This window comes from Janthinobacterium sp. P210006, assembly GCF_036231885.1.
Classification (GTDB): Bacteria; Pseudomonadota; Gammaproteobacteria; order Burkholderiales; family Burkholderiaceae_D; genus Janthinobacterium; species Janthinobacterium violaceinigrum.
Genome location: NZ_JAZARD010000006.1, coordinates 223,738 through 272,806 on the forward strand (window position 1 = coordinate 223,738; position 49,069 = coordinate 272,806).

The following is a 49,069-nucleotide window of genomic DNA, read 5'->3' on the forward strand; positions in this document are numbered from 1 at the left end:
AGGCGTCGCCCGAGAAAATCAATGCGCTGGCCGGCCTGCTGGAAATGAACGTCAACGAATTGCGCAAGAAGCTCGATTCGGACCGCAGCTTCGTTTACCTGAAACGCCAGGTCGAGATGGACGTGGCCGACAAGATCTCCAAGCTGGGCATCGACGGAATTGACGAACGCAAGGAATACAAGCGCTTTTATCCACAGGGCGAAGTGATGACCCACGTGGTGGGCTTTACCAACGTGGAAGACGTGGGCCAGGAAAGCATGGAGCTGGCGCAGCAGAAAACCCTCGTCGGCACCACCGGCAGCCGCCGCGTGATCAAGGACCGCCTGGGCCACATCGTCGAAGACATCGGTTTCATCCACGAACCGCACGACGGCAAGGACCTGACCCTGTCGGTCGACAGCAAGATCCAGTACATCGCCTTCACGCAGCTGAAGGAAGCGGTGGAAAAGTTCAATGCGAAGGCCGGCGGCGCCGTGGTGCTCGACGTGCACACGGGCGAAGTGCTGGCCCTGGCCAATTACCCCAGCTACGACCCGAATGACCGCCGCAAGCTCACGGGCCAGCAGCTGCGCAACCGCGTCATGACCGACACGTTCGAGCCGGGTTCGACCCTGAAGCCGATCACGGTGTCGCTGGCGCTCGACACGGGCCGGGTCAAGCCGGGTACCCTGATCGACACGGGGCCGGGCCGCTACACCATCGCCGACCGCACGATTACCGACACCAAGCCGCACGGCGTGATCAATGTCTCCGAAATCATCGAGATGTCGTCGAACATCGGCACCTCGAAGATCGCGCTGGGCATGCCGTCGCAGGAAATGTGGGAAATGTTTACCAAGGTGGGCTTCGGCCAGCAGCCGAAATGGGGCTTCCCCGGCGCCGTGGCAGGCCGCGTGCGTCCGTATAAATCGTGGCGCCCGGTGGAGCAGGCGACCATGAGCTACGGTAACGGCATTTCCGTGTCGCTGATCCAGCTGGCGCGCTCCTACATGATGTTCGCGCGCGATGGCGACACGATTCCCCTGTCGTTCCAGAAGGTCAATGAACTGCCCGTGGGCCAGCAGGTGATCAAGCCGAAGACGGCCGCCGAAATGCGCGCCATGCTGGAACTGGTGGTCTCCGGCGCGCACGGCTCGGCCAAGCGCGCGCAGGTCGCCGGCTACCGCGTGGGCGGCAAGACGGGTACCGCGTATAAAGTGGAAAACGGCCGCTATGCGATGCCGCGCAAATATATCGGCTCGTTCGTGGGCATGGTGCCGATGTCGGCGCCGCGCTTCATCATTGCCGTGATGATCGATGAACCGACCGGCCCTGCCCACTATGGCGGCCAGGTTGCCGCTCCCGCTTTCGCGGCGATTGCGACCAACGCGCTGCGCGCGATGAACGTACCGCCCGATTCCTCCGTTACCGAAATCGTGGTCCCGGCCAATGCCGGTCCGGAGGCCATGTGAAGTCACTCATGACCATACAAGACATCAGTTTGTGGATCAAAGCGGCTGCCCCGTCCGGGCAGCTGACGTCCGACTCGCGCCGCGTGCAGCGCGGCGACGTGTTTTTCGCCTATGCGGACGCCACCCATTTCATCGACGCCGCCATCGAGCAGGGCGCCGCCGCCATCGTGCATGACGCCGTGGAATGGAACGCCGCATGGAATGTGCCGCATCTGCTGGTCGGCGACCTGAAACGCCTGGCTGGCCCCGTGGCGCATGCTGTTTACGACATGCCCGACAGCGCCATGTTCAGCGCCGGCGTCACGGGCACGAACGGCAAGACCTCGTGCGCGCTGTGGCTGGCGCAAGCCCTGGCGCGCCTGGGCGAAACGTCGTCCGTCATCGGCACCCTGGGCGTGGGCCTGTGCAAGCCGCGCGGCGCCATCGAATTCGACGTGACCGGCTACACCACGCCCGATGCGGTGCTGCTGGCGCGCAAGCTGGCCGCCATGCGCGATGCCGGCGCCAAGGCCGTTGCCATCGAAGTGTCGTCGATCGGCCTGGACCAGGAACGCGCGGCCGGCATGCATTTCGATGTCGCCATGTTTACCAATCTGACGCGCGACCACCTCGACTACCATGGCGACATGGCAGCCTACGAGGCAGCCAAAGTCAAACTGTTCGACTGGCCCGGCCTGAAAACGGCCGTCATCAACCTGGACGACCCCATGGGCTTGCGCCTGGTCCGCCATGTGGACGGCAAGCTGGCAGGCGAGTATCCGGTCATCGGCTACACCCTGCAGGATGCGGCGGCCTTGCCCGATTTGCCGGGCGTGCTGATGCTGCGCGCCAGCCAGTTCCGCAGCCGCAATGCCGGCACCGACTTCCACCTGGAATGCGCGCTGGGCGTGGCGCTGATCAAGACGCAGCTGGTGGGCCATTTCAATATCAGCAATGCGCTGGCCGTGCTGGGCGCCTTGCTGGCGCACGGCACCGGCCTGCGCGCCGCCATCGACGGCATCGAATCCTTGCAGCCGGCCCCGGGCCGCATGCAGCAGGTGGGCGGTCAGGAAGCGCCGATGGTCGTCATCGACTATGCGCACACGCCGGACGCCCTGGAAAAAACCCTGTCCGCCTTGCGCCAGGTGGCGCAGGAACGGGGCGGCCAGCTGTGGTGCGTGTTTGGCTGCGGCGGCGACCGCGATCCGGGCAAGCGTCCGCAGATGGGCGCCATCGCGCAGTTGGCCGATCACGTGCTGGTCACCAGCGACAATCCGCGCAGCGAAGATCCGCACGCCATCATCGCGCAGATCGTCGCCGGCATGCGTGCCGATGGCCCGCAGCCGCAGGCCATCGAAGACCGTGCCGCCGCGATCCTGTCGGCTATCAAGCACGCCGCCAAGCCGGACGTGATCCTGTTGGCGGGCAAGGGCCATGAGCCGTACCAGGAAATCAAGGGCAAGAAACTGCCGTTCTCCGATGCCGACCATGCGCAGCTGGCCTTGTCCGCGCGCCTGACGATGATGAGGACGAACTGATGGCACAGCTCATTGACCACCGCATTGGCCACCTCATGCATGCGACCCTGGCCGAACTGATGCCTGCCTTGCCTGGCGCGCAGCTGGCGGGTGACGCTGCCCGCGTGTTCGCCGGCGTGTCCACCGACAGCCGCAGCGCGCCGGCCGGCTCGCTGTTCGTGGCCCTGCGCGGCGAGAGTTTCGACGCCCACGATTTTCTGGAGCAGGTGGCCGCCAGCGGCGTCGCCGCCGTGGTGGTCGAACGCCTGCCCGAAGGCTGGGACAGCAGCACGGTGCCCGCCATCGTGGTCGCCGATACCCTGGCGGCGCTGGGCCGCATCGCCAACCACTGGCGCCGCCGTTTCAGCCTGCCCGTCATCGGCGTCACCGGCAGCAATGGCAAGACCACCGTCAAGGAAATGATTTCGTCGATCCTGGCGGCGGCCTTTGGCGAAGAGGCGCGCCTGGCCACGCGCGGCAACCTGAATAATGAAATCGGCGTGCCATTGACCCTGTTCCGCCTGAGCGGACAGCACAAGGCGGCCGTCATCGAGATGGGCATGAACCATCCGGGCGAGATCGCCCGCCTGGCGGCGATTGCCGCGCCGACCCTGGCGATGGTCAACAATGCGCAGCGCGAGCACCAGGAATTCATGCACACGGTGGAAGCGGTGGCGCGCGAGAATGGCGCCGCGCTGGAGGCCCTGGCCGAAGACGGCATCGCCGTCTTCCCGCACGGCGATGAATTCACGGCGCTGTGGCGCGAACTGGCCGGCGCACGCACCGTCATCACGTTCGGCCTGTCGAAAGACGCCGACGTCAGCTGCACGCACCGCGCCGCCGAGGATTTTGGCAGCGACATGTTCGTCAGCGTGCGCGCGCCCGATGGCAGCTTGCGCCAGTTCTTCGTCGGCCTGCAGGCGGCCGGCGACCATAATGTGCGCAATGCGCTGGCGGCGGCGGCATGCGCCGTTGGCGCCGGCATCGCCATCGAACATATCAAGCAGGGGCTGGAGGCGTTCGCCCCCGTGAGCGGCCGCCTGCAGAAAAAACGTGCCGCCAACGGCGCCACCATCATCGACGACACCTACAATGCCAATCCGGATTCGGCGCGCGCGGCCATCGATGTGCTGGCGCAGGCCGCGGCACCGCGGATCCTGGTGCTGGGCGAGATGGGCGAAGTCGGTACGCAGGGACAGCAGTTCCACGAAGAGATCGGCGCCTACGCCGCCGCCAAAGGCATCGAACACGTGCTGGCGACGGGCGGCCTGGCGCGCCATCTGGTGAATGCGGCGCAGGCAGCCGCCAGCCAGGAATCAGGCACGGTCGTGGAGTATTTCGAACAGTTCGACGGTTTGCTGGCGGCGCTCGATGCGCATTTATCCGGCCGTTCGGATGCAACAGTATTAATCAAGGGCTCCCGCTTCATGAAAATGGAACGGGCCGTGCAGCATTTGATTGGTTCAAACAACAATAACAAGGAAGCTCACTAATCATGCTGCTCTGGCTCGCTCATTATTTCCAGGACGACATTGGCCCATTGCGGGTCTTTAACTTCATCACTTTCCGCGCCGTGTTCGCCACGTTGACGGCGATCCTGATCGGCCTGTGCGCCGGTCCCGCCGTGATCCGCATGCTCACGCGCATGAAGGTCGGCCAGGCCGTGCGCACGGACGGCCCGCAGACGCATCTGAAAAAACACGGCACGCCCACCATGGGCGGCGTGCTGATCCTCATCGCCATCGGCATTTCCACCCTGCTGTGGGCCGACCTGTCGAACCGCTTCATCTGGCCCGTGCTGATCGTCACCCTGGGCTTTGGCGCCGTCGGCTGGGCCGACGACTACCGCAAGGTGGTGCACCAGGACCCGGAAGGCATGCGCTCGCGCGAAAAATACTTCTGGCAGTCGCTGATCGGCATCGTTGCCGCCTTCTACCTGGCGTTTTCCGTCTCCGTGTCGGAACCGGACGCGGGCCACGTGTGGAACCTGATCTACGCCTGGGTGCAGTCCGGCTTTGCCATGGACCTGCCGCCGAAGGCCGACCTGATCGTCCCGTTCTTCAAGACCATCAGCTATCCGTTAGGCGTGTGGGGCTTCATCGCGCTGACCTACTGCGTCATCGTCGGCACCAGCAACGCCGTCAACTTCACGGACGGCCTCGATGGCCTGGCCATCATGCCGACCGTGATGGTGGGCACGGCCCTGGGCCTGTTCGCCTACCTGACGGGCAATGCCACGTATGCGCGCTACCTGTTCATCCCGCACATTCCGGGCGCCGGCGAACTGGTGATCTTCTGCGGCGCGCTGGCCGGTTCCGGCCTGGCCTTCCTCTGGTATAACACGCACCCTGCCAAGGTCTTCATGGGCGACGTGGGCGCACTGGCGCTGGGCGGCGCACTGGGCACCATCGCCGTCATCGTGCGCCAGGAAATCGTCCTGTTCATCATGGGCGGCATCTTCGTCGTCGAAACGCTGTCCGTGATCATCCAGGTCGTCTGGTTCAAATACACCAAGAAACGCTATGGCGCGGGCCGCCGCGTCTTCCTGATGGCGCCACTGCACCACCATTTCGAACAAAAAGGCTGGAAAGAGACGCAGGTTGTCGTGCGTTTCTGGATCATCACCATGATGCTGGTGCTGCTCGGCCTGACCACCTTGAAGCTGCGATGATGATGTACGACGCTAAAACCGCACTGGTACTGGGCCTCGGGGAGTCGGGCCTGGCCATGGCCCTGTGGCTGGCGCGCTGCGGCGCCTCCGTGCGCGTTGCCGATACGCGCGAGGCGCCCGAGCGCCTGGCCGCGCTGCAGGCCGCCGTGCCGCAAGCGCAATTCATCGCCGGCGCCTTCACGGCCGAACTGCTCGACGGCGTCGATTTCGTCGCCGTCAGCCCCGGCCTGGCGCCTGGCCGCGAACTGGCGCACATTGCGCCGGCCGCGCAGGAAAAGAATATCCCCGTGTGGGGCGAGATCGAACTGTTCGCGCAGGCGCTGGCGTTCCTCAAGACGGAACGCGGCTATGCGCCGAAAGTCATCGCCATCACGGGCACCAACGGCAAGACGACCGTCACCAGCCTGGTCGGCCTGCTGTGCGAACGCGCCGGCCTGGTCACGCGCGTGGCCGGCAATATCAGCCCTGCCGCGCTGGACGTGCTGCGCGAAGTGCTCGATGCGGAGCCGGTTCCTGCCCCGGCACCGGCGCCGGCTGCCGCGGAAGACGGCGGCGAAGCGGCGGAACCCGCCGAAGCCGTGGCCAGCAGCCTGCCGCAGGCGTGGATACTGGAACTGTCCAGCTTTCAGCTGCACACGACGTTCAGCCTGCAGGCCGATGCGGCCACGGTGCTGAACCTGTCGCAGGACCACCTGGACTGGCATGGCGACATGGCCGCCTACGCCGCCGACAAGGCGCGCATCTTCGGCGCCGAGACCGTGCGCATATTGAACCGCGACGATGCCTTGGTCATGCACATGGCCGATCCGCTGGCGGAAACCATCACCTTCGGCACGGGCGAACCGGCGGAAGCCGACAGCTTTGGCCTGGTCAACGAGCGCGGCATCTTCTGGCTGGCGCAGGCCGTGCCCAGCGAAGAAGTGATCGAGAAGAAGCGCAAGAAGAACGATCCCGCGCCGGAACCGGTGCCGACGATGGCAAAGAAACTGATGCCGGCCGACGCGCTGAAGATCCGCGGCCAGCACAATGCCGCGAATGCGCTGGCCGCGCTGGCCCTGTGCCGCGCCATCGGCCTGCCGTTCGCGCCGCTGCTGCACGGCTTGCGCGAATACCAGGGCGAGCCGCACCGCGTGGAACTGATCACGGCCGTCAATGACGTCGAATACTACGACGACAGCAAGGGCACGAATGTGGGCGCCACGGTGGCGGCCCTGTTCGGCCTGGGCAAGGCGTTTGGCGGCGCGGAGCAGCGCCTGGTGCTGATCGCCGGCGGCGACGGCAAGGGGCAGGATTTCTCGCCGCTGGCCGAACCCGTGTCGCGCTACGTGCGCGCCGTGGTGCTGATCGGCCGCGATGCGCCGGCGCTGCGCGCGGCCCTGGAGCCGGCTGGCGTGGACCTCATCGACTGCGCCACCTTGCCGGAAGCGGTCAAGCGCGCCAGCAGCCTGGCGCTGGCCGGCGATGCCGTACTGCTGTCGCCTGCGTGCGCCAGCCTGGACATGTTCAAGAACTATGCGCACCGCGCGCAGGTGTTTGTCGACGCCGTGCGCGACATCGCTCTGGAAAACGGACAGGATATCTGATGGCCTTCCAGCTGCCCTTCAGCTTTGGTTCCGGCTCGACTGCCAAGCCGCTGGATAGCCGCGCGCGGCAATCGAAGATGATGGACTACGACAAGCCGCTGGTGTGGGTCGTCCTGCTGCTGATGTTGCTGGGCATGGTGATGGTGTATTCGGCGTCGATTTCGCTGTCCGATGCGCGCAAGTTTGCCGCCTACACGAACAACTATTTCGTCGTGCGCCAGGCGCTGTTCATCGGCGTGTCGATCGTCGTCGCCGCCATGGTATTCCGCATCCGCATCGCCACCTGGCAAAAGATCGCGCCGTGGCTGTTCATCGGCACCCTGGTGCTGCTGGTGATGGTCCTGATCCCGGGCCTGGGCGTGTCGGTCAACGGCGGGCGCCGCTGGCTGAACTTGCCGGGCCTGCGTCCGCAGCCGTCCGAGCTGATGAAGGTGGTGATGGTGCTGTACGCGGCCGACTACACGGTGCGCAAGCAGGAATACATGCACAAGCTGACCAAGGGCTTCATGCCGATGGCGCTGGCCGTCAGCTTCGTCGGCCTGCTGCTGCTGATGGAGCCCGACCTGGGCGCTTTCGGCGTGATCGTCTGCATCGCCATGGGCATCCTGTTCCTGGGCGGCGTCAACGCCATCTGGTTCGGCGGCATCGGTGCCATGCTGACGGCGATCTTCGTCACCATCATCGCCTTGTCGAAATTCCGCCGCGAGCGGTTTTTTGCGTATCTCGACCCGTGGCAGGAAGACAATGCGCTGAACAAGGCCTACCAGCTGACGCACTCGCTGATCGCCTTCGGACGGGGCGAACTGTTTGGCGTGGGACTGGGCGGCAGCGTGGAAAAGCTGCACTACCTGCCCGAAGCGCATACGGACTTCCTGCTGGCCGTGATCGGCGAGGAACTGGGCCTGGTGGGCGTGCTGATCGTGATCGGCATGTTTTACTGGATTATCAAGCGCGCGTTCGACATCGGCCGCCAGGCGATCGCCATCGACCAGACCTTTGCCGGCCTGACGGCGAAAGGCATCGCCATCTGGATCGGCGTGCAGACCTTCATCAACATGGGCGTGAACCTGGGCCTGCTGCCGACCAAGGGGCTGACCTTGCCCTTGATGAGCTATGGCGGCACGGGCGTATTGATTAACTGTATCGGCCTGGCGATCCTGCTGCGCATCGATTACGAAAACCGGATCCTGATGCGGGGAGGCCGGCTATGAACAACGTGACGAACTTGAAAACGACGAAAAGACTGATGATCATGGCGGCCGGCACCGGCGGCCATATCTTCCCGGGCCTGGCGATTGCGCAGACCATGCGCGCGCGCGGCTGGGAAGTGAGCTGGCTGGGCACGACCCACGGCATGGAGCAGGACCTGGTGCCGAAAAGCGGCATTCCCATGGATGCCATCGCGTTCTCGGGCATGCGCGGCAAGGGCCTGGCGCACACGGTCAAGGGCGGCTTCAAGATGCTGGCCAGCTTCTTTGCCATCCGCCGTTTCATCGCCAGCCGCAAGCCGGACGTGGTGATGGGCATGGGCGGCTACGTCACCGTGCCGGGCGGCCTGATGGCGCGCCTGAAGGGCGTGCCGCTGGTGCTGGTCAATGCCGACGCGGCGCTGCTGTTGTCGAACAAGACGCTGGTGCCGCTGGCGCAGCAAGTATGCTTCGGCTTTCCCGCCGATTTCGGCAGCGCGGCCGGCAAGGCCGTCGTCACGGGCAATCCCGTGCGCGCGGAAATCCTCGCCATGGCGCCGCCGGCCGCGCGTTTCGCGGGCCGCAGCGGCCCGCTGCGCATCCTGGTGGTGGGTGGCAGCCTGGGCGCGAAAGCGCTGAACGACAGCCTGCCTGCCGCGCTGGCCCTGATGCCCGAGGGCGAACGTCCGCTGGTGACGCACCAGTCGGGCAAGAAGAATATCGACGCCCTGCATGCCGCGTATGCGCAGGCGGGCGTGCAGGCCAATGTGGTCGACTTCATCGACGACATGGCCAGGGCGTATACCGAGGCCGACCTGGTGATCTGCCGCGCTGGCGCCATCACCCTGTCGGAATTGACAGCGGCCGGTGTGGCCAGCGTGCTCGTGCCGCTGGTGGCGTCGACCACCAGCCACCAGCGCGACAACGCGCAATGGATGGCAAAACAAGGTGCGGCGATTCATTTGCCGCAGACGGAAATGAGTGCGGCGTCGCTGAGCGCGCTGCTGGCGTCGCTGAGCCGCGACACATGCCAGCAGATGGCGCAAGCGGCACTGGGAGCAGGTAAGCGCGACGCCAATGAGGCGATCGCACACGTATTGGAAAAACTGGCATGAGGTTAGCTCTGTGAAGCATAAAGTAAACAATATCCACTTTGTCGGCATTGGCGGCAGCGGCATGAGCGGCATCGCCGAAGTGCTGGTCAACCTGGGCTACAAGGTGTCGGGCTCCGACCTGGGCAGCAATGCGGCGACGCAGCGCCTGGCGAGCCTGGGCGCGACCGTCATGCTCGGTCACGCGGCAGAAAATATCGGCGACGCCGATGCGGTGGTGACGTCGGGCGCCGTCCCGCAGGACAATCCGGAAGTGGCCGCTGCCCGTGCGCGCAAGATTCCGCTGGTGCCACGCGCCGTGATGCTCGGTGAATTGATGCGCTTGAAACGCGGTATCGCGATCGCGGGCACGCATGGCAAGACGACGACGACCAGCCTGGTCGCTTCCGTGCTGGCGCAGGGCGGCCTCGATCCCACTTTCGTCATCGGCGGCCGCCTGACCAGCGCCGGCGCGAACGCCAAGCTGGGTTCGGGCGACTACCTGGTGGCTGAAGCCGATGAGTCGGACGCCTCGTTCCTGAACCTGACGCCGATGATCGAAGTGATCACGAACATCGACGCCGATCACATGGACACCTACGAGCACGATTTCGAAAAGCTCAAGCAGGCTTTCGTGCAGTTCACGCACCGCCTGCCGTTCTATGGCCGCGCCATGCTGTGCATCGACGATCCGCACGTGCGCGCCATCATCCCTGCCGTCACCAAGCCCGTCACCACCTACGGTTTCGCGGAAGACGCGCAAGTGCGCGCCGTCAACGCGCGCGCCGTGGGCCTGGAAATGCATTTCACCGTGCTGCAGGAAGGCTATCCTGACCTGGACGTGGTGCTGAACCAGCCTGGCATGCACAATGTGCAGAATGCCTGCTCGGCGATTGCCATCGCGCGTGAAATCGGCATCGCCGACAGCGCCACGCAGCAGGGCCTGGCCGAGTTCTCCGGCGTGGGCCGGCGCTTTACGCGCTACGGCGAGGTGGCGCTGCCGAACGGCGGCACCTTTGCGCTGGTCGACGACTTCGGCCACCATCCGGTGGAAACGGAAGTGACGCTGGCCGCCGCGCGCGCCGCCTATCCTGGCCGCCGCCTGGTGCTGGCGTTCCAGCCGCACCGCTACAGCCGCACGCGCGACCTGTTCGAAGATTTCGTCAAGGTGCTGGGCGCGCCCGACGTGCTGTTGCTGTCCGAAGTGTATGCGGCGGGCGAAGCGCCTATCGTCGCCGCCGACGGCCGCGCACTGGCGCATGCGCTGCGCGCGCGCGGCAAGATCGAACCGATTTTCGTCGAGTCCATGACGGACATGGCCGACACCATCATGAGCGTGGCGCGCGACGGAGACGTCGTGCTGACCATGGGAGCCGGCTCGATCAGCGGCATCCCGAATCAACTGACAACGTATCAACCTCACACTGTAAAGGCCTGACGTGAACCAAGCTTCAGCTATCGACGTTAAACAATTGGGCAAGGTCGGCGTCCTGTTCGGCGGCCGCTCGGCCGAGCGCGAAGTGTCGCTGATGTCCGGCGCCGGCGTGCTGGCCGCATTGAAAAGCCATGGCGTGGATGCGCATGGCTTCGATACGGGCGAACGCAGCCTGGCCGAACTGGCTGCCGAGAAATTTGACCGCGTCTTCATCGCGCTGCACGGCCGCTTCGGCGAAGACGGCAGCCTGCAGGGCGCGCTGGAGCAGCTGGGCATCCCGTACACGGGCAGCGGCGTGATGGCCTGCTCGGTGGGCATGGACAAGGTCTACACCAAGATGATCTGGCTGATGCACCAGCTGCCGACGCCCAAGTACGCGGTGCTGGACGACAGCTCCGACCTGGCCAAGGTCGCCGCGGAACTGGGCTTGCCGCTGATCGTCAAGCCGCCGCATGAAGGCTCGAGCATCGGCATCACGACGGTCAATGAAGCGTCGGCCTTCCAGGCTGCGTACGACATCGCCGCCGGCCTCGATGATTCGGTGCTGGCCGAGGAATTCATCAAGGGCCGCGAATTCACCGTCGCGATCCTGGGCAAGGGCGCCACGGCGCGCGCGCTGCCGCCGATCGAAATCGTCGCGCCGCAAGGCAATTACGATTACCAGAACAAGTACTTCACGGACGACACGCAGTATTTCTGCCCGCCGCAGCTCGATGGCGCGATCATCGCGGAGATGGAACGCATCGCCCTTGCTGCCTACCGCGCCCTGGGCTGCGAAGGCTGGGGACGGGTCGACGTGCTGATGCGCGCGGCCGACAGCAAGCTGTTTTTGCTGGAGGTGAATACCTCGCCCGGCATGACGGGCCATTCGCTCGTGCCGATGGCGGCGCGCGCGGAAGGCACCAGCTATGAAGACCTGTGCCTGGAAATCGTCGCCGGTGCAAGCTTGAAAATGCACAAGGGAAAACGCTGATATGTGGCATGACGCTAAAAGCCTCAATACGACTGCCAACGGCTTGCTGGCCGCGGTTCTGGTCGTGTGCGTGGCCGCCGGCGTCTGGTGGGTGTCGCAGCGTCCCATGTTCGACCTGCGCACGATCAAGGTGGAAAGCGCAGACGACAAGGGCCTGCGCCACGTGAATTACCTGACCCTGCGCAGCGGCACCCTGGGCCGCATCAAGGGCAATTTCTTCACGACCAATCTGGAAAGCGTGCGCGGCGTGTTCGAGTCCGTGCCCTGGGTGCGCCGCGCCAGCGTGCGGCGCGAGTGGCCGAACCAGTTGATCGTGGCGCTGGAAGAACACGAGGCGCTGGGCACGTGGGGCGAGGATGGACGCCTGCTGTCGGTCAAGGGCGATGTGTTCACTGCGAATGTGGCCGAAGCCGAGGATGACCATGAATTGCCCGCCTTCGCTGGCCCCGACGGCAGCGAGAAGGAAGTACTGGCCACGTATGTGCAGCTGGAAAAGTGGTTCGCGCCCCTGAAAATGGTGCCCGAATCGCTGTCGCTGTCGAGCCGCTATGCGTGGACCGTGAAACTGAACAACGGCATGAGCGTGGCGCTGGGACGCGAGCAGAATCATACGACCCTGAAGGCGCGGGTCGACCGGCTGGTGGGTATTTATCCGCAACTGGCGAGCCGGCTGGAGAATATCGACACGATCGATATGCGCTACCAGAATGGCCTGGCGCTCAGCTCCGCAGGCCTGGTGATACCGGCCGAAGGCAAGGATGGACGGCCAGCGGCAGCGATCAGGAAGAAAAATGGCAGTCCGATTAAAAAACCGACTTAACTTAATACTCAATTTAACAATAGCCCAAAAAACTAGGCGACAGAAATGACAAAAGACGCGAAAAACCTGATCGTCGGCCTCGACATCGGCACCTCGAAAGTGGTGGCGGTGGTAGCCGAAGTGATGTCCGACGGGCGCCACGAAGTGATCGGGCTGGGCCAGCACGAATCGAAGGGCCTGAAAAAAGGCGTGGTGGTCAATATCGAGGCCACGGTGGAGTCCATCCAGCGCGCGCTGGAAGAGGCCGAGCTGATGGCCGACTGCAAGATCCGCAATGTCTACGCGGGCATTGCGGGCAGCCATATCCGCAGCTTCAATTCCAGCGGCATGGTGGCCATCAAGGACAAGGAAGTGACGGCGACCGACGTGGCGCGCGTCATCGAGACGGCAAAAGCGGTTAACATTCCGACCGATCAGCAATTGCTGCACACGGTGCCGCAGGAGTTCATCGTCGACAGCCAGGAAGACGTGCGCGAGCCGATCGGCATGAGCGGCATCCGCCTGGAGGTAAAGGTGCATATCGTCACCGGCGCCGTGTCGGCAGTGCAGAACATCGTCAAGTGCGTGCGCCGCTGCGGCCTGGAAGTGTCGGACCTGATCCTGCAGCCGATGGCGTCCGCCGATGCGGTGCTCACGCCCGATGAAAAGGAACTGGGCGTGGTGCTGATCGACATCGGCGGCGGCACGACCGATGTGGCGGTATTCTCCGATGGCGCGATCCGCCATACGGCAGTCATTCCCATCGCCGGCGACCAGATCACCAACGACATCGCCATGGCCTTGCGTACCCCGACCGCGGAAGCGGAAGAAATCAAGATCCGCTATGGCGTGGCCAAGCAGGTCCTGGCCGATCCCGGCGAATCGCTGGAAGTGCCGGGCCTGGGCGACCGCGGCCCGCGCAACCTGTCGCGCCAGGCGCTGGCGGCAGTGATCGAGCCGCGCGTCGAGGAGCTGTTCGCCATGGTGCACCAGGTGGTGCGCGAATCCGGTTACGAAGGCGTGCTGTCGTCGGGCATCGTGCTCACGGGCGGCACTTCCATCATGCCCGGCATGGTGGAAATGGCGGAAGACATTTTCCTGAAACCGGCGCGCCTGGGCACGCCCGAGTATCGGGGCCAGCTGGCCGACGTGGTGCGCAGTCCGCGCTATGCCACGGTATTGGGCCTGCTGCTGGAAGCGAAGAAGCAATACCTGCGCGGCCACATCGTGACGCGTCAGGACGGCTCGGTGAAGGCAGTCTGGCAGCGCATGAAGGAATGGTTTTTAGGGAATTTTTAAGGGCCTGATTTACGCCCGGCAGTACAGGTTTTTTGGCAGCATCGCAGGTACACACACATAACTTTATTTTATATTTAACCGCAGTTTTCAATCTCCAGTTCTCCTACCAATATGAGGCCTGGCGCTTGGAAACCGCATCTGATAGGAGCACATCATGGAGTTCGATATGGTCGATAACACAGCTTTAGGTACCGTCATCAAGGTCGTCGGCGTCGGCGGTGCGGGTGGCAATGCAGTCCAACACATGATCAACAAAGGCATGTCGGGTGTGGAGTTCATTGCCGCCAACACCGACGCACAAGCCCTGTCGACATCGAAGGCCCATAACATCATCCAGATCGGCGATACGGGTCTGGGCGCCGGCATGAAGCCTGCCGTCGGCCGCCAGCTGGCCGAAGAATCGCGCACGCGCATCGCCGATTCGCTGCGCGGCGCGCACATGGTCTTCATCGCTGCCGGCATGGGCGGCGGCACGGGTACGGGCGCCGCTCCTATCGTGGCCGAAGTGGCCAAGGAACTGGGCGCGCTGACGGTGGCCGTGGTTTCCAAGCCATTCTCGTACGAAGGCCAGAAGTGCATGGACATCGCCGACGAAGGCCTGGAGCAGCTGTCCCTGCACGTCGATTCGCTGATCATCATCCTCAATGAAAAATTGGAAGAGATCTACGAAGACGAAAGCATGCTGGAATGGATGCAGCATGCCGATGATGTGCTCAACAACGCGGTGGCCGGCATTGCCGAGATCATCAACGTGCCTGGCCATATCAACGTCGACTTCAACGACGTGAAAACCATCATGGGCGAGCAGGGCAAGGCCATGATGGGCACGGCGACGGCGTCCGGCGTCGACCGCGCGCGCATCGCGGCCGAACAGGCTGTCGCTTCGCCGCTGCTCGATGGCATCGACCTGTCCGGCGCGCGCGGCGTGCTGGTCAACGTCACGGCCAGCCGCGGCCTGAAAGGCAAGGAGATCAAGGAAGTCATGGCTGCCGTGCGCGCATTTGCCGCACCGGACGCGTCGATCGCGCAAGGCATCGCCTACGACGACGCCATGGGCGACGATATCCGCGTCACCGTGGTGGCCACGGGCCTGGGCCGTGCGAAGAAAAACATCCAGCTGGTCCCGCAGCAAGTGCTGCGCACCGGTACGCACAACAGCCCGCTGACCCCATCGGCAGCGATGGGCGGCGCGCAGGCGGCGACGACCACCGTGGGCGTGGCCACGCCGGCCGCCGGTTTCGACGGCATGAAGGCGCCGGCGGTATGGCGCCGCGAGTCGGCATCGGAGCAGGTGCGCGCGATGGAGAAGAATGGCATGGAGACGTATGACATTCCAGCCTTCCTGCGTAAGCAAGCCGACTAATCACAGTGAAAAAAGCCCATGGCGGCGTTGCATAGCCTTGCCGTACAGTCGTACTGTCTTCGGCCATGCGCCTTGCCCTGAGCATTTTTCATGTGATTAGGTTTCTGGAGGTGATCTGATGTCAGCAACAATGACGGCGGCCTGAGGGCCGCCGTTTTTTTATCCATTTTCTTGATGTCGGCCTTTGCCTTTCCGGCCATTTTCTGCACAAATGCGGCAAGTCAGGCATACTATCGCGCAGTGTCGGCATCATGCCGGCAGAACCAGATCACGGGCGCTGTCCGCTCCATGCGGCGGGCAGCGTCTTCAACCGACAGTACACAAGGAGTCAACATGACCATCAAGATCGGCGACACCCTGCCAGAAGGCACCCTGGCTGAATTCATCGAAAGCGAAACCGAAGGCTGCGCACTGGGCCCGAACACGTTCAACGTGCAAGACCTGGTCAAGGGCAAGAAGATCGCCATCTTCGGCCTGCCAGGCGCCTACACCCCGACCTGCTCCGCACAGCATGTGCCAGGCTACGTCAAGCACGCTGCCGACCTGAAAGCTGCTGGCGTCGATGAAATCTGGTGCATCTCCGTCAACGACGCGTTCGTGATGGGCGCCTGGGGCCGCGATCAGAAAGCCACCGGCGTGGTGCGCATGATGGCTGACGGCAACGCCGCCTACAGCAAGGCCCTGGGCCTGGACGCCGACTTCAGCAAGTTCGGCATGGGCACGCGCTCGCAGCGCTACTCGATGCTGGTCGACAATGGCGTCGTGACGCAATTGAACATCGAGCAGGGCGGCAAGTTTGAAGTGTCGAAGGCGGAAACGCTGCTGGGCCAGTTGGCTTGATGGTCGGGGTCAGCCCCTTAGGTCTGACCCCAGCAATGGATGTAGGGTTAATGCCCAGCTAAAGCTTGCTACCAACCCAAATCAAAATCTGGGGTCGGACCCAAAGGGTCCGACCCCATTTTTATTGCACCTGCGGTTTTGTCGCCTCGAACATGGCCGCGTCGATGCTGAACGAGTAATCGTCCTGCAGCGCGAAATAGCGCCGGGCTTCGTCGGGCGCGCCGTCGAACAGGTTGCGGATGGCCGCCACCCGTTCGTCCGGGGTGCGCATGCGCGCCACCCATTCGTCGAATTGCATGGGCAGCTTCCACACGCTGCGCAAGCTGTGCGTAAAGCCCGCGTTGTCGAACTTGGCGCCCCATTCGCACGTGCGGTAGTCGCGCACGTGGGATGCGTCGCGCAGCATTTCTACCGCCTGCAAGGTGCTGTCGTACAGGGCCGTTTTCGGCGCCACGATGTCGACCACCAGCAGGGTGCCGTTCGGACGCAGCACGCGCCAGGCCTCTGCCAGCGCGGCCGCCACGTCGTTCCAGTGGTGCGCGGAAAAGCGCGTGACGACCATGTCGAAGCTGGCGTCGGCAAACGGCAGGCGGGCCACGTTGCCCTGCTGCGTGCTGATGTTGTGCAAGCCCCGCTGCGCCCTGGCGTGGTCCACCACGTCGAGCATCGGCTGGGCCAGGTCGTAGGCGACGACGGAGCGCGCCACGGGGGCCACGGCAAAGCTGGCGTGGCCGGCGCCGCAGCCCAGGTCCAGTACCGCCGGCTTGCCATGGCGGCGCGCGCATTCCTGCATCAGCACCAGGTCGACGCCCTGCGCGTGGACCGCGCTGCTCAGGTAGGCATTGGCCGTCTTGCCAAACTGTTCGGTGACAACATCGTGCTGCTGCATGGTTTTCTCCTGTGGATGGGTGAGTTCCTGCAGAATAAGGATAAAATTATCCTGTAACAAGACCATAACTTATACTGGTATATCTACTACCATGCATCCCCGTCATGTCGAGCAAACTCGCCGAATTCATCCGCGCCCGGCGCGAAGCTGTCACTCCCGCCATGGCCGGCCTGCCCGGCGGCGGGCGCCGGCGCACGCCCGGTTTGCGGCGCGAAGAGCTGGCACAACTGTGCGATGTCAGCCCCACCTGGCTGACGTGGCTGGAGCAGGGGCGGCCCGTGTCCGCATCGGCCAAGATGCTGGCGCGCCTGGCCCAGGTGCTGCAGCTGAGCGCGGCCGAGCGCGCCTATCTGTTCGAAGTGGCCGACAAGCATGACCCCAGCCATGGCACGGGCGAGGGCGGGGGACCTGCAGCGGCCGAACTGGCCGCCATCGTCGCCGCCATCGACGCGCCCGCGTATATCCTGGACCGCGCATGGAATGCGGTGGCGTGGAATGGCGCCGCCGCCGCCCTGTTCGCGGGCTGGCTGCATGCGGAAGCGGCCGCGCCGAACCAGCTGCGCTTCATGTTCCTGGAACCGGGCGCGCGCGAACTGGTCGTCGGCTGGCCCGAGCGGGCGCAGCGGCTGGTGGCGGAGTTCCGCGCCGATATCGGGCGCCACGCGGACCAGATGCCGCTGGCCGGCCTGATCGCGGAGCTGGCCGGGGCCAGCGCGCCATTTCGTCTATGGTGGGATGCGCAGCAGGTGCAGGGCCGCGACGGGGGCTTGCGCCGTTTCCAGCATCCGCAGCAAGGCTTGCTGGCGTTCAACCAGGTAACCCTGCACCTGGCGCGCCAGCACGACTTGAAACTGGTGATGCTGCTGCCCGTATAGTTGCCCCTTTGAAAATGTAAAACGGCGGCGCTTGCTATAATCGGGCTGACCGCCTGGCCCTGTCTTTCCCGGCCATGCTGTCCTGGCTCCGGCCGTCGCCATGATGACGGTCCCGCTCTTTTGCCAGGAGTCTGTCCTGATACCCCGCAATCCCAACCTGCGCAGCATCTATGTGATGCTGGTCGCGGTCGCCATGTTTTCCCTGATGGACACGGCCATGAAGCTGCTGTCCGCCCATTATCCCGCCATGCAGGTGACGGCCTTGCGCGCCTTGTCGTCGTTGCCGCTGGTGTGCCTGTACCTGCTGTACCGGGGCGCCTTCAAGAACGTGATGCGGGTGCGCTGGCCGCTGCACCTGCTGCGCGGCGCGCTGGGCGTGATGATGATCACCCTGTTCGCCTATGGCTTGAAGCGCATGTCGCTGGCCGAGGCGTATTCGCTGTTTTTCGTCGCCCCCTTGCTGATCACGGTCCTGTCGGTGTTTATCCTGAAGGAACGCGTCGACGTGGCGCGCTGGTGCGCCATTGCCGTGGGTCTCCTGGGCGTGCTGGTGGCGCTGCGTCCCGACGGTTCGGGATTCTTTTCGCTGGCCGGGCTGGCCGTGCTGGGTTCGGCCGCCTGCTACGCCATTTCCGCCGTCACGGGCCGCATCCTCAGTCGCACGGACGCCAGCGAAAGCATGGTCTTCTGGCTGATGGTGATGATGGCCATCGGCGGCGTGGCCCTGTCGGCGCACGAATGGGTGAGCATCCGCCGCGAAGACTGGTGGCTGCTGGCGGGCCTGTCCGTCAGCGGCTTCCTGGGGCAATTGGCCATCACGGAGGCGTTTCGCCATGGCAAGGCGTCCAGCGTGGCGCCGTTCGAATACTCTGCGCTGGCCTGGGGCATGGCCCTGGACTGGCTGCTGTGGCGCGCCTTGCCCGACCACTACACCCTGATCGGCGCGGCCATCATCATCGGCAGCGGCATTTACCTGGTGCGCCGCGAAGCCGTGCATGCGGAAAGCGAACATCCCTGACGGCCCATTGTGGTTTTTATGGCGTGGACCATGCCGCGTCGCAACGAAAATCGCGCAACTGGATATAATCGACAGATGTTAAAACAACGCACTATCAAACAACTGGTCCGCACCATCGGTGTCGGTTTGCACTCTGGCACCAAGGTGGAGCTGACCTTGCGTCCTGCCGCGATCGACACGGGCATCGTGTTTCGCCGCATCGACCTCGACCCCATTGTCGAGTTTCCCGCCAGCGCCATGGCCGTGGGCGATACGCGCATGGCTTCCGTGCTGATCAAGGACGGCGCCCGCGTCTCCACGGTGGAACACCTGATGTCGGCGGCAGCCGGCCTGGGCGTGGACAATATGTACATCGACGTGAATGCGGAAGAAATTCCCATCATGGACGGGTCCGCCTCGTCCTTCGTCTACCTGCTGCAGCAGGCGGGAGTGGAAGAGCAGGAAGCGCCGAAGAAGTTCATCAAGGTCATCAAGCCCGTGGAAGTGCGTCACGGCAAGGGCGACGCGGAGAAATGGGCGCGCCTGTCGCCGTACGACGGTTTCAAGCTCGACTTCTTCATCGAATTCAATCATCCGGCCGTCGATGGCACGATGCAGCGCGCCTCCGTCGACTTCGGCGACGTGTCGTATGTGCACGACGTGGCGCGCGCGCGCACGTTCGGCTTCATGCAGGACGTGGAAAGCTTGCGCGGCATGGGCCTGGCGCGTGGCGGTTCGCTGGAAAACGCCATCGTCATGGACGAGTACCGCATCCTCAACGCGGACGGCTTGCGCTATGAAGACGAGTTCGTTCGCCACAAGATCCTCGATGCCATCGGCGACCTGTATCTGGTGGGCCACCCCTTGCTCGCGTATTACACGGCGCACAAGTCGGGCCATGCGCTGAACAACCAGCTGCTGCTGGCGCTGCTGGAGCAGCCGGATGCGTATGAAATCGTCTCGTTTGCCACCAACGAGGCGGCGCCGCAGTCCTACCTGCGGCAGATGGAACGCGAGTGGTCGCTGACCTGATCTGAGCGACACCTCATTAAACCTACGGCGCGTCGGTATAGGCGGCCTGCGATGCTCACCGGCTCGGCGCCCCCGTACTTCGTACGGTTGCGCTTCTTAGTCACCTCTTCCTTCCGCTCGCTACGGTTTTCTGAGGTGTCAACATGTCGTCGGACAGTCTTAATCTTTTGGTTCGCGGTGGTGGCGCACTAAACTGCGCAGCGCCGCGATCAACTGCTCGTTCTGCTTCGATGGGGGCAGGGCCGTGCTCAGCTCTTCCAGGGCCGTCATGGCTTTTTCCGGCAAGACCAGCGCCCGCGTATGCACGATGGGCGCGATGCTCTTGATCACTTGCACTTTCAGCTTGATGCCTGAAATCTGCCAGCCTTTCCTTTCCAGTTCCCCTTGCAGTTTCGGCAATTGCTGCTTGAGCTTGGCCGCCAGCGCCGCATTCGGCGTGGCCAGCACCAGCTGGCCGCTTTCGAATTGCAGGATGTCGCAATGTTCGAACATGGCCGGCAAGGCCTTGGCGCAATCCTTTTGCAGGGCGGCCAGGCGCGTGACGGTGGGCATCAAGGATGCCATCGTCGCGTTTCCGCGAAGAAAGTCGGTTGCGCCCGTGACGGCCGGGCCTGAACGGGCAAAGCCGTAGCCGCGGCGCGGCGCCGGAGAATAAGTGGGAGTTCGCATGGCCGAAACATAGCACACTCGCCCGCGCATGACGAGTGCGGCGGCGGGTGCGGCGCGGGCGCGGGCAGCGTATTGCCTTACAGTATGGAAAATGTCCGCATTTTCTGCCATTTGTTTGTCATTAAGCTATTGTTATATGGCGCATTACCCCAACCATGTCGGGAACGCATGATAAAATCATCGTCTTTTGCCATAGTCGAACTCCGTGCGGTCACGCGATTGTTACCTCGTCGTCACCTACCGAGCTTTTTTTAACGGCGTTTTTTCAAGAATTCAAGCATGTCATTACTGACCCAGATTTTCGGTAGCCGCAACCAGCGGCTGCTCAAGCAATACCAAAAAACGGTACGCGAGATCAATGCGCTCGAGCCGGCCATCGAAAAGCTGTCGGATGCCGAGCTGCAAGCGAAGACGCCTGCCTTCAAGGAACGCATCGCCGCCGGCGAATCGCTCGATGCCTTGTTGCCGGAAGCCTTTGCCGTCTGTCGCGAGGCCAGCAAGCGCGTCCTGCGCATGCGCCACTTCGATGTGCAGATGATCGGTGGCATGGTCTTGCATTTTGGCAAGATCGCGGAGATGGGCACGGGCGAGGGCAAGACCCTGATGGCAACTTTGCCCGCCTACCTGAATGCCTTGTCGGGCAAGGGCGTGCATATCGTCACCGTCAATGATTACCTGGCGCAGCGCGATGCCGAGACCATGGGCCGCCTGTATGCATGGCTGGGTTTGTCGACCGGCGTGAACATGTCGCAGATGGAACACAGCGCCAAGCAGCAGGCGTACAACTCCGACATCACGTATGGCACGAATAACGAATTCGGTTTCGACTTCCTGCGCGACAACATGGTCTACGAAGCGCGCGAGCGCGTGCAGCGCAGCCTGAACTTCGGCATCGTCGATGAAGTCGACTCGATCCTGATCGATGAAGCGCGTACGCCGCTGATCATTTCGGGCCAGGCCGAGAACCATACGGACCTGTATCACAAGATCAATGCAGTGCCTGCGCGCCTGACGTTGCAGATCGGCGAAGAAACGCCGGACGGCAAGGGCAAGGTTGACGTGCCGGGCGACTACACCAAGGATGAAAAAGCGCACCAGGTGCTGCTGACGGAAGCGGGCCACGAAAAGGCCGAAGGCATCCTGATGGAGATGGGCCTGCTGCCGGAAGGCGCCTCGCTGTACGATTCGGCCAACATCACCCTCGTGCACCACCTGTATGCGGCCTTGCGCGCGCATGCGCTGTACTTCAAGGATCAGCACTATGTGGTGCAGAACAATGAAGTGGTGATCGTCGATGAATTCACGGGCCGTCTGATGACGGGTCGCCGCTGGTCCGATGGCTTGCACCAGGCCGTCGAAGCGAAAGAAGGCGTCAAGATCCAGAACGAGAACCAGACCCTGGCCTCGATCACCTTCCAGAACTACTTCCGCATGTACGCCAAGCTGGCCGGCATGACGGGTACGGCCGATACGGAAGCGTACGAATTCCAGGAGATCTATGGCCTGGAAACGGTCGTGATTCCGCAAAACCGTCCGTTGCAGCGCAAGGACCGCCAGGACCAGGTCTACAAGTCGTCGGCGGAAAAATACAACGCGATGCTGAACGACATCCGCGACTGCTACGAGCGCGGCCAGCCCGTGCTGGTGGGCACGACCTCGATCGAGAACTCGGAACTGCTGTCGGGCATCCTGACCAAGGCCGGTTTGCCGCACAACGTGCTGAACGCGAAGCAGCATGCGCGCGAAGCGGAAATCATCGCCCAGGCAGGCCGTCCGAAAGCCATCACCATCGCCACCAACATGGCCGGTCGCGGTACGGACATCGTGTTGGGCGGTAACGTCGAAAACCAGATCAAGTTCATCGAAGCCAATCCTGAACTGAGCGACGCCGACAAGGCCGCCCAGTCGCAGACCTTGCGCGATGAATGGCAATCCCTGCACGACCATGTGGTCAATGCGGGCGGCTTGCACATCATCGGCACCGAACGCCACGAATCGCGCCGCGTCGACAATCAGCTGCGCGGCCGTGCCGGCCGCCAGGGCGATCCCGGCTCGTCGCGCTTCTACCTGTCGCTCGACGACGCGCTGCTGCGCATCTTCGCCGGCGACCGCGTGCGCGCCGTGATGGACCGCCTGAAAATGCCGGAAGGCGAGCCGATCGAAGCGGGCATCGTCTCGCGGTCGATCGAATCGGCCCAGCGCAAGGTCGAAGCGCGCAACTTCGACATCCGCAAGCAATTGCTGGAATACGATGACGTCGCCAACGACCAGCGCAAGGTGATCTACCAGCAGCGTAACGAGCTGCTGGAAACGACCGATATTTCCGAAATGATCGGCTCGCTGCGCCATGGCGTGTTTACCGACCTGGTGCACGAGTACGTGCCGCATGAATCGGTGGAAGAGCAGTGGGATATCAAGGGCCTGGAAAACACCCTGGCCAGCGAATGGCAGCTCGACTTGCCGCTGCAGCAGATGCTGGAAGCCGATTCGACCCTGACGGACGAAGAGATCCTGGAAAAAGTGCTGGCCGCGGCCGATGCCGTGTACCAGTCGAAGATCGATATCGTCGGCAAGGAATCGTTTGGCGGCTTCGAACGCAACGTCATGCTGCAAAGCGTCGACAGCCACTGGCGCGAACATCTGGCGGCGCTCGACCACCTGCGCCAGGGTATCCACCTGCGCGGCTATGCGCAGAAGAACCCGAAACAGGAATACAAGCGCGAAGCGTTTGAACTGTTTGGCCAGATGCTCGACATGATCAAGAACGACGTCACGAAGCACGTGATGACGGTGCGTATCCAGTCGCGCGAAGAAGTCGATGCGGCCGAACAGGCGATGCAGCAGTCGCACGTGGAAAACGTGCACTACCAGCACGCCGAATTCGACCCGAACGCGGCGCCGGAAGAACTGCTGGCGCCTACGGCCGGCGGCAACATGGACAACGTCGACGACATGAGCGTGAGCATGGGCGTCAAAGTGGGCCGTAACGACCCATGCCCTTGCGGCAGCGGCAAGAAATACAAGGCTTGCCACGGCAAGCTGGCGTAAGCCGGCTTGATCGGCACGAGAAAAACGGAGACTGCGGTCTCCGTTTTTTTTTTGCCGGCCGCGCGGGGCCGGCCGTTCAGGGGAAAGCCCAGTACTGCGGGGCCTGCGCTGGAATGCCTTTCAGGCCGCCGCGGTTCCTGGCCCGCTGTCCCGTCTTGATCAGGGTGGCGATATCGGTCAGCAGGACGCGGTTGCTGGCGAAGTAGTCATGGCCCATGAAGTTCATGATGACGGCCGAGGCGTCGACGAGTTCCATGCCGGGAATGCCGACGACGGGGCCGCGGATGTCGCCTATCCTGTCCCAGTCGGCAAAGCTGTAAGAGGCGCGGATGGCCTTGTCGTTCGCGGATGCGTAGAGGGTGGCGGAGAGCTTGAGGCTGGCAAAGCGCGGGGCGATCTGGTCGCGGAAAACGTCGGCATTGATGTCCGGCGCCGCCAGCACCACCTGCTTGAACAGGGGCAGCAGGTCGGGACGTTTTTCCAGCAGGTTGGCCAGGGCGACGGTCATCGGGCGGTTGCCCATGCTGTGGGCGATGATGTAGATATCGGTGGCCGAGGAGTGCTCTGCGAAGTCTGCCAGGAAAGCCTCCAGGTGCGCCTGCGTCCATTCGGCGGAATTCTCGTCGAACTCATAGCCGGCAAACGTGCCTTTCGATGGCCAGCTGTAGAACACGGGCAGGGCGCCGATGTCGAGGTCGACCGCCATCTGCGCCGTGCGCCGGGCGGCGTCGTCGAAGGAATTGCTGTAGCCGTGGATATAGATGAAGGCGGCCCGCCGTTCCGGGGCGGCCTGAATGCGCGCCTTGACGGTGGCGAGAAAATCCGCGCGCGACTGGCGCGTGGCGCCCTGGATCAGCACATACTTTTGCGCATCGTCGCCGGACAGGAGGGCGTACCAGGGCGGCAGCGGCATCTCGCCCGGCGCTCTTTTTTCCGGAATGCTCACCAGAACGCTGCCGTAGCTCAGGTAAGGCGCCGCGCGGTTCGGCTGCCAGCCATAGTTGTTGCTGTCCGGCTGGTATTTCCTGTCGGTGGCGTAGTACACGGCGACTTGCGTGGCGCCGGCGACGCCCCCTGCCTTGACGGCCGCGGTGGCCTTGCCTATGGCGGCTCCGCCGCCCCGCTTGCCGAGGTTGCCGAACAATCCGCCCAGGCCAGACCATGAACTGGTCCAGGGACCGGTTTGCGGCGGCCGTACCGGCTTGCCCGGCGGCGCAGGAGCGGGCGGCGGAACTTGCGCTGCGGGCGGCGCAGCATCGTTGGCCGGCGGCGTTTGCCCCTCGGCGGGGACGGGAAGGGGGCCATTGTCGGCCGGGCCGCCCGGCACCGTGCATGCCGTCAGCCAGACCGGCAGGCAAAGCAGGTACAGCAGGGACAGCAGGGACAGCAGGCAGCTGCGTCCCCGCGCGATACCATGCAGTCGACAGGATTTGCCATGCGCCATGACACTCCCTCCCCGGGCGCTTGTGCGAGACGCGTGATCGTCTGTTCCTACACCTTAGCGCCGCCAGGCGGCGCCGTTCTGATAAATCGCAAGCCTGGCCATGCTGTCTTCCGTATCGGGCTTGCCCGGGCCGGCGCGACTATTCAGTTGCCGCATGTTCAGCGGTGGCGCGAAGGCGCTACAATAGCGCTTCCATTTTCCCTCGCAGAAGAACTCATATGGCCGTCAATTCTCCCAAGCCCGTCGCCGCCGACTTGAAAGCCGTCGCCGGCATTGAAATCGGTGTTGCCGAAGCCGGCATCAAGAAACCCAACCGCAAGGATTTGCTGGTATTGAAACTGGCGCCGACGGCCACCGTGGCCGGCGTGTTCACCTTGAACCGCTTCTGCGCCGCGCCCGTGCAAATCTCGAAAGCCAACCTGGCCGCCGTGACGGCCGGCGCCGCGCCGATCCGCGCGCTGCTGGTCAATACGGGCAATGCGAACGCGGGCACGGGCGAATCGGGCCTGGCCGACGCGCAGGCCAGCTGCGCCGCGCTGGCCGAGCTGCTGGGCTGCACGCCGCAGCAGATCTTGCCGTTTTCCACGGGCGTGATCCTCGAACCCTTGCCCGTGCAGCGCCTGGTCGCCGGCTTGCCGCAAGCGGTGGCCGCGCTGACATCGGACAACTGGTTCTCGGCCGCCGAAGCCATCATGACCACGGACACGCAGCCGAAAGCGGGCTCGCGCACCGTCACCATCGGTGGCCATGCGGTGACCCTGACGGGCATCAGCAAGGGCGCCGGCATGATCAAGCCGAACATGGCCACCATGCTGGGCTTCCTCGCGTTCGACGCCACCGTGGCGCAACCGGTGCTGGACCAGTTGGTGAAACAGGCGGCCGACAAGTCGTTCAACTGCATCACCATCGATGGCGACACCTCCACCAATGACTCGTTCATGCTGGTGGCCACGGGCGCCGGCAGCCTGGTCATCGATTCCATCGACTCGCCGCATTATGCGGAACTGGCCGCCGCCGTCACCGAACTGTCTACTTTTCTCGCGCAAGCCATCGTGCGCGACGGCGAAGGCGCCACCAAGTTCATGACCGTGACCGTGGAAGACGGCCGCAACGTGGAAGAGTGCCGCAAGATCGCCTATTCCATCGCCCATTCGCCGCTGGTCAAGACGGCGTTCTTCGCCTCCGATCCGAACCTGGGCCGCATCCTGGCCGCCATCGGCTACGCGGGCGTGGACGACCTGGACGTGGGCCAGCTGAACCTGTACCTGGACGACGTGTGGGTGGCCAAGAATGGCGGCCGCAACCCCGACTACCAGGAGCAGGATGGCCAGCGCGTGATGCAGCAAAGCGAAATCACCATCCGCGTGAAACTGGCGCGCGGCGATGCCACGGCTACTTTGTGGACGTGCGACCTGTCGCATGACTACGTGTCGATCAACGCCGACTACCGCTCATGACCGGCCTCGATCAATTCCTGATCCGCGCCGAACGGGTACTGGCGCGCCTCGAGTCGATCTTGCCGCCGGCCTTGCCGGCGACGGACTGGAACAGCTTTGCCTTCCGCTGGCGCCGGCGCCAGGGCGCCGCCAGCCATCTGCAGGCGGTGGCCCATGTGTCGTCCATCGCCCTCGACGACTTGCACAACATCGGCACGCAAAAGGGGCAGATCGAGCAGAACACGCGCCAGTTCGTCAGCGGACGTCCCGCCAACAACGTGCTGTTGACGGGCGCACGGGGCACGGGCAAGTCCTCGCTGATCAAGGCATGCCTGAACCAGTTCGCCGACCAAGGCCTGCGCCTGATCGAAGTGGATAAAGCCGACCTGGCCGACTTGCCCGACATCGTCGACCTGGTGGCGGCGCGCCCCGAGCGCTTCATCATCTTTTGCGACGACCTGTCGTTCGAAGAGGGCGAGAGCGGCTACAAGGCGCTGAAAGTGGCGCTCGACGGCAGCATCGCCGCGCAATCGGACAATGTGCTGATCTATGCCACCTCGAACCGCCGTCACCTGATGCCGGAACGCATGTCCGACAACAGCAGCTACAAGACGGACGACGACGGCGACCTGCATCCGGGCGAAACGGTGGAAGAGAAAATCTCGCTGTCCGAGCGCTTCGGCCTGTGGCTGTCGTTCTACCCTTTCAAGCAGGACGATTACCTCGATATCGCCGCCCATTGGCTGGCCTCGTTCGGCTGCACGCCGGAGCAGATCGCGCAGGCGCGCGGCGACGCCCTGCGCTGGGCCCTGCAGCGCGGTTCGCGTTCGGGCCGGGTGGCCTGGCAATTTGCGCGCGACTACGCGGGAAAGCTGCCGCAATGAGCGAAGTGACCTTGAAGGAAAAAATCCAGCCTGTCGATGTGGCTGTGGGCATCCTGATGAAGCCGAATGGCGACGTGCTGCTGGGCCAACGCCCGGCCGGCAAGCCGTACGACGGTTATTGGGAATTTCCTGGTGGCAAAGTCGAGCCGGGCGAGGCCATTTTGGATGCCTTGAAACGCGAGTTTGTCGAGGAACTGGGGCTGTATATCGACAGTGCCGAAGCCTGGTGCGGCGTCGAATATGTGTATCCGCACGCCCATGTGCGCCTGCATTTCTACATCAGCCGCGAGTGGCGGGGCGAGCCGCAAAGCCTGGAAGGGCAGGCGTTCGCCTGGCAGGGCACGGTCGGCGTGGAACCATTATTGCCCGCTACCATTCCCCTGCTGGAATGGCTGGATGAGGTGCGCCGGGACTCCCTGGCCGTCGCCTGACCATCCTGGCGCCAGTGCGCGGCCCGGTGCCGCGCGCTGGCGCAAGCTTGCCGCGGACTCTCCTTGTATCGCGCGCGCTTTGCGCTACAGTGCTGTAATCAAGCACTGGGGAGTTGCGCATGGCCCTGACCCTGACCTTTACCGATACCGATGAATTGCTGATTGCCGCCTTGCACAAGCGTGCGCGCGCGCATGGGCGCAGCCTCGAAGACGAACACCGCGACATCCTGCGCAACGCCCTGCGGCCGCTGCCGAAGCGCCCGCTCGACGATATTTTGCGCGGCATGCCCGACGTGGGGCTCGACACGGATTTCGAGCGCCGCTGCTGACGCGCCATGCCCGCCTGCCTGGTCGATACGGATGTGATTGTTGCTGCGCGCAAGGGTGGCGCGGCGCCGGCGGGCGTGGCCGCCTTTTTCGAGCGGGTGCCGCCGGACATGCGCTATGTGCCCGTGCAAGTGATTGCGCAATTGCGCGCGGGCATACAGTGCTGCTGGCGGCGCGAAGCGGCGCTGGAGGCACTCGCGCTGGAAGGCTGGCTGGAAGCCGTGCTGGCAGACTATGCGCCGCGGTTGCTGGAATTCGACCTCGATTGCGCGCTGGTCTGCGCCCGCCTGTGTGAGCGGGGCCATGCGCATGGCGTCGATGGGCAGATCGCGGCGATGGGGATCGCCTATGGCTTGACGGTGGTCAGTGGCAGGCTCGACAGTTTCGTGGCACAAGGGCTGCGCCTGGAAAATCCGTTTCGCTGAGAATTATTGCGGCTTGTTGTCTTCGTCCGCGAGGGGATCTTCGAACGGGTCGGCGGCCGGTATCGTGTATTTTTCCTCGGCCCAGGCACCCAGGTCGATCTGCTTGCAGCGTTCCGAGCAGAAGGGGCGGAATTTGTTGGCTTCAGTCCATTCGACTTTGGCGGCACAGGTGGGGCAGTTGACTACGGTCATGATGGGGCAAATAAGTAACAGTTAAAAATTACAGAGCGTCAGCTCGAACGGGACATCTTCTTCCAGCGGCTTGGGCTTCAAGTCGCCGCCCTGGGTGGTGAAGCGTACCCACAGCATATACTTGTTGGCGGAAATTTCCGGGATGGCGCCGCTGCTTTCGTCCAGGCTCAGGCGCAACATCTGGTACACCTTGCCTTGCAGCATTTGCTGGTAGCTGCCGCCATTGGCGATCAGTTTAACGGGTCCGCCCGAATCGCGCAGCAGGCGCAAGACGAGGGCCAGCGCATCGAACAGGGGAGCCAGGGGAGCAAACCAGGCGTGGATATCGGCCAGGCGCTGTTCCGAACTGCGTTTTTGCCAGGCAAAATACGACGGCAAGTCGAATTCGCAGGCGCCGCCCGGGATGATGGTGCGGCCGCGGATGCTCATCAGCCATTCATTGTCGCGGATATTCTGCCCCGTCTTGCCCTGCGCCGCCACCAGGGCGCCGCTGACACTGTCGAGTTCACCGAGGATGGCGTCCAGGGTTTCCGGTTCCACATTGGGATTGCTGCGGTAGCCCAGCAGGCTTTGGCGCTGGCGCTCGAGTTCCTGCAGCAGGTCGGACTTCAGGTCGGCGCGGCCGGCCACTTCGAGCATGTCGAAAATAGTTGCCAACGCGACATGGTGTTGCATTGCGTGCTCTTGCTGGATGAAGAACTTGAATTTGTCGTACAGGTCTTCCAGCCGCAACAAGGTACGTATGCGTTCGTTGAAAGGGTATTCGTAGACAATCAAAATAATTCCCTTAAGTAAGGACCTGCAAACAATCCCGTGATTTTGAACCAAGCGTCGACAAATTACAAACGTTGCGACCCGATTCCGGCCATTCTTTTTGAAAATGCCAGATATAAATCGTGCAACTGGGCAATCTGCGGCTCCAGGGCGGCCAAATCGCCATTGTTGTCGATCACATCGTCCGCCGCCGCCAGGCGCATGGCGCGCGTGGCTTGCGTGGCCATGATGGCTTTGACTTGTTCTTCCGATAAGCCATTGCGCGCCATCACGCGCGACACTTGCAGGCTTTCCAGGCAGTCGATGACCAGCACGCGGTTGACCCGCTCCACCCAGCCGCCGGACTCGACGAGCAGGGGCACGGCAAAGATCACATAGCTGCCCGTCGCTTCGGCGGCCGCCGCCAGGGTGGCCTGGCGGATGCGCGGATGCAGGATGGCTTCCAGCCTGGCCTTGGCGGCGGCGTCGGAAAACACGAGCTTGCGCATCTTGGCGCGGTCGAGTGCGCCGTGCGCATCGGCGTAGTCCGGGCCGAACTCCGCCACCAGGGCCGGCATGGCGGCACCGTCCGGCGCCGTCAGGCTGTGTGCGATCTGGTCGGTATCGACGATGGAGGCGCCGCGGGCGGCGAACAGGTCGGCTACCGTGCTCTTGCCGCAACCGATGCCGCCGGTGAGTCCCACGCTGAAGTAGGGAACGTTTTGTGTTTGCATGTGTTTATCCATAGGGGCGCAGCTTGCGCCGGTCAGCCGGCCAGGCCCAGGGTGAGCTGCGACAGGGGCGCGCGGTACAGCAGGGCGATGAGGCCCGCCGCCGCCAGGTAGGGGCCGAACGGAATCGGTTTGTCGCGACCCCGCCTGGCGAAGACGATCAGGCCGATACCCACCACGGCGCCGACCAGCGACGACAATAATATGATCGTCGGCAACATGGTCCAGCCCAGCCAGGCGCCTAGCGCCGCCAGCAATTTGAAGTCACCATAGCCCATTCCCTCCTTGCCTGTCGCCAGCTTGAAGGCCCAGTACACGCTCCACAGGGCCAGGTAGCCGGCGGCTGCGCCGATGACGGCGTCCTGCAGGGGCACGAAAGTGCCGTTGATGTTGACCAGCAAGCCCGCCCACAGCAGGGGGAAGGTCAGGTCGTCGGGCAGCATTTGCGTATCGGCATCGATGAAGGTCATGGCGATCAGCAGCCAGGCAAACACGAGCGTGGCCAGGCCCGTCCAGCCGCTGCCGAAGTGCCAGACCAGCACGGCCGACAGCGTACCCGTCAGCAATTCCACCAGTGGATAGCGCACGGAGATGGGCGCCCGGCAGGCGCTGCACTTGCCGCGCAGCAGCAGGTAGCTGATGACGGGAATGTTTTCCATGGCCGTGATGCGGTGGCCGCACGCGGTGCAGTTCGAGTGCGGCAGCATCAGGTTGTAGCGGTCCGTGTGCGGCAAGGGCAAGCCGCTTTCTTCCGCCACGTAATTGTCGGATTCGCGCTGCATCATTTTCGGCACGCGGTGGATCACCACGTTCAGGAAGCTGCCGACGATCAGGCCGATCAGGGCGGCAACAAGGGCGACGGGCAGGTTGCCGGGCGCGGCGAACAGCAGGGTATCTTGCAGCATGGTGAGTTGTCTGAGGTGAAGATTGCTGCCGCGCAAACATTGCCTGGCACTGCCGCAGTGTAAAACATCTGCCAGCGCATGGGGATGTTTTGCGCAGGGCCGGCCGTCAAATCACGGCCCCCAGCTTGAAAATCGGCAAATACAGGGCGATCACGAGGGAGCCGACCAGTACGCCCAGCACCACCATCAGCGCCGGTTCCAGCAGCGAGGCAAGGATGGCGACGGTGGCTTCGACCTCGCCTTCGATGATGTCGGCCGCGCGCGACAGCATGGCGTCGAGGGCGCCCGATTCCTCGCCGATCAGGGCCAGTTGCGTCAGCAGCGGGGGAAACACGGCGCTGTGTTCCATGGCCAGGGCCAGGCTGCCGCCGGCGCGGATTTCCCGTTCGATGCGCGTCGTCGCCTCCTGGTACAGCGGGTGGCCGGCGGCGGCGCCCACCAGGCTGAGCGAGTCGAGCAGCGGCACGCCGGCGGCGAACATGGCGGCCAGGGTGCGCGCCCAGCGGGCAATCGCCGCCTTGCGCAGGAGGGGACCGAACAGGGGCAGACGCAATGCCTGCAGCTGCGCGGTTCGCCGCAAGGCGGGCCAGCGGCGCCAGGCCAGGCGCAGCAGCACGCCGGCCAGCACCAGCGCCGCCAGCAAGGCCGACCAGTAATGCACGAAAAAGGCGGACACGCCCATGACGACCAGGGTGGGCAGGGGCAAGGGTGCGCCGAAGCTGTCATATACCTGGCGGAAAGCGGGCACGACCACGCTCATGATGATGGCCGTGACAACGATGGCCACGAGTACGATCACCAGCGGATACATCAGTGCGCCGCGCACCTGCCGCCGCAGGGCGATGGCCTTTTCCTGGTGGGTGGCCAGGCGCGCCAGCAAGTCCTGCACGATGCCGGCCTGTTCGCCTGCCGCCAGCAGGTTGCAATACAGCTCGTCGAACAGCAGGGGGAACTGGCGGAACGCCTGCTGCAGGCTGCTGCCCGCTTCGATAGCGTGGCGCAAGTCCCGCATCAGTTCCGTGACGGCGGGCTTGGCGTGCCCCTTGCCGGCGATGTCGAAGGCGTGCAGCAGCGGCACGCCGGCCGCCATCATGGTCGACATCTGGCGCGTGAACAGCGCGATATCCTTGCGCGTGATGGCCTTGCCTGGCGCGGCGCGCGCGGCCTGCACCCGGGTGGCCAGGATGCCCTGGCGCCGCAAGGCCGTGCCCGCAGTGGCGGCATCGGCGGCGCGCAGAACCCCGTCGACTGCCTTGCCATGGCGGTCCGTGCCCTTCCATGCAAACCGCCGCTCGGCCGCCATGTGCACCTCCTGCCGTCACGGTAGCAGCGTGCGGCAAAAGCACCAGCGGCGCTGGCGGCAAGCTTGATCTGGCTCAGCCCTTGGTCGTTTGCACTTCCGTCTGGACAACGGCCTGGGCCTTGATGTCGGCCGCGTCCTCTTCTTCGCTATCCGTGCCCTTGCTGATGCTCTCGCCATCGTCGCGGCGCAAGGTCCAGAAAGTCAGCGAGGACAGCACCGTCAGGGCGGCCAGGGTGAGGAAGGCGTGGTGCAGGGCGGTGCTGAGCATGGCGCGGTCCGATTGCGGCATGTCGCCCAGGTACCAGCCCGTGATCAGCGAACCGAAGGCCAGGCCAAAGCTCATCGACAGCTGCTGCATCGAACTGGCGATGGTGCTGGCCATGCTGGAGTCGGTCTTGTCGACATCGGCATACGCGATGGTGTTCATGCTGGAAAACTGCAGCGAATTGAAAAATCCCATGCACAGGCTGATGGCGACGATCACGTACAGGGGCGTGCCCGCGCTCACCTGCGAAAACATGGCGATGGTGACGCCGATCAGCACGGTGTTGACGATCAGCACCTGGCGGTAGCCGAAGCGGGCCAGCACGCGCGCGGAAATGAATTTCATGCCCATGGCGGCGGCCGCCGACGGCATCATCAGCAAGCCCGACTGCCAGGCGGGCAAGCCCAGGCCCAGCTGGTACAGCAGCGGCAGCAGGAACGGCAGGCCGCCCACGCCCAGGCGCGTGACGAAGCCGCCCACCACGGAGACGCGGAAGGTGCGGATCTTGAACAGGGTCAGGCGCAGCAGCGGGTGCAGCACTTCGCTCGAATGCCAGGCATACGCGGCCAGCAGGCTGATGGAGATGAACAGCAGCACGGCGGCCGAGGTGGCGTCGATCTTGTGTTCGCCAAAGATTTCCAGCAGCCACGACAGCAGCGCGATGCCCGTGCCGAACAGCACCAGGCCGATCAAATCCAGCGGACGGGGCTTGTCGCCGTAGTAATCGGGCATGTAGCGATGCGCCAGGTACAGCGCCGCCAGGCCGACGGGCACGTTGACGAAGAAAATCTCGCGCCATGACAGCCAGTGCACGATCAGTCCGCCCACCGTGGGGCCCAGCAGGGGGCCGATCAGGGCGGGGATGATGACGAAATTCATGGCCGCCAGCAATTGCGACTTGGGAAACGTGCGGATGATGGTCAGCCTCCCCACCGGCATCATCATGGCAGCACCCATGCCTTGCAGCAGGCGCGCGGCCACCAGCATGGGCGCATTCACGGACAGGCCGCACAGGATGGAGGCGATGGTAAAGATGGCAACGGCGGCGGAAAACACGCGCCGCGTGCCGAAGCGGTCGGCCATCCAGCCGCTGATGGGAATGCACACGGCCAGGCTGAGGATGTAGCTGGTGACGACGGCCTTGAGGCTCAGCGGCGTCACGTTGAGGCTGGCGGCCATGGCGGGAATGGCGGTGTTGACGATGGTGGAGTCGAGTTGCTCCATGAACAGGGCGGTGGCAACCACCCAGGGAAGGTAGCTTTTAATGGGGGAACTGGTCATGGATGCGAGCCTGAGGAGGAGAAACGGAGCCGACAGTACGACGAATTGTCACATAAATGGCGTGCGCGTGCCGCCCGCGCCAGCCATGTTGGCAGCGTGCCGCGGGCGTTGTCCATGGAACATTTGTTCTATGGCAATAGATTGCGGACACGGCTAGCATGGATTTTCTGGCAGTTCAGGCCTCTTCTTTCCTCGAAAGTCACACCACATGAAAAATGCATTTACCTTCCTTGTTCTGGGCGCCGCACTGTCCGCCTGCGGTGGCGGCAGCGATGGCGGCGCGCCGGAGGCGCCGGTGACACCGCCCGTCGTGGTCACGCCTCCCGTCGTCCCCGCCGACACCGTCACTGCGGCATCGGAAGCCGTGGCCAGGGACGCGGGCCTGAGCGTCATTGCCGGCACCAGCGCCGCTGAAAGCGTATATGACGTGGCGGCCGATATCGGCGACACCTGGCGTATCACGTTCGACAGCGCGAAGAAGACCTATGCCATTCGCGTCCTGTCGACGCAGTTCGGCTTGAGCGACCGCAGCGGCACGTTCAGCGCCACCACCGCCGGCAATCTCACGACCTACACGGCAACGGATTTCAGCGTCACCGTCGATGCGCGCACGCGCTTGTTGAGTGGAAATATCAAGCTGGGCAACATGGCCTCGACCGTCAGCGGCACCGGCTATGCGGTGGGCGACGTGGCCAAACTGGCCGGCAGCTACCTGTTCGTGGGCGCCATGCGCAATGCCAGGGGCGGCGGCGACCGTTTCAATCCGAAAGGCAGTGTCAGGATCGCCGCCAATGGCACGGCGCAGCTGTGCAATGGCGGCATTTTCAATGCCCAGGGCGCATGTTCGGCCGTGCCGGGCTTGCCGCAGCCGGAAAGCGCGGACCTGACCCTGGTCAAGGATGCGAAGAACGGCTTGCTCGTCGCCCGCCAGGGAGGCCAGGATTTTGGCATTGTGCACGTGCATGCGGGGGACCGGGGGCTGGCGCTGTTCATCGACCGCTATAGCCTGAATCAGGAAAACGTGCTGCGCGTGGGCAGTATCGTGGCCGCCAGACAGCAGAAGATCGGCACGGAAATCAATGGCAGCTATGCCTGCGCGGAGCAGGGCGGCACGACGGGCAGGATCGACATTGCCGGCAATGTGGCGACCGTCACGAACAATGGCACGGGCAAGGTGCACACGGAAAGCGTGACCCTGAACAAGCTGGGCACCGGCGCCCAGGCCGTCGATTTCGATGGCATCGCCGTACTCAAGGACCCGGCCGACGTGCAGGCCGATTACGCGCTGTTCATGCCCGTCTCGTCGAGCATGGCGGTGCAGTTCTCGACCGACCGGTCCTTCCTGACGACGTGCCTGAAACAGTAAAGCCTAGCGCGGAAGCGCATCGAGCGCATCGAGCGCGGCCAGCAGCGGCAGCGCCGCGTCGGCGATGCGCTCCAGGCTGGCCTCGCGCAGGGCGTTCGTATCGACGCTGCGCTCCGATGCCAGCCCCGCCCAGCGCAGCAGGGCCGAACACGCGGCGGGCGTGTCGAACAGGCCGTGCAGATAGCTGCCCAGGATTTGCCCGTCGCCCGACACCGCCCCTTCCGGCCGCCCGTCGATCGTGAACGCCGGCTGCTGCAGGGCGGCGCCATGCGAGACGCCCATGTGGATTTCATAGCCAGTCACGGGCGCGCCGGCCGCGCCGGCAAAGGCGCAGTGCCCGGCCACCTGTTCCAGCCGCTTGTCCGCCGTCAGTTCCGTCGTCATGTCGAGCAATCCCAGCGCGGTGGAGTCTCCCGCCGCGCCTTCCACGCCCTGCGGATCGCGCACGCACTGCCCCAGCATCTGGAAGCCGCCGCAGATGCCGATCACCTTGCCGCCATAGCGCAGGTGTTTCGCCAGGTAGGCGGGCCAGCCCTGCTGCTGCAGCCAGGCCAGGTCGCCCCGCGTGTTCTTGCTGCCGGGGAGGATCACGAGGTCGGCCGGCGGAATCGGCTGCCCCTGCTTGATGAAGCACAAGTCGATATCGGGGTGGGCGCGCAGCGCGTCGAGATCCGTGTGGTTGCTGATGCGCGGCAGTTGCGGCACCACCACCTTGAAGGCGCCCCGTTCGGCCTGCATGGCTTCGACGGCGTCTTCCGCATCGAGGAACAGGCCTTGCAGATACGGCAGCACGGCCAGCACGGGCTTGCCCGTCTGCTGTTCCAGCCACTCGATGCCGGGGGCCAGCAGCGAGATGTCGCCGCGGAAGCGGTTGATGACGAAGCCGAGGATGCGCGCCCGCTCGCTGTCGGACAGGCAGGCCAGGGTGCCGATGATGTGGGCAAAGACGCCGCCTCGGTCGATGTCGGCCACCAGGATCACGGGGCAGTCGACGGCTTCCGCAAAGCCCATGTTGGCGATGTCGCGCGCGCGCAGGTTCACTTCTGCCGGGCTGCCCGCGCCTTCGACGACGACGGCGTCGTACTGCTGGCGCAAGCGCGTGTAGGATTCCAGCACGGCGCCCATGGCGATGCTCTTGTATTGCTGGTAGTCGCGCGCATCCATCTCGGCGCGCACCTTGCCATGGATGATCACCTGTGCGCCCGTGTTCGACGACGGTTTCAGCAGCACCGGATTCATGTCCGTGTGCGGCGCGATGCCGCAGGCCAGCGCCTGTAAGGCTTGCGCGCGGCCGATCTCGCCGCCGTCGCTCGTCACGGCGCTGTTCAAGGCCATGTTTTGCGGCTTGAATGGCGCGACCGTCACTCCGCGCCGTTTCAACAGGCGGCACAGGGCCGCGACGACGGTGCTCTTGCCCGCGTCCGAGGTCGTACCCTGCACCATCAGGGCGGGGAAGGGAGTGCTCATGGCTGGCGCCTCTGCCCGTCTTGCCACTGCGCGACGATGTCGCTGATCTGGCGCAAGCCCTCCGTGATGGCGGCCGGGCCGGGAGACAGAATGTCGGGCGACTTGATCTCGAACAGCATCTGGTTCTGTACGGCGGGGATCGCGTCCCAGCCCGGGCGTGCCGTCAGCTGCGCCGGCTGGAATTTCTTGCCGCACCAGGTGGCGATGATGATGTCGGGCGCGCGCCGCACTACGACCAGAGGATCGGCGATGATGCGCTCCTTTGCCCCCGGATGCGCGGACAGCTCGGGAAAGGCGTCCGTGCCGCCGGCGATGCCGATCAATTCGGCCGCCCAGCCGATGCCGCTCATCAGGGGATCGTTCCACTCTTCAAAGTAAATCACGGGCTTGCGCGTCCAGGAGGCGGCGCGCGCTTGCGCGGCGGCGATGTCCGCGCGCAGGCTGGCGATCAGTGCGCGTCCCGCTTCCTCGCGCTGCACCAGCGCGGCCAGCACGCCGATCATGCGCAGGATGCCTTCCACCGTGCGCTGGTTGAACTGGTGTACCTCGACGCCGGCCTTGACCAGGTCGCGGCAGATATCGGCCTGCATGTCGCAAAAGCCGATCACGAGGTCGGGCTTGACGGCCAGGATGCGCTCCAGGCTGGAAGATGAAAAACCGCTGATCTTGGTTTTTTCCTCGCGCGCGCGGGGCGGACGCACGGTGAAGCCGGAAATGCCCGCGATGACGTCTTCCGCGCCCAGCGCATACAGCGTCTCCACGGCTTCCGTCGACAGGCAGGCGATGCGCTGGTAATGGCTCATGGCGCGGCCTTTGCCGCCGGCGCGGTGCGGCGCTGGCGGGCCACTTCCACCTGTTCGCACATGGCGGCCGTGCCTTCGATCATGCGCGGACCGGCGCGGTTCAGCAGGTCGCCATTCAGGCGGAACAGATTATTCCGGCGCACGGCCGTCAGCGACGGGAAGGCGCGCCACATGGCCAGGCCGCCTTCGCTGCGCGGATCGCTTTTTTCGCTGGTGCCGAAAATGGCTTCCGGGTCTTCCTGCAGCACGCCTTCGGGCGTGACGACGGGCGCCACCACCTTCATCGCGGCAAAGATATTCTGCGCGCCGCACAGGCGCATGGAATCGCTGATGATGCTCGCGCCGCTGAGGGTGTACAGGGGTTTGTCCCACACCTGGTAAAACACGCGCACGGGCGGACGCTGCGCGTATTGCGCCGTCAGGCTGGCCAGTTTGGCGCGCAGCTGGGCGGCGGCCGGTCTGGCGACGTTTTCCGTTCCCATCAGTCGGCCCAGGCGCTCCATGCTCTCGGGGATATCGGCCAGCTTGCGCGGTTCGCTGTGATAGATGGGTACCTTCAGCTGGCGCAGCATGGCGATCTGGCGCTCGGCGCTGCCATGCATCCACACGACGATGAGGTCAGGCTTCATGGCGATGATGCGTTCCATGTCGTACTGGCGGTTGTCGCCCACCTGCGGCAGCTTCTTCGCCGCTTCCGGGTAGTCGCTGTAGCTGACGACGCCGGCGATCCTGTCGCCGCCACCGGCCGCGAACAGCAGCTCCGTCACGTGCGGCGCCAGCGCCAGGATGCGCTGCGCCGGTTTCTGCACGGTGACGGTATTGCCGTCGTCGTCGCGCACGGTGATGGCAGCCTGCGCGTGCAGCGAGACCAGTCCGGCCAGCAGCAGTGCGGTTTTCAAGTGGTTCATATGTGCTTCCATGCGGTGAGGGCCTGCTGCAGGCGCAGCCAGGCGGGTTCGTCGGGGGGCAGGCCCAGGCGGATGCCGTGGGCGGCGTGGCGGAACAGGCGCACCCAGATGCCCGATTCCGCCATGTGGCGCCAGAACGCCTCGGCGCGTTCTTCCGGCCACCATTGAAACAGCGCCGTGCCGCTGCTGGCGATGCCGTGCGCGGCCAATAGCTGGCGCAGGCGCGTGCCTTCGCCGCGCAGGCGTTCGCGCATCGCTGCCTGCCAGTGCGTATCGCGCAAGGCGGCCAGCGCCACGTGCTGCGCCGGGCCGCTGACGGTCCATGGGCCCAGCAGGTCGGCCAGCTGGGCCAGCAGCACGGGATGGGCAGCGACAAAGCCCAGGCGCAGTCCCGCCAGGCCAAAGAATTTGCCGACGGAGCGCAGCACGACGAGTCCCGGCCGGGCCGAGTGGGAGCCCAGGCTGGCGTGCGATTCCGTGTCGCCAAACGCTTCATCGACCACCAGCCAGCCGCCGCGCGCGGCCAGCCTGTCCGCCCATTCCAGCAGCAGCTCGGGGGCGATGCGCTCGCCCGTGGGATTGTTCGGGTTGCAGATTACCAGAACGTCGCAGTGGTCGACGGCATCGGCCAGCTGCGCATACGGCACTTGCCGTAACTGATGGCCGTGCTGGCCCCAGTGGTGCGCGTGTTCCGCATACGACGGTGCGGCCACCACCACGCGCGACGGCGCGCGCATCCGGGGCAGGGCCTGAATGGCCGCCTGCGTGCCCGCCACGGGCAGCATGGCCGGCGCGTCGTAGTGGGCGCAGGCGGCAGCGGCCAGCGCGGGATCGGCTTCCGGCAGCCGGTGCCAGGCATTGGCGCCGGGCGCTGGCGCTGCATACCAGTGGGGGTTGATGCCGGTCGACAGGTCGATCCAGTCTTCCAGCGGCCTGCCGTATTCGCGCGCGGCGTCGCGCAGGTTGCCGCCATGTTCAAGCAAGGTATTTTCCCTTCAGGTAGAACAGGCCCGCCAGCAACGCCATCCAGATCAGCCACAGCACGGCTGTTTCAGCCACCAGGCGCCAGGCGCGGTCGATGTCGCGCGCGTCGGCTGGGCGGCCGCTGCCCAACGGCGGGCGGCGTTCCAGCTCGCCGTCGTAGATGGCGTCGCCGCCGAGGGCCAGACCCAGGGCGCCGGCGCCGCTGGCCATCACGGGCCCCGCATTCGGGCTGCCCCAGTTGGGGGCCTGGCTACGCCAGCAGTGCCAGGCGCGCTGCTTGTCGGCCATGGTCTTGCCCAGCAAGACATAGGACAGGGCCGTCAGGCGCGCCGGCAGATAATTGAGGATGTCGTCGATGCGCGCGGTGCAGCAGCCGAACCAGTCGTAGCGCTCGTTGCGGTAGCCCCACATGGCGTCCAGCGTATTGGCCAGCCGGAACAGCACGGCGCCGGGGCCGCCCGCCACGGCAAACCAGAATAGGGTGCCGAAGACGGCGTCGTTGCCGTTTTCCAGCAAGGATTCTGTGCTGGCCTTGGCCAGGCTGGCCGCGTCGGCATTGGCCGTGTCGCGGCTGACGATGCGCGCCGTCAGCAGGCGCGCGTTGTCCAGGTCATCGATGGCCAGGGCGTCGGCGATGGGCTGGTTGTGGTCGCGCAGGCTGCGCAGGCCGAGGCACAGGTACAGCAGGAAAACGTGGAGGGCGGTGCCCGCCAGGCCGCACAGCCAGTAGGCGGCATAGCTGATGGGCAGCACGGCCAGCGACCAGGCCAGCGCGCCCCTTGGAAAACGTCCGCGGCCCCGGTTCAGCAGGCGTTCCAGCGCGCTGGCGAGGCGGCCGAAGCCCACCAGCGGATGCCAGCGGCGCGTCTCTCCCAGCAGCAGGTCGAGCAGCACGCCGGCCGTCATCAGGCCCGCCAGCATGGGCAGCGACAAGCCGCTCAGCATGGGCCGCCTTTCAGGTGCAGGGGCAGGCCGGCGGCGACCAACACGGCCCTGTCGCAGGCGGCCGCCACGGCCTGGTTCAGGCGGCCCGCTTCATCGGTGAAGCAGCGCGAGATGGCGCCATACGGCACGATGCCCATGCCCACTTCATTCGATACCAGGACAAGGTCGCAGCCGCTTTCCTCGATTTCAGCCAGCGCATACAGCAGATGCGCGCGCTCGCTGTGGAACAGCTCGGGCAGGGCGATGTCGCCCACGTCCGGATAGGTCTCGCCGGTGGAAAACATCAGATTCGTCAGCCACAGGGTCAGGCAGTCGACCAGCAGCAGGCGGCCCGGGCGCGCCTGTTGCAGGATGGCGTCGCCCAGGCGCAGCGGCTCTTCCACGGTGGTCCACCCGGCCGGGCGCTGTACCCGGTGATGCGCGATGCGCGTGGCCATCTCGCCGTCGCCGGCCTGCGCGGTGGCGATGTAGACGACTTCCTTGCCGGACGCCCGGGCCAGTTGTTCGGCGTAGGCGCTCTTGCCGGATCGGGCGCCGCCAAAGACCAGGGTGCGCGTCATGGCGCTGTTACCACTCGGTGCCGAGTTGCGCGCCGATGCCGGCCGCATACGCATGCTTGACGACGGCCATTTCCGTGACGGTGTCGGCGATGGCGATCAGTTCGTCCGGCGCGCCGCGGCCCGTAATGACCACGTGCTGCATGGCCGGGCGTTCCAGCAGGTCGGCGATGACCTTGTGCACGTCGAGGTATTTGTACTTGAGGGCGATATTGAGTTCGTCGAACAGTACCAGGCCGTAGCTGGGGTCGGCCAGGAAGGTCTTCGCCTGTTCCCATGCCAGTTCGGCCTTTTCGATGTCGCGTTCGCGGTTCTGCGTTTCCCAGGTATAGCCTTCGCCCATCGCATGAAAACTGATTTCGTCGGGGAAGCGGCGCAGGAATTTTTCTTCGCCCGTCGACATGGCGCCCTTGATGAACTGCACCACGCCCACTTTCATGCCGTGGCCCATGGCGCGGATGGCCATGCCGAAGCCGCTCGAACTCTTGCCCTTGCCATTGCCCGTGTTGACGATGATGATGCCGATTTCCTTGTCGGCCTTGGCGATGGCCGCATCGATGATGGCTTTCTTGCGCTCCATGCGCACGCGGTGGCGTTCGTTGATGGCGGCGGTGTCCGCGTCGATGTTCTTGTTGTCGCTCATGTCAGTCCTCTTTCGGTATGAATATCTTGCGTTTGCCGTGATCGATGATCTCGATAGGGTGGCCCAGGTAGTCGCCCAGGGTGGATGCCTGCATCACCTCTGCCACGGGACCGGCCAGCCAGCCGCCGTCGCCCATCAACAGCAGCGCGTGGGTCGAGACGCTGTGCGCCAGGTTCAGGTCATGCCCCACCATGACCACGGTTTTCTGCTGCTCGCGGCACAATTTCGATAGCAGGCCCATGACGCTGACCTGGTGCGCCAGGTCCAGCGCATTGGCCGGCTCGTCCAGCAGCAGCAAGGGCGTGTCCTGCGCCAGCATGGCGGCGATGGCCACGCGCTGGCGCTCGCCGCCGGACAGGCTGCGCACGTCGCGCTCGGCCAGGTGCTCCACTTCCATCGACGCCAGCGCCGCCAGGGCGATGCGCTGGTCGTCGCTGCCTTCCCAGTAATGGTTGTCGTGATATGGGTGGCGCGCCGACAGCACGGTTTCGATGACGCGGTACGAAAACGCGTCATGCCGCGCCTGCGCCAGGAACGCGCGCTCGCGGGCCAGTTCTTCCAGCGGCCAGTCGACCAGGGCGCGGCCCTGTATCGTCACGTGGCCCGCATCCGGTTCGCGCAAGCCGGCCAGTGCGCGCAGCAGGGTGCTTTTTCCAGCGCCATTGCGGCCGATCACGCTCCAGCATTCGCCATCCCTGATTTGCCAGGTGAGGTTTTCCACGAGGGAGCGCGGGCCTGCTTTCAGGCCCAGTTGGTAGGTGCGTATCATGCTTGTTTCATCTCCTGCGCAATCGATGGAGCTGGTACAGGAAGACGGGCGCGCCTATCATCGCCGTGACGACGCCGACGGGCAACTGCAACGGCGCCAGCACGGTGCGCGCCAAAGTATCGGCCAGCACGAGGAAGGTGCCGCCGGCCAGTGCGGCGGCCGGTATCAGCAGGCGATGATCGGGGCCGCAGGCAAAGCGCAGCGCATGCGGCACTATCAGGCCCACGAAACCCACGCTGCCGGCGCTGGTGACGGCGCTGGCCGTGAGCAGGCCGGAACAGAAGAACAGGCCTTTGCGCAGGGCGCCCACGCGTACGCCCAGGGTGCTGGCCGCTTCCGCGTGCAGCGCCATGATGTTCAGCGAACGCGCGCAGCGCAAGGCGAAGACCAGGGCGCCGGCCAGCACAAGCCAGGGCATTAGCCGCGAGGGCGCACCGGACAGGTCGCCGATCATCCAGAACACCATGCTGCGCAAGCGGCTTTCCGGGGCGATGGACAGCATCAGGGTGACGATGGCCATGCAGGCCGACGCCAGGATCACGCCCGTCAGCAGTAATAAAGAAGCGCCGCCTTCGGCCGCCGTGCCGCCGCGCAGGTCGCGGCGGGCAAAGAAATACAGCAGCATGGACACGCCGACGGCGCCGGCAAAGGCCGCCGCGTCGACCACCCACAGCGCGCACATGAACAGCAGCGCGGCCAGCGCGCCGACGGAGGCGCCGGCGGAAATGCCCAGCACATAGGGGTCGGCCAGGGGATTGCGCAGCAGCGCCTGCATCATCAGGCCGGCCAGCGACAGTGCCGCGCCGGTGACAAAGGCGGTCAGCGCGCGGCCCAGGCGCAGGTCGAGCAGGGTGGCGGCGAGAGTATCGGTCTTTCCCTGCACGACATGGAACAGGGCGGAGGGCAGGTCGGCGAGCGGAATCGCGATCGAACCGATCATGCCGGAGAAAATCAGGCTGGCAACCGCGCACACGACCAGCACCGTGAGGATGACGGTGGCGCGGTGGCGCATATTGCGGAAAAATGGGTGCATGTACTGCCTTAGGTGAAACGGGAGCGGTGCAAGTGGCTGCGGACTTCCTCGGATGCGTTGGTGGGGCGTATACGAAAAATGGCCCGCATGCGATTGCGCGTACGGGCCATTGTAATCAACTCCTGGCCGCTTTAGAAATCGTAGCGTGCCGACAGTTTCATCTGGCGGCCATTGCTAGGATAGATGCCGCCTTTGCAGCTGAAGGCGTTGGTGAAGTACTGCTTGTCCGTCAGGTTCAAGGCATTGACGGCCACTTCCCAGGCGCCGAACTTGCGAGCATAGCGGGCGTCGAAGGTGGTGAACGACGGGATCTTGGCAGAGCAGGTATTGGCAAAATCGCTGCCATAGCGCTGGCTGTCCACCCATTGCGCGCCGAAGTCGGCGCTCTGGCCATCCTTTGGTACCCACGACAGGCGGGCCGACAGGGTGTTTTTCGGGATCAGGGTCAGTTCCTTGCCCGAATTGACGCCTTCGGTGAAGGTGGCCTTCACGTGCTGGTAGTGGCCGCTGATGCGCCAGTCAGCTGCGATATTCGTGCGTGCATCGAGTTCGAAGCCCTGGTGTTTGGTCGGGTCCAGGTTGGTGTTGGCACCCCAGCCGGACGCGCCTGCCGTCGGGTCATAGTAGATCTCGTTGGTCAGCTTGTGGCGGAAGACGCGTGCGTCGACCTTGACGATGCTGTTGTCGTAGGTCGCGCCCAATTCCAGGTCGTGCGAGGTCTGGCCTTGCAAGGGCTTGTTGGCAACCGGTGTCGAACCGTTTTCATCGGCGGTAGCCACGCGATAGCTCTGGCCGGCCTTCGCGTACAGATTTACTTGGGGCACGACATCGAAGCTGCCTTGCACGTCCCAGGCATTGAAGTTCTGCTTGATGTTGTAGGCCGTCGTGGGGTATCCGATAGGGTCGTTGAAGTCCTTGTCGAAGGTTTCATGGCGTACACCTGCGGCGATACGGAAATTTTGCGGGCTGGCGAATTTCAGTTCGTCGCGCACATAGAATGCCTGTGATTTTTGTTTGGCCTTGGCCTGGGAGTACGAAGCATCGACTGCAATATCCCACTTGATGAAGTCGGCGCCGGCGACGATCTCATTGAGCATGCCGTCGAACTGGCCCAGGTGGCGCAGTCGTGGCGAGAACTGGTTTTGTTTGGCTTTGCGCTGTGATGGGTCGCCGGAGTAGGTTGACTTTGCCGTCTTTTCGCGGTGCGACAGTTCGGCTGCCAGGTCTACGGCACCCAGGCGGCCTTCGGCGAAGGCGGTATAGCGGTCGCTGTCGACCGAGCCGAAATCTTTCAATGTTTTCGCCTGGCGTGGGTTGGCTTCAAACTGGGCCAATGTGATCGAACCAGGGAAACGGCTGTCCTGGCGCGTGCTGTCGATACGCACGCCGGCGCGGACATCCTTGCCCTGCCATTGCGCGCCGCCGCCGAAGCTGGTCTGCTTGTATTCGTTATTGTCGCGATAGTTGTCGGTTTCCTGCTTGCCGACAGCGGCGTCGAGGGTGACATTATTCCAGGTCTGGGCTACGGAGCCGCGCACTTCGCGCTGGCCCAGCTGGCCGACTTCGGCAAAGACGGTACCGCGGCCAGCCTGCTTGCCTGGACGCTTGGTGACGATGTTGATCACGCCGCCCGTGGCGCCGTCGCCGTACAGGACGCTGCTGCCGCCGCGCGTGATTTCAATGCGTTCGACGCTGTCGATGGGGATGCTGGCCAGGACGGGATCGGTCAGTTCATTTTCCGACAGGCGCACGCCGTCGAGGACCACGACCGTGTTCTGGCTGGCGGTAGCGCCGAAGCCGCGCAGATCGAGGGTGAAGTCAGGGCTGCCGGTGAGGCTTTGACGGCCATAGACGCCGCCGATCTTGCGGATGGCCTGGTTCACATCGCTGATGCCTGCGCGGCGGATTTCATCGGCCGTGATGACGGTGGCGCCGATCGGTTGCAATGCCGGGTCGCTGTTGAAGCGGGAGCCGGTGACGACGATCTGGTCCAGCGTGTTGTTCGCGGTTTGCGCGAATGCGGGGGCGGCGGCGATGAAGCACAGGGAGATGGCGGAAACCAGGGCGCGCGGCGCCATTGCCGGCGCGCGGCGGTGTAATACGGGAGCAGTCATGATATCGTTTTCTTCGGAAAAAGCACCCGGCTCGCGTCCCCGCAAGCCAGATTCAACGGAAGGCGCGGCGCCCGGCAAGGCCCGCACTTCCACCTGTCCTGGCCGGTATCCGGGCTGGCAAGTACGGCGATCCCACCTTCCCATGCTCGATGATTGCAAGCACAGTGGTTGTCAGAGATCGCTTGTCGCCCGCTTCCTGTGGGGAGGGGCGACACTTGCTTACCGTTGCGGGGGCAGCACACGCTCGCCGCGATCGCGGCATCGTGTTTCCCGTTTAACTGCGCTCATGGACATGAACGCGGGCACCAAAACCCCGCCATTATACGTGCAGCAGGCATGGACTGACATGGTCGGCTGGACAATTCAATATCAGAAATTGACGACGACAGTCGCACCGTAGGCGATTTTATGGGCGGAATTGGCGGCCAGCAGGGCGGTTTCCTCCAATGGCAGCCCCGCCTGCAATGCGCAGAGCAGGCGGATGGTGCCCGCATGGCAGATGATGATGGCCGTTTCGTGTTGTTCGCGCAACAAATCGCCCAGAAACGCATCGACGCGGGCGGCCATCGCCAGCACATTTTCACCGCCGCCGGGGCGGTAGTGGGCCAGGCCGGCCGCCCAGGCATCGATGTCTTCACGTGCAATCGCGTGCCAGGGTTGCATTTCCCAAGTGCCGAAGTCCATTTCGGCCAGCCGCGCGTCGAAACGCAGGGCGCTCGCGGGCAAGTCCTGCGCCAGGGCCGTCGCCAGTTCGGCGCAGCGGCGCAGGGGGCTGGCATACAGGGGCACATGCGGCGGCAGGGTCGTCTGCAGGCTGGCGCGCACGGTGGTCATTTCGTTCTGGGCCACCGCCACGTCGCTGCGGCCATAGCAGGTGCCGCTGCTCACTTTGGGGGCCGGGTGGCGGACGAGGATCAGGCGCATGCTGGCTTAATAGAAGCGCACGGGAGGCTGGAAGCTGGAGAGGATGGCCAGGTAGATCGCCACTTCTGCCACTTGCTGCACGGCGCCCAGGCAGTCGCCCGTATAGCCTTGCAGACGGCGCTGGCATTTGCGGCCCAGCCAGAATGCGCAGGCGGCGGCCGCCACGATGGCAAAGGCCAGCGCACCCCAGTCGAGTATTCCCAGCACGCCGCAGGCGACGGCGGGCAGCAGGCCGCAGACGGTGGCGATGATGAATTCACCCGTGCGCATTTCCTGCGCCATGGGTTTGGACTTGCCTTCGTCGCGCGCGTAATCCATGAACCGGATCAGCGAGACGGCGGCCAGGCGCGAGAGCGGATGGGCGATGCACAGTGTCGCAACGATGACGGCGGGCGGCAGCGAGGCGAGTGCCGCGCATTTGATGGCCAGCAGGCAGACGATGCCGATGGCGCCATAGGCGCCGATGCGCGAATCCTTCATGATCTCGAGCACACGCTCGCGCGTCAAGCCGCCGCCGAAGCCGTCGCACATGTCGGCGAAACCATCTTCATGGAAGGCGCCCGTCAGGTAAATGCCGGCAGCGACGGCCAGCAGTACGGCTACTGGTGACGGCAGCAGCCAGCTGGCCAGCACATACACGGCGCCGCAGATGGCCGCCACCACCACGCCCACCAAGGGAAAGTAGCGCGAGGCATGCTGCAGCCAGGCTGGTTCGAACCCCACCCAGCGGGGGATGGGCAGGCGCGTGAAAAATTGCAACGCGATGAAAAAGAGACGGCACTGGTGGATTGCTGCGGCAAGGGGATTAGCCATGGTCTTAGTCTGGCGTGGACTTTTCGCTGACCTGGGCCGAGGCGAAAGTGGCCATCTCGCGCATGAAATTGACGGCCGCGTGCAGCAGTGGCAAGGCCAGCGCGGAACCCGTGCCCTCACCGAGGCGCAGGTCCAGTTGCAGCAGCGGCCGCGCATCCAGGCTGGCCAGCAGCTGGCGGTGGCCGTTTTCATCGGAGCAGTGCGAAAACACGCAGTAGTCGAGGATGGCCGGCTGCAAACGGGCCGCCACCAGCAGGGCGCTGCTGACGATGAAGCCATCGATCAGCAGGACCATGCGTCGTTCGGCTGCTTTGAGCATGGCGCCGGCCATCATGGCGATTTCGAAACCGCCAAAGGTGGCCAGCACATCGAGCGGCTCATTGGCTGCCGCATGATGGGCGACAGCTGCTTCGATCACCTGCTGTTTATGTCGTATGCCGTCTTTCGAGAGGCCCGTGCCGGCACCGGCGCAATCGGCGACGGGCGTACCGGTCAGCTTGTGCATCAGTGCGGCGGCGGCCGTGGTATTGCCGATGCCCATTTCGCCAAAGCCCAGCACGTTGCCGTCCAAGGTGGCGGCCAGATCCATCCCGGCTTGCATGGCGGCCAGGCATTGCTCCTTGCTCATGGCAGGTTCCGTGGCGAAGTTGCGTGTGCCAGGGCCTTGCTTGCGGTCAAGCAAGCCCTCGCGCGCACCGAAATCGTGGTTCACACCTGCGTCTGCTATATAGAGGGCGCAATCGGCCTGGCGGGCGAAGACATTGATGGCGGCGCCGTTGCCCAGGAAGTTTTCCACCATTTGCCAGGTCACGCTTTGTGGATAGGCGGAAATGCCTTCAGCGACGATGCCATGGTCGGCTGCGAAAACGATGATGGCCGGCTGGTCCAGCGCCAGTTGCGTGCTTTGCTGGATCAGGCCGATCTGGCGGGCCAGGGTTTCCAGCATGCCGAGGCTGCCCAATGGCTTGGTCTTGCTATTGATGGCATGTTCGAGTGCGCTGGCCAGGGCGGGATTGGCGGTGGGAGAGATGTGTGGGATAGGCATGGGAATCTATGTAGATGAGGCAGGGTGTGGTCGGCGCTACGATATCACACAGCAATATTTGCCCAACTGCAAAATAGCGCTTGCGGGGTGTGAGCAGCTTTGCTATAGTTCGCCTCCCCAATGAGACGCAGTCAAATGCGGCACTTGAGGATCACCGGAAACGGCGATGCAGTAAAAAGAAGGTGTTGACGATTGTGCTGAAATGCTTCATACTCTTCCTTCTTCGCAGCTGACAAACACAACGCTTTGTCAATAGCGCGAAAGCAGTAACCGAATACAGTTCTTTAACAATTAACAGTCGATAAGTGTGGGCATTTGATGTCAGTGCAGCGTCGATCTTCGGATTGGCGTAATACTTAAAATATCAAATGTTCACAAGAAATAATGAAATAGGATACTTCTTCGGAAGTAGCCTGTCAGTTTTTTGAGTGAGCAAATCTTTTGCAATGCAAAAGATTTGGATGGTAGCGATACTATCCGACCTGTCAGAAATGACATTAAACAGAGATTAAACTGAAGAGTTTGATCCTGGCTCAGATTGAACGCTGGCGGCATGCCTTACACATGCAAGTCGAACGGCAGCACGGAGCTTGCTCTGGTGGCGAGTGGCGAACGGGTGAGTA

45 protein-coding genes, 1 rRNA gene and 1 riboswitch (1 of these 47 cut by a window edge) are annotated in these 49,069 nt (G+C 64.2%); of the genes, 24 read left to right on the forward strand and 22 right to left on the reverse strand.

The genetic code is table 11. The features are described from left to right. The 13 genes from VPH41_RS26490 to VPH41_RS26550 all read left to right on the forward strand — a co-directional run. Positions 1–1,451, forward strand: the 3' portion of a protein-coding gene (locus VPH41_RS26490) for a peptidoglycan D,D-transpeptidase FtsI family protein (protein ID WP_034748891.1). 328 nt of this gene lie to the left of the window's left edge; the window shows 1,451 of its 1,779 coding nt (coding positions 329–1,779); its start codon lies beyond the left edge, outside the window; the stop codon is at positions 1,449–1,451. An 8-nt stretch (positions 1,452–1,459) separates the two neighbouring features. Then, positions 1,460–2,968 carry a UDP-N-acetylmuramoyl-L-alanyl-D-glutamate--2,6-diaminopimelate ligase gene (locus tag VPH41_RS26495; protein WP_328572039.1) on the forward strand — a complete coding sequence of 503 codons (1,509 nt, stop codon included), beginning with the start codon at positions 1,460–1,462 and terminating at the stop codon, positions 2,966–2,968. Between the two features lie 35 nt (positions 2,969–3,003). Further along, positions 3,004–4,440, forward strand: a complete 1,437-nt coding sequence (locus VPH41_RS26500; RefSeq protein WP_328572071.1) for a UDP-N-acetylmuramoyl-tripeptide--D-alanyl-D-alanine ligase — start codon at positions 3,004–3,006, stop codon at positions 4,438–4,440. 2 nt (positions 4,441–4,442) lie between these two features. Then, complete coding sequence (mraY, locus tag VPH41_RS26505; RefSeq protein WP_034748886.1) at positions 4,443–5,618, forward strand: phospho-N-acetylmuramoyl-pentapeptide-transferase; 1,176 nt, start codon at positions 4,443–4,445, stop codon at positions 5,616–5,618. Then, positions 5,618–7,201: a UDP-N-acetylmuramoyl-L-alanine--D-glutamate ligase gene (gene murD, locus VPH41_RS26510; protein ID WP_328572072.1), complete on the forward strand. Its 1,584-nt coding sequence runs from the start codon at positions 5,618–5,620 to the stop codon at positions 7,199–7,201. Before mraY ends, murD begins: the two co-directional genes overlap by 1 nt. Then, on the forward strand, positions 7,201–8,412 hold the full coding sequence (gene ftsW / locus VPH41_RS26515; RefSeq protein ID WP_328572040.1) for a putative lipid II flippase FtsW: 1,212 nt from the start codon (positions 7,201–7,203) through the stop codon (positions 8,410–8,412). Before murD ends, ftsW begins: the two co-directional genes overlap by 1 nt. Continuing rightward, positions 8,409–9,503: an undecaprenyldiphospho-muramoylpentapeptide beta-N-acetylglucosaminyltransferase gene (murG, locus tag VPH41_RS26520; RefSeq protein WP_328572041.1), complete on the forward strand. Its 1,095-nt coding sequence runs from the start codon at positions 8,409–8,411 to the stop codon at positions 9,501–9,503. The genes ftsW and murG overlap by 4 nt, the downstream gene beginning before the upstream one ends. 10 nt (positions 9,504–9,513) lie before the next feature. Next, entirely contained in the window at positions 9,514–10,917 is a 1,404-nt protein-coding gene (gene murC, locus VPH41_RS26525) for a UDP-N-acetylmuramate--L-alanine ligase (protein WP_152283783.1), read from the forward strand. Position 10,918: 1 nt separating this feature from the next. After that, positions 10,919–11,887, forward strand: coding sequence for a D-alanine--D-alanine ligase (locus VPH41_RS26530; RefSeq protein WP_328572042.1), 969 nt, complete (start codon positions 10,919–10,921; stop codon positions 11,885–11,887). A 1-nt stretch (position 11,888) separates the two neighbouring features. Beyond that, complete coding sequence (locus VPH41_RS26535) at positions 11,889–12,707, forward strand: cell division protein FtsQ/DivIB (protein ID WP_152257674.1); 819 nt, start codon at positions 11,889–11,891, stop codon at positions 12,705–12,707. A 45-nt stretch (positions 12,708–12,752) separates the two neighbouring features. After that, positions 12,753–13,985 carry a cell division protein FtsA gene (ftsA, locus tag VPH41_RS26540; RefSeq protein ID WP_010394955.1) on the forward strand — a complete coding sequence of 411 codons (1,233 nt, stop codon included), beginning with the start codon at positions 12,753–12,755 and terminating at the stop codon, positions 13,983–13,985. A 154-nt stretch (positions 13,986–14,139) separates the two neighbouring features. After that, complete coding sequence (gene ftsZ, locus VPH41_RS26545) at positions 14,140–15,348, forward strand: cell division protein FtsZ (protein WP_152257673.1); 1,209 nt, start codon at positions 14,140–14,142, stop codon at positions 15,346–15,348. 333 nt (positions 15,349–15,681) lie between these two features. Beyond that, the gene (locus VPH41_RS26550; RefSeq protein ID WP_328572043.1) at positions 15,682–16,188 is read left to right on the forward strand and encodes a peroxiredoxin; all 507 of its coding nucleotides are present in this window, start codon (positions 15,682–15,684) and stop codon (positions 16,186–16,188) included. Between the two features lie 121 nt (positions 16,189–16,309). Here the strand turns inward: VPH41_RS26550 and VPH41_RS26555 are convergent, their stop codons facing one another. Further along, the gene (locus tag VPH41_RS26555) at positions 16,310–17,077 is read right to left on the reverse strand and encodes a class I SAM-dependent methyltransferase (protein WP_328572044.1); all 768 of its coding nucleotides are present in this window, start codon (positions 17,075–17,077) and stop codon (positions 16,310–16,312) included. Between the two features lie 104 nt (positions 17,078–17,181). Between VPH41_RS26555 and VPH41_RS26560 the strand changes: the two genes are divergently transcribed. The 3 genes from VPH41_RS26560 to lpxC all read left to right on the forward strand — a co-directional run bounded on the left by VPH41_RS26560 (position 17,182) and on the right by lpxC (position 19,981). After that, positions 17,182–17,952 carry a helix-turn-helix transcriptional regulator gene (locus tag VPH41_RS26560; protein ID WP_287775580.1) on the forward strand — a complete coding sequence of 257 codons (771 nt, stop codon included), beginning with the start codon at positions 17,182–17,184 and terminating at the stop codon, positions 17,950–17,952. A 175-nt stretch (positions 17,953–18,127) separates the two neighbouring features. After that, the gene (locus VPH41_RS26565) at positions 18,128–18,970 is read left to right on the forward strand and encodes a DMT family transporter (RefSeq protein WP_287775658.1); all 843 of its coding nucleotides are present in this window, start codon (positions 18,128–18,130) and stop codon (positions 18,968–18,970) included. A 75-nt stretch (positions 18,971–19,045) separates the two neighbouring features. Continuing rightward, complete coding sequence (gene lpxC, locus VPH41_RS26570; RefSeq protein WP_152283779.1) at positions 19,046–19,981, forward strand: UDP-3-O-acyl-N-acetylglucosamine deacetylase; 936 nt, start codon at positions 19,046–19,048, stop codon at positions 19,979–19,981. A gap of 159 nt (positions 19,982–20,140) precedes the next feature. Here lpxC and VPH41_RS26575 read toward each other — a convergent pair whose 3' ends face one another. After that, positions 20,141–20,545 carry a DciA family protein gene (locus VPH41_RS26575; protein ID WP_328572045.1) on the reverse strand — a complete coding sequence of 135 codons (405 nt, stop codon included), beginning with the start codon at positions 20,543–20,545 and terminating at the stop codon, positions 20,141–20,143. 384 nt (positions 20,546–20,929) lie between these two features. Here VPH41_RS26575 and secA point away from each other — a divergent pair, with 384 nt between their 5' ends. Continuing rightward, complete coding sequence (gene secA, locus VPH41_RS26580; protein ID WP_152283777.1) at positions 20,930–23,698, forward strand: preprotein translocase subunit SecA; 2,769 nt, start codon at positions 20,930–20,932, stop codon at positions 23,696–23,698. A 76-nt stretch (positions 23,699–23,774) separates the two neighbouring features. Here the strand turns inward: secA and VPH41_RS26585 are convergent, their stop codons facing one another. Then, positions 23,775–25,142: an alpha/beta hydrolase gene (locus VPH41_RS26585; protein WP_328572046.1), complete on the reverse strand. Its 1,368-nt coding sequence runs from the start codon at positions 25,140–25,142 to the stop codon at positions 23,775–23,777. A 218-nt stretch (positions 25,143–25,360) separates the two neighbouring features. Here VPH41_RS26585 and argJ point away from each other — a divergent pair, with 218 nt between their 5' ends. The 5 genes from argJ (at position 25,361) to VPH41_RS26610 (ending at position 28,645) form a co-directional block, all read left to right on the forward strand. Continuing rightward, positions 25,361–26,599: a bifunctional glutamate N-acetyltransferase/amino-acid acetyltransferase ArgJ gene (argJ, locus tag VPH41_RS26590; protein WP_034784989.1), complete on the forward strand. Its 1,239-nt coding sequence runs from the start codon at positions 25,361–25,363 to the stop codon at positions 26,597–26,599. Further along, positions 26,596–27,462, forward strand: coding sequence for an ATP-binding protein (locus VPH41_RS26595; RefSeq protein WP_328572047.1), 867 nt, complete (start codon positions 26,596–26,598; stop codon positions 27,460–27,462). The genes argJ and VPH41_RS26595 overlap by 4 nt, the downstream gene beginning before the upstream one ends. Further along, complete coding sequence (locus VPH41_RS26600) at positions 27,459–27,893, forward strand: NUDIX domain-containing protein (protein WP_328572048.1); 435 nt, start codon at positions 27,459–27,461, stop codon at positions 27,891–27,893. The genes VPH41_RS26595 and VPH41_RS26600 overlap by 4 nt, the downstream gene beginning before the upstream one ends. Before the next feature lie 119 nt (positions 27,894–28,012). Then, positions 28,013–28,222, forward strand: coding sequence for a FitA-like ribbon-helix-helix domain-containing protein (locus tag VPH41_RS26605; protein WP_152283773.1), 210 nt, complete (start codon positions 28,013–28,015; stop codon positions 28,220–28,222). 6 nt (positions 28,223–28,228) lie between these two features. After that, positions 28,229–28,645 (forward strand): hypothetical protein, encoded by a 417-nt coding sequence (locus tag VPH41_RS26610; protein ID WP_328572049.1) that lies wholly within the window; start codon positions 28,229–28,231, stop codon positions 28,643–28,645. Positions 28,646–28,648: 3 nt separating this feature from the next. On the opposite strand, the gene yacG is transcribed toward VPH41_RS26610, so the two are convergent. From yacG to VPH41_RS26640, 6 genes are all read right to left on the reverse strand, one after another. Continuing rightward, the gene (yacG, locus tag VPH41_RS26615) at positions 28,649–28,840 is read right to left on the reverse strand and encodes a DNA gyrase inhibitor YacG (protein ID WP_034748814.1); all 192 of its coding nucleotides are present in this window, start codon (positions 28,838–28,840) and stop codon (positions 28,649–28,651) included. Between the two features lie 18 nt (positions 28,841–28,858). Then, the gene (gene zapD / locus VPH41_RS26620) at positions 28,859–29,614 is read right to left on the reverse strand and encodes a cell division protein ZapD (protein WP_092803486.1); all 756 of its coding nucleotides are present in this window, start codon (positions 29,612–29,614) and stop codon (positions 28,859–28,861) included. A 62-nt stretch (positions 29,615–29,676) separates the two neighbouring features. Continuing rightward, positions 29,677–30,324 carry a dephospho-CoA kinase gene (coaE, locus tag VPH41_RS26625; protein WP_152283771.1) on the reverse strand — a complete coding sequence of 216 codons (648 nt, stop codon included), beginning with the start codon at positions 30,322–30,324 and terminating at the stop codon, positions 29,677–29,679. Between the two features lie 32 nt (positions 30,325–30,356). Then, positions 30,357–31,226 carry a prepilin peptidase gene (locus tag VPH41_RS26630; protein WP_328572050.1) on the reverse strand — a complete coding sequence of 290 codons (870 nt, stop codon included), beginning with the start codon at positions 31,224–31,226 and terminating at the stop codon, positions 30,357–30,359. 106 nt (positions 31,227–31,332) lie between these two features. Then, entirely contained in the window at positions 31,333–32,529 is a 1,197-nt protein-coding gene (locus VPH41_RS26635) for a type II secretion system F family protein (protein WP_328572051.1), read from the reverse strand. A 73-nt stretch (positions 32,530–32,602) separates the two neighbouring features. Continuing rightward, positions 32,603–34,075, reverse strand: coding sequence for a DHA2 family efflux MFS transporter permease subunit (locus VPH41_RS26640; RefSeq protein ID WP_328572052.1), 1,473 nt, complete (start codon positions 34,073–34,075; stop codon positions 32,603–32,605). 208 nt (positions 34,076–34,283) lie between these two features. Between VPH41_RS26640 and VPH41_RS26645 the strand changes: the two genes are divergently transcribed. After that, positions 34,284–35,441 carry a hypothetical protein gene (locus VPH41_RS26645; RefSeq protein ID WP_328572053.1) on the forward strand — a complete coding sequence of 386 codons (1,158 nt, stop codon included), beginning with the start codon at positions 34,284–34,286 and terminating at the stop codon, positions 35,439–35,441. Between the two features lie 3 nt (positions 35,442–35,444). On the opposite strand, the gene VPH41_RS26650 is transcribed toward VPH41_RS26645, so the two are convergent. The 13 genes from VPH41_RS26650 to cobT form a co-directional block, all read right to left on the reverse strand. Further along, on the reverse strand, positions 35,445–36,908 hold the full coding sequence (locus VPH41_RS26650; RefSeq protein ID WP_328572054.1) for a cobyric acid synthase: 1,464 nt from the start codon (positions 36,906–36,908) through the stop codon (positions 35,445–35,447). After that, on the reverse strand, positions 36,905–37,711 hold the full coding sequence (locus VPH41_RS26655; protein ID WP_328572055.1) for an ABC transporter substrate-binding protein: 807 nt from the start codon (positions 37,709–37,711) through the stop codon (positions 36,905–36,907). The genes VPH41_RS26650 and VPH41_RS26655 overlap by 4 nt, the downstream gene beginning before the upstream one ends. Then, positions 37,708–38,619, reverse strand: a complete 912-nt coding sequence (locus tag VPH41_RS26660) for a cobalamin-binding protein (protein WP_328572056.1) — start codon at positions 38,617–38,619, stop codon at positions 37,708–37,710. The genes VPH41_RS26655 and VPH41_RS26660 overlap by 4 nt, the downstream gene beginning before the upstream one ends. Continuing rightward, positions 38,616–39,602 (reverse strand): threonine-phosphate decarboxylase CobD, encoded by a 987-nt coding sequence (gene cobD / locus VPH41_RS26665; RefSeq protein WP_328572057.1) that lies wholly within the window; start codon positions 39,600–39,602, stop codon positions 38,616–38,618. The genes VPH41_RS26660 and cobD overlap by 4 nt, the downstream gene beginning before the upstream one ends. Beyond that, on the reverse strand, positions 39,595–40,548 hold the full coding sequence (gene cbiB / locus VPH41_RS26670; protein ID WP_328572058.1) for an adenosylcobinamide-phosphate synthase CbiB: 954 nt from the start codon (positions 40,546–40,548) through the stop codon (positions 39,595–39,597). The genes cobD and cbiB overlap by 8 nt, the downstream gene beginning before the upstream one ends. After that, on the reverse strand, positions 40,542–41,108 hold the full coding sequence (gene cobU, locus VPH41_RS26675) for a bifunctional adenosylcobinamide kinase/adenosylcobinamide-phosphate guanylyltransferase (RefSeq protein ID WP_328572059.1): 567 nt from the start codon (positions 41,106–41,108) through the stop codon (positions 40,542–40,544). Before cobU ends, cbiB begins: the two co-directional genes overlap by 7 nt. Positions 41,109–41,115: 7 nt before the next feature. After that, complete coding sequence (cobO, locus tag VPH41_RS26680) at positions 41,116–41,748, reverse strand: cob(I)yrinic acid a,c-diamide adenosyltransferase (RefSeq protein ID WP_152257650.1); 633 nt, start codon at positions 41,746–41,748, stop codon at positions 41,116–41,118. Between the two features lies 1 nt (position 41,749). Beyond that, positions 41,750–42,517 carry an ABC transporter ATP-binding protein gene (locus tag VPH41_RS26685; protein ID WP_152283761.1) on the reverse strand — a complete coding sequence of 256 codons (768 nt, stop codon included), beginning with the start codon at positions 42,515–42,517 and terminating at the stop codon, positions 41,750–41,752. 7 nt (positions 42,518–42,524) lie between these two features. Next, on the reverse strand, positions 42,525–43,550 hold the full coding sequence (locus VPH41_RS26690; RefSeq protein WP_328572060.1) for a FecCD family ABC transporter permease: 1,026 nt from the start codon (positions 43,548–43,550) through the stop codon (positions 42,525–42,527). A gap of 131 nt (positions 43,551–43,681) precedes the next feature. After that, positions 43,682–45,664: a TonB-dependent receptor gene (locus VPH41_RS26695; protein ID WP_328572061.1), complete on the reverse strand. Its 1,983-nt coding sequence runs from the start codon at positions 45,662–45,664 to the stop codon at positions 43,682–43,684. 83 nt (positions 45,665–45,747) lie between these two features. Beyond that, positions 45,748–45,989: riboswitch (cobalamin riboswitch) on the reverse strand. A 44-nt stretch (positions 45,990–46,033) separates the two neighbouring features. Next, on the reverse strand, positions 46,034–46,588 hold the full coding sequence (locus VPH41_RS26700; RefSeq protein WP_328572062.1) for a histidine phosphatase family protein: 555 nt from the start codon (positions 46,586–46,588) through the stop codon (positions 46,034–46,036). A 6-nt stretch (positions 46,589–46,594) separates the two neighbouring features. Then, on the reverse strand, positions 46,595–47,401 hold the full coding sequence (locus tag VPH41_RS26705; protein WP_328572063.1) for an adenosylcobinamide-GDP ribazoletransferase: 807 nt from the start codon (positions 47,399–47,401) through the stop codon (positions 46,595–46,597). Between the two features lie 4 nt (positions 47,402–47,405). After that, positions 47,406–48,446, reverse strand: coding sequence for a nicotinate-nucleotide--dimethylbenzimidazole phosphoribosyltransferase (cobT, locus tag VPH41_RS26710; protein WP_328572064.1), 1,041 nt, complete (start codon positions 48,444–48,446; stop codon positions 47,406–47,408). A 510-nt stretch (positions 48,447–48,956) separates the two neighbouring features. Here cobT and VPH41_RS26715 point away from each other — a divergent pair. Continuing rightward, positions 48,957–49,069 (forward strand): 16S ribosomal RNA (locus VPH41_RS26715); the annotation flags it as partial.

Coding starts and splice junctions, on each gene's coding strand:
- VPH41_RS26555 (WP_328572044.1), bottom strand. CDS start 17,077: ATGCAGCAGCACGATGTTGTCACCGAACAGTTTGGCAAGACGGCCAAT.
- VPH41_RS26690 (WP_328572060.1), bottom strand. CDS start 43,550: ATGCACCCATTTTTCCGCAATATGCGCCACCGCGCCACCGTCATCCTC.
- cobU (WP_328572059.1), bottom strand. CDS start 41,108: ATGACGCGCACCCTGGTCTTTGGCGGCGCCCGATCCGGCAAGAGCGCC.
- VPH41_RS26575 (WP_328572045.1), bottom strand. CDS start 20,545: ATGGCATCCTTGATGCCCACCGTCACGCGCCTGGCCGCCCTGCAAAAG.
- murG (WP_328572041.1), top strand. CDS start 8,409: ATGAACAACGTGACGAACTTGAAAACGACGAAAAGACTGATGATCATG.
- VPH41_RS26635 (WP_328572051.1), bottom strand. CDS start 32,529: ATGGCGGCCGAGCGGCGGTTTGCATGGAAGGGCACGGACCGCCATGGC.
- VPH41_RS26600 (WP_328572048.1), top strand. CDS start 27,459: ATGAGCGAAGTGACCTTGAAGGAAAAAATCCAGCCTGTCGATGTGGCT.
- VPH41_RS26610 (WP_328572049.1), top strand. CDS start 28,229: ATGCCCGCCTGCCTGGTCGATACGGATGTGATTGTTGCTGCGCGCAAG.
- VPH41_RS26495 (WP_328572039.1), top strand. CDS start 1,460: ATGACCATACAAGACATCAGTTTGTGGATCAAAGCGGCTGCCCCGTCC.
- VPH41_RS26605 (WP_152283773.1), top strand. CDS start 28,013: ATGGCCCTGACCCTGACCTTTACCGATACCGATGAATTGCTGATTGCC.
- ftsA (WP_010394955.1), top strand. CDS start 12,753: ATGACAAAAGACGCGAAAAACCTGATCGTCGGCCTCGACATCGGCACC.
- VPH41_RS26565 (WP_287775658.1), top strand. CDS start 18,128: ATGCTGGTCGCGGTCGCCATGTTTTCCCTGATGGACACGGCCATGAAG.
- VPH41_RS26695 (WP_328572061.1), bottom strand. CDS start 45,664: ATGACTGCTCCCGTATTACACCGCCGCGCGCCGGCAATGGCGCCGCGC.
- VPH41_RS26595 (WP_328572047.1), top strand. CDS start 26,596: ATGACCGGCCTCGATCAATTCCTGATCCGCGCCGAACGGGTACTGGCG.
- cbiB (WP_328572058.1), bottom strand. CDS start 40,548: ATGCTGAGCGGCTTGTCGCTGCCCATGCTGGCGGGCCTGATGACGGCC.
- coaE (WP_152283771.1), bottom strand. CDS start 30,324: ATGCAAACACAAAACGTTCCCTACTTCAGCGTGGGACTCACCGGCGGC.
- VPH41_RS26650 (WP_328572054.1), bottom strand. CDS start 36,908: ATGAGCACTCCCTTCCCCGCCCTGATGGTGCAGGGTACGACCTCGGAC.
- VPH41_RS26655 (WP_328572055.1), bottom strand. CDS start 37,711: ATGAGCCATTACCAGCGCATCGCCTGCCTGTCGACGGAAGCCGTGGAG.
- VPH41_RS26700 (WP_328572062.1), bottom strand. CDS start 46,588: ATGCGCCTGATCCTCGTCCGCCACCCGGCCCCCAAAGTGAGCAGCGGC.
- cobT (WP_328572064.1), bottom strand. CDS start 48,446: ATGCCTATCCCACACATCTCTCCCACCGCCAATCCCGCCCTGGCCAGC.
- argJ (WP_034784989.1), top strand. CDS start 25,361: ATGGCCGTCAATTCTCCCAAGCCCGTCGCCGCCGACTTGAAAGCCGTC.
- VPH41_RS26640 (WP_328572052.1), bottom strand. CDS start 34,075: ATGACCAGTTCCCCCATTAAAAGCTACCTTCCCTGGGTGGTTGCCACC.
- mraY (WP_034748886.1), top strand. CDS start 4,443: ATGCTGCTCTGGCTCGCTCATTATTTCCAGGACGACATTGGCCCATTG.
- VPH41_RS26685 (WP_152283761.1), bottom strand. CDS start 42,517: ATGATACGCACCTACCAACTGGGCCTGAAAGCAGGCCCGCGCTCCCTC.
- VPH41_RS26560 (WP_287775580.1), top strand. CDS start 17,182: ATGTCGAGCAAACTCGCCGAATTCATCCGCGCCCGGCGCGAAGCTGTC.
- VPH41_RS26705 (WP_328572063.1), bottom strand. CDS start 47,401: ATGGCTAATCCCCTTGCCGCAGCAATCCACCAGTGCCGTCTCTTTTTC.
- secA (WP_152283777.1), top strand. CDS start 20,930: ATGTCATTACTGACCCAGATTTTCGGTAGCCGCAACCAGCGGCTGCTC.
- VPH41_RS26630 (WP_328572050.1), bottom strand. CDS start 31,226: ATGCTGCAAGATACCCTGCTGTTCGCCGCGCCCGGCAACCTGCCCGTC.
- VPH41_RS26535 (WP_152257674.1), top strand. CDS start 11,889: ATGTGGCATGACGCTAAAAGCCTCAATACGACTGCCAACGGCTTGCTG.
- murD (WP_328572072.1), top strand. CDS start 5,618: ATGATGTACGACGCTAAAACCGCACTGGTACTGGGCCTCGGGGAGTCG.
- VPH41_RS26660 (WP_328572056.1), bottom strand. CDS start 38,619: ATGAACCACTTGAAAACCGCACTGCTGCTGGCCGGACTGGTCTCGCTG.
- ftsW (WP_328572040.1), top strand. CDS start 7,201: ATGGCCTTCCAGCTGCCCTTCAGCTTTGGTTCCGGCTCGACTGCCAAG.
- VPH41_RS26500 (WP_328572071.1), top strand. CDS start 3,004: ATGCATGCGACCCTGGCCGAACTGATGCCTGCCTTGCCTGGCGCGCAG.
- ftsZ (WP_152257673.1), top strand. CDS start 14,140: ATGGAGTTCGATATGGTCGATAACACAGCTTTAGGTACCGTCATCAAG.
- VPH41_RS26550 (WP_328572043.1), top strand. CDS start 15,682: ATGACCATCAAGATCGGCGACACCCTGCCAGAAGGCACCCTGGCTGAA.
- VPH41_RS26645 (WP_328572053.1), top strand. CDS start 34,284: ATGAAAAATGCATTTACCTTCCTTGTTCTGGGCGCCGCACTGTCCGCC.
- cobO (WP_152257650.1), bottom strand. CDS start 41,748: ATGAGCGACAACAAGAACATCGACGCGGACACCGCCGCCATCAACGAA.
- lpxC (WP_152283779.1), top strand. CDS start 19,046: ATGTTAAAACAACGCACTATCAAACAACTGGTCCGCACCATCGGTGTC.
- VPH41_RS26585 (WP_328572046.1), bottom strand. CDS start 25,142: ATGGCGCATGGCAAATCCTGTCGACTGCATGGTATCGCGCGGGGACGC.